Here is a 54,663-nt window from a genome sequence, read left to right on the forward strand (position 1 = left end):
CAGCAAGGCAAGGGAACGTTTCATCCATCCACCCTAACAATGTCCGGCTGGTCGCCATGTCACTTGCGGCCGATGCGCATGCCAACAGAGATAGACCGCACCGGTCACTGCTGGCGTCAGAAGCGGCGGATCCAATCCACCGGATAGCCCATTTCTTCGAGCGTGAGGAGCGCTGACTCCGGGTGAAAGGCGCCGATCCTCCAATCGAGGCGGTGGGCGCCCTCGACAGCGATAGCAGAGGAGACAAAAAAGCGGGTTTTGTAGAGCGTCTTGATCTGCGCGCGCTCCAGGCGCCACGGACCCAAAAACCGGCTAAGACCAAACCTGGCATGGAAGTCCAGCCGGTCCGATGTGGCTCTCATCTCGATGAGGGGCCAGGTAGCACCGAACCGCTGGTCATAGAGGCCGACGATGACGCGGTACTCCGCATCACTTCTTTCTTCCCCCGGAATCGCCATGGACTCGATCCTAGAGGACAGGATCAGTTCACAGCATCCAGCCAGGTCAGCACGGAGCCATCCTCCTCGATGTGTGCAGCGAGCTCTCCATTGAACTTTGCACCATAATCTGCGGTGATGTGCTCCTGGAAGGCCGCATCGTCTTCATATACTTCAAAAACGAAGTATTCACGTGGATTCGTTTGCCGCGTATACGGCAGGAAGAGCTGGTTGCCGGGTTCCTGCCGGACCTTCTCGGTGAGTTCGCGCATCATTTCCGCCACCCGCTCCTCGCTTCCGGACTTTACGGTGAACTCGGCATATAGGGTTTTGGTCATCACGTTCTCCTTGGAGGTTGCAGGGTGAGGCAAGGTTGAATTGGGCAGTAAGAGATGCGAGCGGGTCAGCCCGGAGGCGCGAGTTCGCCGGAACCCCGGACAATAAGTTCGGAGGGCACCACATAGGTTTGCGGAGCCGACTGGTCGCCGTCGATACGGGCCAGGATTCTTTCCGCGGCCAGTTTCCCGATCCTTTCCGGGTGCTGTGCAACGACCGTAATTCCGGGATCCATCATGTCCGCCAGAGCAAAATCATCGAACCCGACCAGGGCGATCCTCTTATTGGCGTTCAGCTCCTTCAACCCGCGCATCGCACCGAAAGTGACGAGGTTCTGGCTCGAGAAAATGGCTGTGGGGGGATCATCAGAAGCAAGCAGCTCATGAGTTGCCTGCCGGGCAGACTCCTCGTCATGGAGGCCTTCGCGGATGGGAATAGCCGACGTCGCGATTCCGGCTGCCGCCAGAGACTCCAGAAATCCCCGACGGCGTTCGCGTGCAGTCTGGATGTCTGTCCGGTCTCCGAGATAAGCAAGTTTCCTATGCCCCCGGCTGATCAGATGGGCGGCCGCCTTTGCGGCTCCGGCAGCATTGTCCGTAACGACGGCGTCCGCCTCGACGCCTACGGGTTCACGGTCGATGAAGACGGTGGGCAGGTCCCTGGAGTGTTCCGGAATGACATACGCCTGGCTCCGGGCGATTGGCGTCAGCACCAAGCCGTCCACGCGCCTGCCCAGAAAGGCCGCCACCAGGGCCTTTTCGCGTTCGGGGTCGTCGTCCAGGCTCGCGGCGAACACAGCAATGCCCCGGACCGACAAGGCATCCTCCATGGCCCGGTGGATTTCGCTGCTGAAGGGGTTGGAGACGCTCGGAAGCAGCAGCCCCACCGACAGTGTCTGCCGTCCGGACCTGCGCAGGCTGCCCGCGGTCATGTCCAACTGATAGTTAAGCTGCTGAGACGCCCCGACGACGCGCAGCCGGGTGGCCTCGGACACGCCGGGCTCGTTATTCATGACGCGCGAGACGGTCTTGATTCCAACGCCGGCCAGCGCCGCAACATGGCGCATCGTGGGCCGGTTCTTCCCCACCTCAGCTTGGTAACGATTAGACATCGTTGTCAGAACCTCGTCCTTCATCATGGATTTTCCCTTGACTCTACCTTGTGATCTTGATTACATGGTCACTGACAACGTTGTCATTACACCCTCGATATCAGGAGATTCAATGTTGAGTTCCAAAGCCCCGCGGTCAGCCGCCCTCCGTTCGCTCGCTGCAGGCGCTGTCCTCACCCTTGCAACGCTCAGCCTCTCTGCCTGTGGGGGGAGCAGCAATACCACTTCCACTGCCGGTTCCACTGAAAAGATCGGTGTCTCACTGATCGTCAAGACCACCACCAACCCGTTCTTCGTCTCCATGCAGGACGGGGCGAAGGAGGCTGCTGCGGCCGAGGGAGTGGACCTGAAGCTCGCCGCCGGCAAGGCCGATGGCGATGAGGACACCCAGATCCAGGCCATCGAAAACGCAATCTCCAAGGGGGACAAGGGCATCCTCATCACCCCGAACGGCCCGTCCGTGGTGGATGCCCTGAAGAAGGCAAGGGATGCCGGGCTGTTTGTTATCGCCCTGGACACCCCGCCGGACCCGGCCGATGCCGTGGACATCACCTTCGCCACGGACAACTTCGCCGCTGGCGAGCTGATCGGAAAATGGACCGCAGCCCAGCTTGACGGCAAGAAAGCGACCATCGCCCTGCTGGATCTCTTCGACGACAAGGTCGTCTCGGTTGATTACAACCGGGACCAGGGCTTCCTGACCGGGCTGGGCGTAGACACAGCCGATCCAAAGAAAAACGGCGACGAAGCCAAGACCGGTAAATACACCGGCGGCAAGGGCGGCGACTACGAAATTGTCGGCAACCAAGCCTCGCAGGGCGCCGAAGACGGTGGCCGCACCGCCATGGAAACCCTCCTGTCGAGCAACCCCGACATCAACGTCGTCTACACCATCAATGAGCCTGCCGCTGCAGGCGCCTTCGAGGCACTGAAGTCAGCCGGCAAGGAAAAGGACGTGCTGGTCGTCTCCGTTGACGGCGGCTGCTCGGGCGTGAACAACGTCAAGTCCGGGGTCATCGGCGCCACCGCCCAGCAGTATCCGGTCAAGATGGCCGAATTGGGAGTGAAGGCAATTGTGGAGATCGCCAAGACAGGCAAGAAGCCGGCCAATTCCGAAGGCCTGGACTTCTACAACACCGGTGTTGAGCTGGTTACGGACAAGCCTGCCGACGGCGTCAAGAGCATCACCACCACCGCAGCTACCGACATCTGCTGGGGCAAGTAACCTCCCGGCGTCACGCGGGGAGACCGGAGCCCGCTATCGGCCTCCCCGCGCTTGTCTACCGAGCTAGCTCCGCTCTAGCTACCATCACTGAAGATCAGGACGCATCGTGACCCAGCAACAGACCGCCGGCCCGCCCAGCGCCGGGCATGCCGACCTGGCCGAGGAATTCCTCGACCGCCAAACAACGCTCAGCCGGATACGCAATATCCTCCACCGTTACCCCGCCGTCAGCCCCGCCCTCGTACTTCTCATCGCTGTGGTCGTGTTCGGCCTGCTCAATGACAGGTTCCTGCGCGTTGAAAACCTTTCGCTGATTACCCAGCAGGTTTCAGTCGTCGGCACCCTGGCCATCGCCCAGACACTCATCATCCTCACGGCCGGCATCGACCTGTCCGTGGGAGCAGTCATGATCCTCTCCTCCATGGTCGTGGCCCAACTCGCCGTCAACAACGGGCTGCCCGCGCCTGTTGCCCTGCTCGCAGGCCTGATCGTCGGACTCGCCGCAGGAGCCCTCAACGGGTTCCTGGTTACCAGGTTCCGGCTCCCTCCCTTCATCGTGACCCTGGGCACTCTGAACATTTTCATCGCCCTGACGCTGCTCTACTCCAACGGAGCGACAGTACGCGGCTCGGCCATGCCGGACATGCTGACCTGGACAGGAAGCACTTTCCCGGTGGGCCCCGTGCGGATATCCACCGGCGTCGTTGTGATGCTGCTGCTCTACATCGCAATCGCGTTCATCCTCGGCAAAACCGCCTGGGGCCGGCACGTCTACGCCGTAGGCGATGACAAGGAAGCTGCCCGCCTGGCCGGTATCGCGGTGAACAAGGTCCTCATGAGCGTGTACCTCGCGGCAGGCGCCGTGCTGGCTGTCGGCGCCTGGATCCAGATCGGCCGCACCAACGCTGCCAGCCCCAACGCCGGCCTCGATCTGAACCTGGACTCCATCACCGCCGTCGTCATCGGTGGAACAAGCCTCTTCGGCGGCCGCGGTTCCGTCTGGGGAACCCTCCTGGGCGCCCTGATCGTCGGCGTCTTCAGGAATGGCCTGTCACTGGCCGGGCTTGACGTGCTCTACCAGACCCTCGCCGTGGGCATCCTCATCATCCTCGCTGTCTCCATCGACCAGTGGATCCGAAAGGTGAAATCATGACCGCCGCAGATCTCCAGACCAACGGATCTAAAGTACGCCAGCCAATCATGCAGGCAAGGAACCTCGTCAAGACCTTCGGCAGGGTTGTGGGCCTCGACGGCGTAAGCCTGGACCTCTACCCCGGCGAAGTCCTGGCCATCATCGGCGACAACGGCGCGGGAAAATCGACACTCATCAAATGCCTTACGGGTGCTGAAATTCCAGATTCGGGCGAACTGACCGTTTCCGGTCAACCCGTCCATTTCAAACGCCCCCAGGACGCCCGAGTGCACGGGATCGAGACGGTGTACCAGAACCTGGCCGTATCACCGGCGCTGGATGTCGCCTCGAACCTGTTCCTGGGCCGGGAGGAGCGGTTGGCCGGACCCCTGGGCAAGATCTTTCGGGTCTTGGATACCAAAGGCATGCGTCGCAAGGCCAAAGAGGAACTCACCCGCTTGGGAATCTCCACACTGCAGGATGTGACTGTACCGGTGGAGAACCTTTCCGGCGGCCAGCGGCAGGCTGTTGCGGTGGCAAGGGCTGCGGCCTTTGGCTCCAAGGTAGTGGTGTTGGATGAGCCGACGGCGGCACTCGGCGTCCGCGAGTCCAACCAGGTGCTCCAGCTCGTCAGGGATCTCCGTGACAGAGGGCTGCCAGTGATTCTGATCAGCCACAACATGCCGCACGTATTTGATGTGGCCGACAGGATCCATATCCAGCGCCTCGGAAAATGCGCGGCAACCATCACGCCCCAGTCACACACCATGACTGACGCCGTTGCCATCATGACCGGTGCTGCCACCGCCTGATTCCGGCGGTAGCACCGATTCCACCCATCCCGTCCTGCACTCCGTCCGCGGACCTGCCACAGGTCCGCGGACGGCTCCACGAAAGGCCTCCTCATGTCCAGCTCCCCCAGCCCTGCAGGGGCCGCAGCACACTCCGACGTCGTTGTTATCGGCGAAGCCCTGATTGATGTCGTCGCCTCCTCCGGAGGAACGGTGGAGCACCCCGGCGGGTCGCCTGCGAATGTCGCCTACGGGCTGGGGCGTCTCGGAATCAGTACCGCACTGCTCACGTCAATCGGCGACGACGAACGTGGCTCTGCGATCGAACGTCACCTCGGTAGGGCTGGAGTTGCGCTGCTCCCGGGATCCAAGCATCAAGGGCGCACTGCGTCTGCAACCGCAACCCTCGCCGCTGACGGCTCAGCCCGCTACGAGTTCGATATCAGCTGGGAACTGCAGCCCGTTCCGCCCTCCTATCTCCCCAAGGTGATCCACACGGGATCCATTGCCACCTTCCTGGCTCCTGGAGCCGCCGCCGTGAGGTCATTGCTGGAGCAGGCGCACCGGGAATGCGTGATCACCTATGACCCCAACATCCGCCCGGCCTTGCTGGGCAGTCAGGCCGAAGCGACGGCTTTGTTCGAGGAACTGGTTCCCCTGACCGACGTCGTCAAGCTCAGCGACGAGGACGCGCAGTGGCTCTACCCCCGCAAACAGCTGGAGGATACGGCGGCACGGATTCTGCAGCTCGGTGCCGGGCTGGCAGTCATTACCAGGGGTTCGGAAGGTTCGCTGCTGGCAACTCCGACTACCCAGCTCCACGTTCCATCGGTGCTCTCCGTGGTGGCGGACACCATTGGTGCCGGTGATTCCTACATGGCGGCGCTGATCTACGGGCTGCTGTCACGGGGCGTGGACGGGCTTTCGTCCGAGGTTCTGGAATCTCTGGGCCGCACCGCATCCAAGGCGGCTGCCATCACTGTCCGCAGGGCCGGCGCCAACCCCCCGACCATCGAAGAGCTGCTTGCCGGGCTGAAGGAATCAGAGGCAGTCGCCTAGCCGGTGGTGCCTCGATGGCGCCAGGCATAGACTGCGCTTGTCCACCCTTGCCGGAGTCAACAGGACCAGTCATGAAACTCGTGCTCTCGACTGTTATCAACAGGCCTCCAGATATCGTGTTCGACTTCTTCGCGGTGAACCATGTGCACAACCATCCACGCTGGGATCCTCATATGGAACTGCAGCAGGTTTCAGCTGGACCGATCGGCGTCGGCACACAAATACAGCGCCGCCAGACCCGGATGGGCCCTCCCATCGACGGCACGATGGAGATTGTTGAGTTCGAACCCGACCGGGCCTTCGGCGCCCTGATTGTTGACCAAACGCCCAACGGGCCACTGGAAATCCATTCCCGGGCGACATTGGAGCCCGCCAACGGGAGCGGCACCAAACTGACCTTTCACCTGGAGATTCCTGCCATGGACGCCTCGCCCGACCCCAGCATGATCGAGAACAGCCTCCGCCGGATCAAGGAACTCATCGAAGCCACTGAGTGAGCAAAACCTAAGGAAGTGTTAGGAAATCCCCTTCGACATTGGTCGTGGCCTGGATCACGAATAGTTTGGCTGATGCACCCAACTATCGGGGCCATCAATGTCGAGGAGGAACCATGAGCAAGGACGCCGTGGACAGCACCACAGCACTCACTAACCGGTTGCCAATGAGCGGACCGGCCAGGACGGTCCGTCGATGAGCGTCCAGGAGGCGGCTCCCCAGGGTGAGGCAGCCCAGACCCGCAGGGCAGTCCGCAACATCCTGAAGGGCTCGGCCGGCAACCTCGTTGAGTGGTACGACCTCTACGTCTACACAGTCTTCGCCGCCTACTTCCAGGCGCATTTCTTTAATTCAAAGGATGAGTTGCAGGCCGGCCTGGAAGCGATGGCCGTTTTCTCTACGTCGTTCCTGATGCGCCCCGTCGGCGCCTGGTTCTTCGGTCGCTACGCTGACCGCAACGGGCGCAAGGCCGCACTGACCCTCAGCGTCACCCTGATGTCCGCCGGCTCCTTCGCCATAGCTATTCTGCCGACCCAGGACGTTATCGGCATCTGGGCCATGGTCCTGCTCGTACTCGTGCGTCTGCTGCAGGGCTTCTCTGTCGGCGGCGAATACGGCACGAGCGCCACGTACATGTCCGAGGCGGCAACATCCAGGCGCCGCGGCTTCTTCTCCAGCTTCCAGTACGTAACCCTGATCGGCGGCCAGATGCTCGCCCTGCTGGTCCTGGTGATCCTGCAGAACACCATGGCCAAGGAAGCCCTCACCGAGTGGGGCTGGCGCATCCCGTTCGCAATCGGAGGCGCCGCAGCACTGGTGGTCCTCTGGCTCCGCCGCTCCATGGAAGAAACAGTTTCGGCTGACCAGATCCGCGCTGCACACGTTCCCGTGGCCGGCCAAGCACAGCCGGGCACCATGAAGTTGCTGTTCACCAAGCACTGGAAGCCACTGCTGATTTGCATCGGCGTGACACTGGGCGGCACGGTGGCGTTCTACACGTACACCAACTTCATCCTGAAATTCATGAACGATACGTCAGGCATAGCCAAGACCGACACCTCGGTGATCAACTTCTGGGCGCTGTTCATCTTCATGCTCCTCCAGCCCATCTACGGCATCATTTCAGACAAGGTGGGCCGCAAGCCGCTCCTCCTGTGGTTCGGCATTACTGGCGTCCTCTTCACTTGGCCGCTGCTGTCCACGCTCTCCGGCACCAAGGACCCGTTTACGGCGTTCCTGCTGATGATGGGCGGCTTGCTGATCGTGGGGGGTTACACCTCGATCAACGCGCTCGTGAAGGCGGAATTGTTCCCGGCATCCATCCGTGCCCTTGGTGTGGGGCTCGGCTACGCAATCGCCAACTCCCTTTTCGGCGGTACGGTGCCGTTGATCGGCGCGGCTCTGCAGAAGGTTGGCCAGGTGGATCTTTTCTTCACCTACGTCACCGCTGCCATCTTCATTTCGCTCGTCGTATACATCTTCGCGTTGAAGAACAAGAAGTCCACTCACCTCGACGACGAGCAAGGCAGCGCCTTCGGCACCCGCAGCGGGCCGCGGGACAGCGTGGCCCACGATGACAAGGACGATGCCCTGGTAAAGCTCTAACCTTTCGGTTCAGAAGTACGACGACGGCGGCTCCGGCTTTCGACGACGGGCGGCAGATGAGCCCTTCACGAAAGCCGGCGGTCGCCGTCGTCGTGCTCCAGGCGTTCCGCAAGCCGACTCCGCAGGTAATCGATGAGGGCGGTAACCCGCCGCGGAGTGTGCACGGCGGAAGGGTAAACGGCGTGAATGTCCGCCGCCGGTGTGGGAACGTCCGCAAGGACCTGTTGCAGCAGGCCTTGGCGAAGCATCGGGTTCACATGCCAGGTGGAGCGCATCATCAGCCCCAGTCCTTGGAGGCACCAGCCGGCAACCACTTCACCGTCGTCGCTGACCATATTGCCCTTCACCCGGACGTTGTGTTCCCGGCCGTCGGCCCCAAAGCGCCACACCGCATAATCGCTGTTGTCCTGCCGGAGGACGATGCAATTGTGCTGTTCAAGGTCAGCTGTTGTCCGGGGGGTCCCGTAAGTCTCGAGATATTGCGGGGAAGCGCACACCACCCTGCGGCTTTCTGCGAGGCGTGTGAACTTAAGCCGGGAATCCTCGAGACTGCCGACACGGATCCCGATGTCAAAAGGACTCGCGGCGATGTTGAGCGGAAGTGCGGACAGTTGCAGGTCGACCGAAACACCCGGGTGGTTCCGAACAAACCCACCCAGTAGTGGGGCAATATGGATGCGGCCGAGACCAACTGTGGTGTGCAGGGCAATCCGGCCGCGGAGCTCGCCGTGTTTTGGCGACATGCCTTCCTCAAGATCCGTTTTTTGCTGCAGGATCGCCAGTACGCCGGCCGCATAGTGCTCTCCTTCCGGCGTGAGGGTCAGTTTGCGTGTGCTTCTGCGGACCAGCTGGACGCCGAGCCGCGATTCCAACTGCGTAAGCCGTCTGCTGACCGAGGGCAGAGACATCCCCCAGATTCTCGCCGCTTCAGTCAGGCTTCTCGAACGCGAAATCTGTTCAAAGAACTCGAGGTCATCCACCGTTGCCAAGTCCATGGCCGCACTTCTTTCACTTGATGAAACAATGCCTTACTAATAATGGCAGACTCGGGCGTTTATTAATCCGTAAACTGGTTCGACAGGAAGCACACCGCGAGTAAACCTGCCGCCTGGTCCGCCTCGCCCGATCGAAAGCTGAACCAGATGAACCGTGCCGGAACTGACAGCCTCGTTCGAGACCTGGAGAAGGACGGCGTCGAGGTTGATGCCAGCAGCCGCAGGCTCTCGGAGTACTCCTATGACGCCTCGAACTACAAGGTGCGCCCCACGGCGGTCGCCTTTCCGCGCTCCAGCCAGGATGTCGCTGCGATCATTCGCGCGTGCCGGCACCACGGCATTCCGCTCACCAGCCGCGGCGGCGGAACCAGCATGGCAGGAAACGCTATCGGAAGCGGCGTCGTTATCGACTTCTCCCGCCATATGTCCGGACTCCTGCAGCTGGACCGCGAGGCCCGGACCGTCACGGTCGAACCGGGCATGGTTCTGACCACACTGCAGAAACAGGTGCAGGCCGCCACCGGCGGAGCCCTGACTTTTGCCCCGGATCCGTCAAGTATGGGCAGGGTGACGGTGGCCGGAGCCATCGGTAACGACGCCTGTGGAAATCACTCCGTTCGCTACGGCCGCACCGTTGACCACGTCGTTTCAGTGGACCTGGTGACGGCGTCCGGCCATCTTGTGACTGCCGGACCCGGCGGAGTGCGTGCCATTGACCAGGCCGACGAGGACGCCGTCGCCGAAGCGGCACGCATCGATGCCGGCCTGAAGCAACTGGCGGATGCGAACCTGGGGCTCCTCCGCACAGAATTCGGGCGCATCGCCCGGCAGGTCTCCGGTTACCAGCTGGCAAACCTGCTTCCTGAGAACGGCTTTGATGCCGCCAAGGCCCTCGCAGGAAGCGAGGGTACCTGTGCTGTCATCGTCTCCGCCACTGTAAAGCTGGTGGATGTGCCAGCCGCGGCGCTGCTTGTCTGCCTTGGATACCGCGACGTCGTCGCGGCGGCCACCGACGTGATGGAGATCCTGCGGTTCAACCCCGCGGCCGTCGAAGGCATCGACGAAGCCATTGTGCAGACCATGCGTGAGCGGCGCGGTCCGGACTCCGTCGGTGCTTTGCCTGATGGCACGGCTTATCTGTACGTTGACCTGGATGGCAGCGATCCCGCGGAGGTCCGGGCCAAGGCCGACGATCTGCTGAAGACGCTGAAGCAGCGTGGCAACGTGGTTGACGGCGTTGTGGTCTCTGATCCCGTGGACAGGGCCAACCTCTGGCGTGTCCGGGAAGACGGAGCCGGGTTGTCGTCGCGGCTCGCCGGCGGAGTCCAGTCCTGGGCAGGATGGGAGGACGCCGCCGTCGCGCCGGAAAACCTGGCCGCCTATCTGGCCGACTTCACCCGGCTTCTTGACGAGCATCAGCTCCGGGGCGTGATGTATGGCCACTTCGGCGCCGGCTGCACACACGTCCGGATCACCTTTGACCCCCGGACCGAGTCCGGGAGAGCGGTCATGGATAAATTCCTCCGGGCGGCTGCTGATCTGGTCACCCGCCACGGCGGATCCCTGTCCGGCGAACACGGCGACGGCCGGGCCCGCTCTGCGCTTCTGCCCATCATGTACAGCCCTGCCGCTCTGCAGGCGTTCGCCCGGTACAAGGCGGTCTGGGACCCGGAGGGAATCCTCAATCCCGGCATCATCACTGACCCGGCTCCAGTAATGTCCGACCTTGCATTGGCGGCAGCACCTGCCCGCGGTTTCCGGACGTCATTTGCCCTGGAACCGGCAAATGCAGGCCGGGAGGGGTTCACGGACGCCGTCCAGACCTGCATCGGCGTGGGACGATGCAGGACCACATCCGGTGCCGGGGTGATGTGCCCCAGCTATCGCGCCACGAGGGACGAAAAGGACTCCACCCGGGCCCGGGCACGGGTACTCCAGGACATGATCAGCGGATCGGCCAGCGCTAAGGAAGGCTGGAAATCAGAAGACGTGCGGGAATCCCTGGACCTGTGCCTCTCCTGCAAGGCCTGCTCCACCGATTGTCCGGCAGGCGTGGACATGGCCACGTACAAATCCGAGTTCTTCGATCATTACTACGAAGGCCGTCTGCGGCCTATTGCCCACTACACCCTGGGCTGGTTGCCCACCTGGCTGAAAATAACCAGCAGGATCGCTCCGCTGGTTAACGCGGCACTTGCCTCACCGCTGCGGCCGCTCATTGCACGGATTTCCGGCATCACCACCCACCGCAGGATGCCGGACTTCGCCTCCCGGGCGCAACTGCTGAAGGAGATCGGAAACGAACCAGCCCGCGGTGCCGAAAAGGCTCCAGCCGATACCGTCTTGTTCATCGACAGCTTCACCCGCGGCTTCCGCCCCTCGGTGGCCGGTGCGGCCAAGCGAGTCCTCGAAGACGCCCAGCGCACCGTGGAATGCAGCGCGGACGTGTGCTGCGGCCTCACCTGGATTTCGACAGGACAGCTGGACACAGCCCGCAAGTTGCTCACCCGGACAGCTGAGGCACTCGACGACGGAACCGACAGGCCCATCGTTGTCATCGAACCCAGTTGCGCGGCCGCCCTCCGCAAGGACCTGCCGGAACTGGTTCACACAGAAGCGGCACAGCGCGTCGCCAACCGAATTCAGAGCTTCGCCACGGCTGTCATAGAGCAGACCAAAACAGGCTGGCAACCGGCGTCGGTCCCGGCTGCCGTGACCGTCCAGACCCACTGCCATGAGTACGCCGTCTTCGGCTCCGGAACCCAGGCGAACGCATTGGCTGCTCTGGGCATCACCACCGTCAACCAAGCCACCGGTTGCTGCGGCGTGGCGGGAAACTTTGGCTTTGAGGCGCAGCATTACGACGTCAGCATGGCAGTCGCCGAGCAGTCACTCGCCCCGGCTCTGCGGGAAACACCGGATGGAACGCCCATCCTGACCGACGGATTCAGCTGCCACATGCAGGTGCGGCAAGTCCTTGATAACCACTCAAACGGTGCGTCCAGCCATCTGGCCGAACTCATCGATCCAAGGAACCAGGCAACCGCGCTTCCGGAGTTGGCTAAGAGCCGTCCCTTACCTGAGTGAGGGTCCGGGTGTCGAAGGCGATGTGGCTGAATGTCGCCGTCGTGCCTTCTCCTGAAGGGGACTGCGCTCGTTGTCCCGCTCGGATCCAGCTCCGCGCAGATCTTGAACCAGTTCAACGGGTCGAGGTAGCCAATCAGCACTCCGGAGTCGAAGTCACTCACAAACACGGGGCTCACGAACGCGCTGAGCCGGAAGTCGCCCCTTATCGGCGAGACAAACCTTTCGGCATCAGATGTTCCTGCGGATCCGGCCGGGTCAAGGAACATGTCTGCCCCCGCATCGGCTGTCAGAGTGAGCATCTGGCCCTGAAGCACCGGGGCAACCTCTGATTGCGGCCCTTCACCGATCAAAGGGAACGGCAGGGAATCGATTTCCAGTTTTGCGGGGATTCTTCACAGGACGTCCGTCATGTCCTCGAAGACCAGGTAGTCGCCATGGGCAGGCTGGAAGCCGAAACTTTCCCAGTAACGTCGAAGCGCCATTTTGGCCAGTTCGTGCGCTGCTGATCCTTCCGCGGGGGCGTTTTTAGCGAGTACCGGTACCGCCTCCAGAATGACCTTGGAAGCCGAGCGGCCGACTGTACAGAGGATGGCCTTGAGGATGGTGTGGCCGAGTTTGTTGCCACGGAACTTCGAGGAGATCCGCAGCGAGGACAGCACCAGCAGGTCACCGCCCAAAGCCATCTCCTCGATGAGGTCAGGACGGTTTATCGTCAGCATTTCCCCGACGTTCGCCACTTCTTGGCTTACAGCATCCAAGGTCAGGAACAGGTCAATGATGCCCGCGTCTGGAACCGTGTATAAGTGCGCTTCACCTACTGACACTTCCTTGCCTTTATCGTCATTGTCGTCTTCCCACATCATTGCCTTGACCTTGACGGTCCAGAACATCGGGTAGTCTTCCGGGTCATGGCGCGCGCCGGGGGCTCCGCGGAACTGGCAGTGGTAGTCGAAGGTCAAGTATTCAGGAACAAGGTCGGCCATGAGGATTCTCCAGCTGTCAGCATGCTCGGCACCCTTGTGCCCATAGTGCTCAGCCTAACCATGATCGCCTTGGCTCAGTCGGTTAGCGGCTTCAGCCTGTAGTTAAGCAACACAATTCCGGAGGGGAAAGGACGGCATTCCAGCAGCTCAAGCGTCGTCCATCGGCTAATCCTCCGAAAGAACGGCACTCCGCCGCCAAGGACCACCGGCACTATTGAGACGCCGAGCTCATCCAGCAACCCCGCCTCAACGAACTCAGAGACCAGCTCGCCACCGCCGAAGAGACAGATGTCTTTATCCTCCGGGATGGAGGATTTGATCCGGGCAACCAATTCGGCCAGATCCCCTGAGAACAGCCGGGTGTTTCCCTTCGTGGGCAAGGTGTCATCGTGGGTGACAACATAGGTTGGAACACCGGAACCCATTCCGCCCATTCCGGCAACCTCACGATAGGTATTGGCGCCCATAACGTAGGCACCGGTCCTGATGGCGGTCGCCTCAAAGCCGTAGTCCTCATCCTGGGACATTGCATCGTTCAGCCATGACAAGTCGCCACTCTCGGAGCGGATGTATCCATCCAGGCTGGCTGCCATCCCGCCAAAAACGGTGCCCATGAACGCGACGCTAGCCACACCCGGCGGCCTGGTCAAGATGCTGCCATGGACACCGTTGTCTTCCCGCCACTCTTGGTGATGGTCCAGCAGTTGCCGGACCCAATGACTTTCGTTTTCCCCTGATCTGCGGAATCCACCACCAGTGCTGTGTCTTCATCGATTGCCATTACCGAATCCACCACGCCGTGATGAACGGCTGCAACAGCCCGGCCCAAGCTGCCGCCTTGGGCCGCATGAACATCCACAGCAAAGGGAACCAGCCCCAGGCCAGGATGAAAGGTCAGCTCTTCCAAGCCCTCTGACCATTCTTCAGGGCAGACTTCAGTACCGCGGATTCTGTATCCGCCGGTCAACGCAGAGTCCGGGGCAATCATTGCTCCAGCAGAAAATCCCAGATACGGCACGCCAGACCCCACAGCTAGACGGATTTCGTTGGCTGCACCCGTAAGGCCGTCCAAGTACGCTGGCGTTGGGCCTCCGCCCACAACGATTGCATCCACAGCGGCAAACAGAGCGGGGTCCACGGATCTATCGGACCGGATGTAAATCTCGGCAATGACGCAGTCGATTCGGCTTCTTACCGGATCTGCATAAAAAGGTAGAAAGTGGGCGCCGCTTCCTTCCTGATCGAACAGGACCACGGCCACTCGGGGCACTCGATTGAGCGCTTCTGCCCTCTGGCTTATTTCGCTCGTAAAGAGCGCGTGCACAGCGGCGCCACGCGTTGTATCAGGGCCGCCTCCCACCAAGAAAATACTCACACCTGCCAACGTACCGGCGTTTTGGCTCCGATGCCCTGAAAGAGGTCCCGCCTACAGGCCTGACTTCCCCTGGACGTCGTGTGTGCTGCGGTGATCGGATCCCGGACTCAGCCAACTGCTGTGGTTGCGGGGTTACCGTTCGGGGACCGGCTCCGCATTGTCGGCCGCTCCACAGTCCTATCAGCGAAGACGGCCAGGGAGCTCACAACGAAGTCGCTGACTTCGATATTACCGACGTCGGTTGCACCTCCCAACACGGGCGGAATGCGGAAGCTGTAGATCTCACCCTTGCCTGGTAGCAGACCCGCACTCTCAGCTTGGCTGGCCAAAGTGAGCACTCGTCCTGACCAGAATGAGAATTCAGTTCGGCATTCAGCTCATCCTGGTTCGACCATTGATGACGCAGTTCTCCTGCAAGCACATCAAGGAACCAGAACCCGTTGTCTGCCTGGAGAAAAACGTCGCCAAAGGGTGATGTGAAGAGGGGACTCTTGCCAGCGATGTCAAGAAACGACCACGACTCGAGAGCAGCAGGGTAATGAGCAGATGGGAATCGACGTATGGGCTCCATATAGCGACATTAGCGGAAGTATGGCGCGCTCCGACCGAAGCCATTTACAAACAAGCTGTGCTGCCCTTTTGACTCCGTGCATCGTCGTAGACAAGCAGGACCGGGCACGGCGGAGCTCTGCGACGTCGGGCGCGGGCCCAACAGCCGGCCGCGAAGCGGACGCCCGTTTACCTGGTGCGAGCCTGCGAGTACCAGGTCATCCTTGAGTGGCGACACGGCCGACTGTGGTGAGGGTGTCGTATGGTGACCCCGTGTGGATTGTTGGGGAGATCGTTGAGGCCGTGGTTCAGGTCGTCGTAGAGATCGTGCTCGACTGGTTCTCCGATCGCCGCGAGAAGACGGAACAGGACGAGGCCCCACAAGAATTGAGACTCGATGACTGTGCCCTGTCACGCTCCCGCCGGGCTGCCCACCGCCGGCGCTCGCCCATGGTTCCGTGTCTGACAGAGGTGACGTGCCGGCTGTGGTCAGGCGGTCATATGGATCCTGCCGTCCATCTGGGTGCGGGAAAAGCCCGAAGGTTTTGCTTTTGCCGTGCCCTTGTGGGCGGTAGGCTGCAATATCTTGGCCCGGGAGCAGTCAATGTCCAGGGAGTGGTACCGCTTGGTTGGCGTCAGGAATGCTTCCGTCCGCGGTTGAGTTCATGTACCCGGGATCGGCCGGGTTGTTTGTGTCACAGAGACTGCGACACACGTTTCGAGGAGAATCATGAGTCTGTCACCTACCAGCCCTACGACCGCGCCCGGCTGGTTCCCTGACCCTGCCGGCGGCGCCAGGCTTCAAAGGTGGGACGGCGCTGCATGGTCGGGCTACTTTGCGGATATGCCGGTGGAGGGTAAGCGGTCACGGCCCCTGCTGGAACCCAAGACTCCGTTGTTCACACCTTTCTTCGGCGCCATTCTGTGGCTGCCGGTTGCTCTGATCATCATTGACCTGGTCCTGAAATCAATCCACGCATACGAGATCAGCGTTGACGGGACCCCTGTACCGGACCCGGAACTGGTCTTCACTCTTGGAGATGTGGTCTCCATCGTGTCCACCATGCTGCTTTGCGCGGCGTGTGTAGTGCTGGCTTATCTGGACTGGCGCAGGCTTCGCCGTCTCGGGGTTGTGCGGCCTTTTCACTGGGCTTGGGCATTTCTGAGTACCATCTACGTGATCGGCCGGACCGTGGTTGCCCGCAAAGTCGTGCCACTGACTTCCGTCGCGCCGATCTGGATCTTCATTGCACTCTCTGTAATCAGCAACGCCATCAGCCGTTTCTGAGTTTCTGAGCCATCTCCAGGTGAGGCGGGCGGTCGCTCAGAATCCGCAGGATAGCCGCAAACGGCCCGGGAAATCTACCGTCAGATCACCAATCCCCAGCCGGCCCCAGAGGGTGGCAAGAGGAAGGCAGGCACCAGTGGTGCCGGCCTTCCGGGTTTTCCCTCAGCAAAAGACATCTCACGGTACTAAGGCGTCAAGTGGCAGTAGCGCCACCGGTAACACCGCCGTCGCGGAAGGCCGCCGGAGCGTACAGACGGTCGGCAAGCCAGACCAGATCTAACTTCATGCAAAGCCCCTAGGGCTTACGCTTGGCCGCGTTCATGCCATCATGAGCTTGTGATCAGCCAGCTGCGTTTTCGTGCCGAGACCATTCAGAATGGTGCAGGTTCGCTTATACCCGAGGTCAATGGAACGTCTCTAATCACCCTTATCGGCTCCTACGAATCCGCACGCGGCTACGACCCCGCTGGTGGATATGCCGGACTTGTCCCCGAACACTTCAATTTCGGTGACCTCTCGCGCTATTACCTAGGGTCAGAAGCCAACCAATGGCCAAGGTTAGGCGAGGCATGGCTGCTGGGATGCGATTGCGGAGAAGTCGGCTGCTGGCCCCTGGCCGCCCGGATCACCGTCGACGGCACTACCGTAACTTGGTCCACGTTCCAACAGCCTCATCGGCCAGACTGGGACTACTCTGCCTTCGGACCCTTCGAATTTGACCGTCGACAATATGAGAAGGCTGTCCGCATCGGGATGGCGCGCATTAAGGATGCCACCAAGCCGTTTGCCTGATCCCTCTTGTCGTGATTTGACGACTATAGGAGCATCGTCTTAGACAAACAGGGCCAGGCACCGCGGAGCTCTGCGACGTGGGGACTGGACCCAACAGCCGGCCGCGAAGCCGACGCCCGAAGGTGTGCGAGCCCTGCGAGCATGCTCTTCCACAGGTGCCCGCTGGGTCAGCCCAAGTCTGGCAGCGGCAATGGCCCTTGGAGGGGCGTTTACCTCGCAGACCCCACCGCCAGGTGCTGCACCCGGCCGTCCACAAACGTGGCCGCAACCCCGGAAGAGGCCAGCTCATCGGGGGCGACAAGAAGTGGATCGGCTTCAAACACCGTGAAATCCGCGCGCTTTCCCACCGTGACCGAACCTGACACTGCCCACTCCCCTGCCGCCCGCGCAGCGTGGGACGTGTAGCCTTCGAGGGCCTGCAAGGCCGTGAGTGCCTGGCCCGGCAGGATCGGCTGTTCGTCGAGGTGGCCGGCCCGCCGCCGCAATTGCGCGTCGGCCAGAATGGGCAGGGGCTCGAACGGGGCGATCGGCCAGTCTGAGCCGAGGGCAAGCGTGGCTCCGGCAGCGCGGACATCTCCACACCTCCAAGCGTGGTTGGCCCGCGCCGCCCCGAGTCTCGTGGACCAGTTATCCGTCTGGTCAGCGCGGGAATAGTGCGTACAGTGCGTGGGCTGCATGCTGGCCACCAGGCCTGAACGGGAAAACCTGCCTACCAGGGCATCCGGGACGGTTTCGAGATGCTCAATTCGATGCACGGCCTTGGGGATACCGGATGGCAGTGACTCAAAGGCGTCCAGGACTGCTGCGACCCCGGCGTCACCGATGGCGTGGGTGGCGGTAGGAATGCCCCGGGAGGCAAAGAAGCGGACCGCCTGAGCATATTCCGCCGGCCGGGGCCAGAACGGCAGAACTGACTCCCCGTACACGTCAGGTTCGAACAGCCATGCAGTGCCGTTGTCCACCGTGCCGTCAACGAACAGCTTTATGCCGGAAACCTCCCAGCGCCGTCCCGCCAAGGTTCCGACCTGCTCAGCGAGGGCGCGCCAATCCGTCTCGCTGCTGCCGGGCATGCACCACGGCGAGATTCGCAGGCGGAGCGGAAGGCCGACGTCGGACCCCTCCCGACCGGCGTTGCCGTCGTTTTCGAGTGCCCGGTACAGCTCCAGAGACCCCTCCCCGCAATCCATCACATGCCCGCCCGTCAGTCCTGATCGGGAAAAATGCGTGAAGAGTTCTTCCAACCGCGCTTTCCTGGAGGCGAAGGACTCGGCGGGCATCACCCGGGCAACCAGCTCGACAGCTGCCGACTCAAGCAGCAGCCCGGTAGGTCGCCCGGCAGCATCGCAGACTACCTCGGAGGCCTGGTCAAACGTACGGGGTCCGGTGATTCCCGCCATTTCGAGGGCACGGGAGTTTGCAAGTGCCGAATGCCCATCGAACAGCCGGACAAGGCACGGCCGTCCGGAGACGACGTTGTCAATCAGCTCGCGGTGGCATTGGGCCGAGCCGAATAGATTGGGATCCAGACCCCAGCCCCTCACCCACTCGCCCGGAGGTGTTGCTGCCGCTTCCTCCCGCAACATCGCCCGCACCTGCCCGAGGTCCGTAGCCCCTGACAGGTCGCGGCCACGCGTCAGTTCCAGCCCCAGGACAGGATGGATGTGGCAGTCCACCAGACCGGGTGTCAGGACGGCAGAGCCAAAGTCGATGACCTCTGGAGCCTGCCAGCTTTCAGCGTCTGCACGGGTTCCGACGGCGGCAATGACGCCGTCCTTAACAGCCACGGCCTGCAGCAAGGTTCCGGCAGGGCTGCCGGTGGAGCTTCCCTCCATGGTGTGGATGGTGCCGGCGAGGATGATCAGGTCAGGATTCATGGGTTTCGAAGCTTCCAATCTGCGCGAAGGTTCCGGGACGGTGGCGGCGTACCCAACGGGCTGTGAGGAGTCCGGCAAGAAGGACCACCGGCATCACCAGGATGAGAATGGTGTTGGTCAGGCTGTCAGCGAATGTAAGCAGCTCGATGTTCAGGCCGATAAGCAGCACCACACCGAAAAGGAGAATTGCCGACACCAGGCTGATCGGGACCAGGAGTTTGGAAGTCACGGCGTCGGGATTCCGGCGGAGATAAAGGAAGGCCGCGACGGAAACCAGGCCTTGGAGCCCGACGATTCCGAAGATCCCAGGGGTGTTCACCCAGATCAGCAGTTGCTGATAAGGGTCGGCGTTCAGGAGCGCGCAGATGCTGATTACCAGCGCGGCCAGGATGGTCTGCAACTGTCCCGCCCGGTGCGGGGACTGGAACCTGGGGTGGGTGCGGGCGAGGAAGGCAGGCAGCACGCCGTCACGCGCCAGCATATAGACGTATCGGTTGATTGCGTTGTGGAAGGCCAGCTGGGAGGCGTAGACGCTGGTGACGATCAGGACGTACATCACCGCTTCCGCCCAAGGCCCCACGTAGTGGTTGATGGTCTGGAAGAACAACCCGCCGGCCAGTTCCCCTGCTGCTTCCACAACGCGGCCTTCGCCATGGGCCTGCACAACAGTCCAGACAATGAAGGCGTAGAACACAGACATAAAGCCAACAGCAATGTACGTGGCCCGCGGAACCGATTTGTCAGGATTCCGGGCCTCTGAACGGTACAGCACCGTGGACTCGAAGCCCATGAAAGCTGCGAAGCAGATGCCCAGGATGGCCAGGATGCCCGGGCTGAACATCTGGTCCGGGCTGAATGATCCCAGGCCGATGCCGTCCGCCCCGCCGCTGCTGAGAATGCCGACGCCCATGATCGCGAGGATTCCGGTTTCTGCGACGAGAAGCACGCCCAGCACCTTCGCGCCGACGTCTATCCCCCGGTAGCCGAGGAACCATACGGCGGCAACGGCGGCTAACGCAATGGCCGGCCAAGGCACCTCCAGCCCGAAGAGGACTTTGAACATGTCGTGGGTCTGGACGGCGAAAAGCCCGTAGATGCCGATCTGGAGGCAGTTGTAGGAGACGATCGCCAGGATGGCAGAGGCCAGGCCCATTGTCTTCCCCATGGCCAGGGAAATGTAGGTGTAGAAGCCTCCGGAGGCTTTGACGTGGCGGGTCATGGCCATAAAGGCGACGGCGAAGAGCGTGAGCACGAGGCCCGCGAAGAGATAACCCGCGGGAGCGCCGACGCCGCCGACGCCGATGGCCAAGGGAGCGACGCCCGCCATTACGGTCAGCGGCGCTGCTGCCGAGATGACGAGGAACGCGATGCCGCCCGTACCGAGGGCATTGCGCTTAAGTGCGCCGTCCGCGGACGACGTCGGTGGTCTGGTTTGGGTATCCGGCACTGGTCCGTCCTTTCTTGGGAGCCCTACTAAACGAAAGGCTTTCGTTTAGTATGAATGCGTGTGGCGTAGAGCACAATAGCTTGGCTCAAATTCGCCATTTGCTGCGGGACGCTTCCGGCCCACTAGGCTGGGTTTGATATTCGAAAGCTGCAGTCAGGAGAACAAATGGGGCGTCCGCTCCTCCCCCTCATATCCGTGGAGGCCCTCACCTCTGCAGCCCTGGAGCTGGTAGATGAGAGCGGGGATTTCAGCTTCCCGAAGCTGGCCAAGCGGATAGGCGTCAGCCAGTCCTCCATCTACAACCATGTCAGCGGCAGGGACGAAATCCTGGAGCTTTTGCGCCAGAGGATCATCACCGAGTCGCCATACGCGCCTGTGGACCACAGCGATTGGGAAACCGCCCTGCGGGTCCTGATCCGCGCCTACCGGGACGCGTTCGTGCGCCACCCACGGCTGGCGCCGCTCCTGGTCCTTCAAACGATCACTGATCCGGACGTCATCGGCCTCTACGAGGACCTGGCCATTGCCCTGGAAAGTGCCGGCTTCAGTGGCCGGGATGTGGTGGCGGGTATTTCCACCATCGACAGCTTCGCGCTGGGTGCGGCCTTGGACCTTGCGGCTCCGGAGGTTGTTTGGGATCCGCCGTCCGAAGGGTACCCAACCCTTAAGCGCGCAGTCGGCAACGCCGGACCGCCGGAGGAACGCGGCGGCCACGCCTTCGAGTTCGGCCTGGACGTGATCATCGGCGGGCTCAAGGCGAAGCGCCAGGTGTGACGCCTTAGGGTTTTCGAGCGCGCGCTTGCAGCGCAACCACGGCCCACACCCCCAGCAACGCGGCAATCAGCAGCAGGCCTGCGTCGCCAAGATCCACTGACCCCAGCCATCTGCTCAACGGATCTTCCCATCCGAAGGCGGCACTGAAGAAACCGGCCAACGTTATCACTGCGATGAAAAGGGCCGAGGCAGCAGAGATCCCGGTGATCACTGCATTGAAGCCCAGCTTGTGCAGAGGACGGTGGAGCGCGGAGCGGTACATGCGCATCATGGCCACTCCGTTGAGGGTGTCGCAGAAGGTCATCGCTGCCGTGAATGCCAGTGGCAGCGCCAGCAGGGCCAGAGGCTGAACTCCGGCGACGGAGGCTGAAACGGCCATCATCAGCAGTGCAATGGTGGTGGCGGTGTCGAAGCCCAATCCGAACAGGAAGCCGATCACATAGATATTGCGCGGCCGCTTCACGCGAGAGAGCGGTTTGGCCAGCAACCGCGCCACCAGTCCTTTGGCCTCGAGCTCCTGGGCCGTAACTTGCAATCCGGAACGTGCCTTCATGTAGGAACGCGCTGCCGCCAGGAATGCCGAGCCGTTGAACAATCCCATGAACAGCAGGAACAGCCCCGAAACTCCGCTGCCTATGAGCCCGAGCACCACATTCCCGGCACTACCGCCGGTCATGAACTGGCCCATCACCGACGCACCTCCTACCAGAAATACCCCTGCGAGCATCACGACGGAACTGTGGCCCAGGCTGAAAGCGAAGCCGACACTGACCGGATCCTGGTTTTGCGCCACAAACTTACGGGTGGAGTTGTCGATGGCCGCCAGATGGTCCCAGTCGTAGCTGTGCTTGATGCCAGCAAGGTACGCAGTGATCGCCAGGCCAACCGCCAGCGGTTCGGCGCTGCCCAGCAGGAGGAGCACGACGGCGACAGCATGGAGAGCTGCTACCGCACCCAACGTGAAGGCGAGCCGCGTGCGCAGCGGCAACTGCCCGCTCTCGCGGTACACCTGCCGGGCATCTGCAGCTGAGATCATCAGTATTTCCTGAGGTCCAGAGGAGGCTGGCCGTACCAGCGTCTCCGCAGCAGGGTTGTGCACGCCTGCAGCAGGCGCCGGAGTTCTTCGGTGCTGTTGGACAACGAGCGCAACACCAGCCCGGTTGTTCCGGCGACGGTGGCCGTCAGCGAAACGCCGGTATACGCCTCGTGGGCCCTGGTCAGCCCGTGGAGTTCGTCCGCGAGCGCCTGGTCCACTCTCCGGTCCACCACCAGCAGCGAACCCACGTGGCTATAGCCCTCCATAAACCCCATTCCGGTCACGTCATCGGCTGAGGGCACGATCAGGAGGTTGTCCAGCGCCAGCAACTGCGGAGCTTCCCCTGGATCTAAGCTGATCTCGGTCCGCAAACGCACCTCCTCGTAGCGGAACGCCGCCCCGTCAGGGGACCAACCTGGAGTGACCACCTCGGCCATGATGAGGCTGGATGTCGGCCGGACGGTGATGTGGGTGTTCTGGCGGTAGCTGGCCTCGCGGTAGGCGATCAACTGGTCAGGGGCCAGCTCAAGCTGCGCCTCATCCCCCAGCACCAACCGCATCCGCTGCTCAGCAAAGGACCCGGGTGTCCGGTAGATTTTCGTGGCGGACTGCGTGGTCAGAAGCAGCCTGGCCCCACTCTCCACCTCCACCTCAATGACGTAAAGATCGGCCCCAAGATAAGCCCCGCCGGGATTCACAAGAACAAAACAAACCTGCCCGCTCTCATCCAGGTAATGCGGCCGCAAAACCCTTAAAGCGCCTTCGTGAAACTGCCGGGAGGCAATGGACCGTCCGTCGCGTTCGGTGATGAGCAGTTCAAGACGGCCTCTCTCGGGCCGATCAGCCGCCGGAGGTGAGAGAGCAGCCGGACCCGGCCCAACCGCCGTCGTGCTCATGACGCCAGATCAAGCATCAGGACATCGCGCCGGATCCAGGCGATCACGGCGTCGAGCCCTTCGTCCGTTTTGAGGTTGGTGAAGCAGAACGGTTTGGTGCCGCGGAACTCGCGGGAGTCCCGTTCCATGACTGTCAGGTCTGCGCCGACGTGGGGTGCGAGGTCCGTCTTGTTGATGATGAACAGATCGGACTTGATCATGCCCTGCCCGGCTTTACGCGGGATTTTCTCCCCCTGGGCAACATCGATGATGTAGATGGAGAAGTCCACCAGCTCCGGGCTGAAGGTGGCAGAGAGGTTGTCACCGCCGGATTCCACGAAGATCACCTGCAGGTCCGGATGCCTCGCCTTGAGCTCCTCGATGGCGGCCGTATTCATAGACGTATCTTCGCGGATGGCGGTGTGCGGGCAGCCGCCGGTTTCGACGCCGATGATCCGGTCCAGCGGAAGGATGCCGTTTGCCGCGAGGATCTTGGCATCCTCGATCGTGTAGATGTCGTTGGTGATGGCCGCCATGGATATCTCGGCACTCATGTGGCGGGTCAGCCGCTCAACGAGCTGGGTCTTTCCGGCGCCTACGGGGCCGCCGATACCGATCTTGATAGGTTCTGACATCGCTTCTCCTGACAGTCCAGCCGTGCAATTCAACTAGCTCATAAACATTCGGGCGCGCTGCCGCTCGTGCCGCATCTGCGAAATTTCCAGCCCAGGACTCACTGCCCCAAAGTCGTCCAGCGTCAGGTTTCCCACCCGTTCCACGGCGGCAGCAACGCCGTCGGCCGCAACGCGCAGCAGCCGCTGCCCGGCGTTCTGCCCCAACGGAATGGCCCGGACGGCGTTCTGGGTCAGCGAGGTGACCGCGGCAAAGAGGTACGCGGCGAGCGCCTCATTCAACGGGACCCCCAAGGAATGGGCGACGACGGCGAATGCCAGAGGCTGATGGCCGGAAGCACGGCCGCTGGTCACCAGCCCGCGGTACTCCTCGAGCGCCGGCGAGGGAAACACGTCCGTGCCAATCTCGAGCAGCCGCCCTCCCATTTTCACGCTGGCCTCGCGCAGCTGCCGCGGCAAAAGCTGGGCGGTCAGCAACGAGTCAAGCTCCGCGACAGGATGGTCTTCATAAAGGAAGCGGATGCCCAAGCCGTCCGAGAAGGTGAGCTGCTGCCGTGCAAAAGCAGTAAGCCACACCCCAAAGCTGGCCTCGTCCCGCACCAACCCGCGCTCTATGTAGGTTTCAAAGCCCAACGAATGAGCAAACGCTCCCGTAGGCAGCGCGGAGTCAGTCAACTGCTGCAATGCAAGCTGATAGCCGGGAGTAGCTTCCATGCAATCAGTGCGAGTGTTCAGCGTGGCGGAAAGGCACGGGCATCACCCGGTCCTGGCGGGCATAGGGAACTCCGACGTGTTTGAGGTAGTCCTCAACCGTGTGATCAAACTGGCACACCATGACCTCGGCACCGTACTCCGAGCCGGAGTCGAAGAACTGGGCCTGCAGGTGCCGGTTACCCAGGGAATGGGCCACCACCCCCATTTCGGAAATAGTCCGGGGTGCGATGACCAGGACGTCCGTAGGCAGAACGGACACCACAATCATGTTGGATTCGGCCACATGAAGGATGTCGCCGTCCCGCAGGTCACCGGAACCCGCCGGCAGCCGAATCCCCAACTCCTTGCCGTGGTCTGTCCTGACCCTCTGGATGCGCTTGACCAGCTCGGTGCTGGGCAGCACCACCTTTTCCTGATGCAGGCCGGCATAGGCTTCGGCCGCACTGGCAGGCAGTTCATTCACGTTGCCGAGCACTTTCTCGATGATCACGTCAGCTCCAGGGGTTTAGAAGAGGAAATAGCGCTGCGCCATGGGCAGCACGTCAGAGGGTTCGCAGGTAACGTTCTCGCCATCCACGGTCACCTGGTAGGTCTCCGGGTCCACCTCGATTACCGGAGTCGCGTCGTTGTACTTCAGGTCGGCCTTGGTGAGGTTCCTGATCCCGGATACGGGGCGGATCACCTTCTGGAGGCCGAGCTCTCCGGGGACGCCGGCGTCAATTGCGGCCTGAGACAGGAAGGTGATGGAGGACTGCTGGAGCGCTTTACCGAAGGTGGCGAACATGGGCCGGATGGTCCGGGGTTGCGGCGTGGGGATGGACGCATTGGCATCCCCCATCAGGGCGTAGGCAATCTGCCCGCCCTTGAGCACCAGTTCCGGTTTGACGCCGAAAAATGCCGGATCCCACAGGACCAGGTCAGCGAATTTGCCTTCCTCCACGGACCCGATCGAGTCCGCCATGCCGTGCGCGATAGCGGGATTGACCGTGTATTTGGCCACGTACCGCTTCAGCCGGAAGTTGTCGCTGTCAACGGAACCGTGGACACCGCCGTCGGGATCCTCCAAAACTCCGCGCTGTTTCTTCATTTTGTCCGCCACCTGCCACGTTCGGGTGATCACCTCGCCCACCCGTCCCATAGCCTGCGAATCCGAGGAGGTGATGGCGAAGATGCCAAGGTCCTGCAGCACGTCCTCCGCGGCGATGGTCTCTGCGCGGATACGTGAATCAGCAAAGGCCACGTCCTCGGGAATGTCCGGGTTCAGGTGGTGGCAGACCATCAGCATGTCCAAATGTTCTTCGATGGTGTTGCGCGTGTACGGCAGGGTGGGGTTGGTGGAGGCGGGCAGCACATTCGGGAGGCCCGCGATCTTGATAATGTCCGGCGCGTGCCCTCCCCCGGCGCCTTCCGTGTGGAACGTATGGATGACGCGGCCGTCGATGGCCCTGATGGTGTCCTCCACGAAGCCGCACTCGTTGAGCGTGTCAGTGTGGATGGCCACCTGGACGTCGTACTCGTCGGCGACTTTCAGGGATGTATCGATCGAGGAGGTGGTGGATCCCCAGTCCTCGTGGACCTTGAGCCCGATTGCGCCGGCCCGGATCTGTTCGGCGAGGGGCTCGACGGCGGACGCGTGTCCCTTTCCGAGAAGGCCGATGTTGATGGGCAGGCCCTCAGCGGCCTGGAGCATCCGCTGGATATGCCATTTTCCGGGGGTCACAGTGGTGGCCTTGGTACCTTCGGCCGGGCCGGTTCCGCCGCCCAGCATGGTGGTCACGCCGCTGCAGAGGGCGGTGGGCACCTGTTCGGGGGAAATGAAGTGGATGTGGGAATCAACGCCGCCGGCCGTGAGGATTTTCCGTTCCCCGGCGATGATCTCGGTGCTCGCTCCGATGACGATGTCCACGCCGTCCGTGATCTGGGGGTTTCCGGCTTTGCCGATTTTGAAGATGTGGCCGTCCCGGAGGGCAATGTCCGCCTTGTAGATGCCTGTGTAGTCCAGCACGATCGCGTTGGTGATGACGGTGTCCGGCACCTCCTCTTCGCGGGTAACCTGGCCGTTTTGGCCCATTCCGTCCCGGATCACCTTGCCACCGCCGAACACCACTTCCTCTCCGTAGACAGTGAGGTCTTTTTCGATCTCCAGGAACAGTTCGGTGTCTGCGAGCCGGATGGCGTCGCCGGTCGTCGGCCCGTAAAGGTCCGAGTATTGCTTGCGGGACAGTTCGAAACTCACGCTGCTCCCCTCCCAACAGTGGCTTGCGCGGCGGCGGGCATGCCGGCGTCGAGCGTTCCGTTTACAGCGTTACTAAGCCCGAAAACCTCGCGGTGCCCGGTAAGTTCTATCAGCCGGACAGTCCGGCGGTCGCCTGGTTCGAACCGTGCGGCCGTTCCGGCGGGAATGTCCAGGCGCCGTCCGTGGGCCGCCTGGCGATCGAACTCGAGGGCACGGTTCGCCTCGGCAAAATGGTAGTGGGAGCCTACCTGGACGGGGCGGTCGCCGGTGTTCAGTACGACGACGTCGATCGCGTCCCGTCCGGCGTTCACCACCACCGGTTCAGGCCGGAGGACGTATTCTCCTGGGATCATCTGTAGCCCCTAGCGGATGGGATCGTGGACGGTGACCAGTTTGGTGCCGTCAGGGAAGGTGGCTTCGATCTGCACGTCGTGGATCATCTCCGGGATGCCTTCCATGACGTCCTCGCGGGTCAGCAGCGTGGTTCCGTAACTCATCAGCTCCGCCACTGTCCGGCCATCCCGGGCGCCCTCGATCAACTCGTAGCTGATGATCGCCACTGCTTCCGGGAAATTGAGTTTGAGCCCTCGGGCCTGCCGCCGCCGCGCAAGGTCAGCCGCCACCACGATCATGAGCTTTTCCTGCTCACGGGGTAAAAGATGCATCCGATATCCCTTCAGCTTGTGACCAGAGTAAGCCCGCCAGGTTTCGGAAAGATTTCGACTCACTGGCAGAATGGCCCGGGTACGTTCCCTCCAGCAAAAGGAGCCCCGCCTTGGCCGAACCGGATTGGGTGCAGCATGCTGTGTGGTGGCAGGTCTACCCGCTTGGATTTGTGGGCGCTGAGCAAAATGCCCTGCCCGCAGGAGCGCCCCTTGCTCATCGGCTCCCCCAGCTCATCTCATGGCTGGACTACGCAGTGGAACTGGGCGCTTCGGGCATCGCATTGGGCCCGGTCTTCGCCTCGGAGACCCATGGCTATGACACAACTGACTACTTCCGCGTGGACCCCCGCCTGGGCGACGACGCCGACTTTGACGAGCTGATCCGCGAAGCGCACTCCCGCGGGCTCCGCGTGCTTTTGGACGGAGTCTTCAACCACACCGGCCGGAGTTTCCCGCCCTTCCAGGAAACGTTGTCGCAGGGCCCGTCCGGCGCCAAAGCATCCTGGTTCCGCTTCGACTGGCCTGTCTCCGGCTGGACTCCCGGGACGGAGCCTGAGTACGCGGATTTTGAGGGACACCACCACCTCGTCGCCTTGAACCACGCCGAACCGGAAGTTGCCGGATTCGTCGCCGGTGTCATGAAGCACTGGCTTGCACGAGGAGTTGACGGTTGGCGGCTGGATGCTGCATACGCTGTGCCGACGTCGTTCTGGTCCAGCGTGCTGGCCGAAGTGCGGGCAGAGTTTCCCGACGCCTATTTCGTCGGTGAATACATCCACGGCGACTACGCGGCGGCGGTCAGCGATGAAGGCCTGGATTCCGCAACCCAGTACGAACTCTGGAAAGCGGTCTGGAGCTCGCTCAACGACCGCAACTTTTATGAGCTCGCGGCTGCCTTGGAACGGCACAACACGTTCCTGGCTGGTTTCGTGCCGCTGACGTTCATCGGAAACCATGACGTCACCCGCATCGCCAGCAAGCTTCAGGATCCTGCGCTGCTGCCCCTCGCGCTGGTGGTCCTGCTGACGGTGGGAGGCACACCAACGATCTACTACGGGGACGAACAGGCCTTTCGCGGCGTCAAGGAGGACAGGGCCGGGGGCGACGACGACGTGCGGCCTGCCTTCCCTGCCTCGCCTGCCGATCTCAGCCCTCAGGGATGGACCACCTACCGGCTTTATCAGGAACTGATAGGAGTACGACGGCGGCATGCCTGGCTCCACTCGGCCCGCACCTCTGTCTTGTCCTTGACCAACGAGCAGTTCATCTTCGTGGCCGAAAGTGATGGCGACGCACTGGTGGTGGCTTTGAACCTCGCCGACGAACCGGCAGACGTCGATGTAACAGAGTTACGGGAACGCGAAGTCCTGTTGGCTCACACCTCGCTCCTTGCTGGAACCGGAAGCTTCGATGCTCAGTCCGGAGGAGTGAAGCTGCCGGCACAAGGGTGGGCGATCCTCAGCTAGGTTGCCCGTGGCGTGAAGCGGTAGAGACACACTCCGTGCGGGGCAATCTCGAAGCTCAGCGCCTCCCCGGTCCCGTCCAGTTTCTCCTGGGTCCATGACTCGAGCGCAGCCCAGTGATCCCATTCAGCAGTCTCGCCAAGGCCGAGATCCCTTAGCAGGATGTCCCGGCGGAGCACCTCAGTCCCGGTGTTGAAGACAGCACCAAACCGGTCCGCCGACGTCGTGCTTTCAGCTGCCCAGACCACCAGGTCCCCCTCCCGGAGGAGTTCACGGTTTCCGGCGCTGGCCTTCAGGACATCAAGCGCATCCGGGTTGGTCAGCAGACCGAGCGTTTCCGGCGGTGAGCTTGGCAGGTCGCAGCCCAGCATCAGGGGTGAGCGGGACATGCACCAGAGGGTCATCATGGTGCGCTGTTCGTCCAGGCTGAGCCTGGTGACCCTTTCGGGGCCACGTTCCGCACGCAGGGCGATCCGGCCTACCGGCAGCATGTCGGCGTCGGCCCATGCTCCCGATCTCTGGTGCGGCGCCCAACGTGCCATACGCGCGAACTGCGCCTCGACGTCGTCCCAGTTGTCCCAGAGATCATCGGAGACGCGCCACATCTGCGAGTTTTCACGGAGGTGCTCCAGGTGCGCAAGGGAGAGGGCCCGGCCCGGCGAAAGGCTGAGGATCATCTCCCGGCCTGAATTCCGGATGGCCTGCTGGTAGGACTGGATCTCCCCTGCCAGGTAGGGACCCACCATGTCGTCGGCCTTGATGAAGTCCACACCCCAGGCGGCGAAGAGCGCCAGCTGGGAATCGTAGTAGGCCTGCGCACCGGGATGGTTGAGGTTCAGGCCGTAGTTGTCGGTGTTCCAGTCGCAGACCGAATCGAGGTCTGCCACCTGGTCTGCGGTGTAGCCCGTACCGGCTACGGGAAGCTTGTCCCGGACCGCCTGCCGGGGGATGCCCCGCATAATGTGGAGGCCGAACTTGAGGCCAAGGGCATGGATTTTCGCGGCGAGCGGAGCGAATCCCCTGCCATCCTCCGCCGAGGGGAACCGGTTCAGTGCAGGCATTTGCCGGCCGACTTCGTCCAGGACCAGGGCCGCGCCATCGTTGTAGCCGCCGGCTTTTGCTGCCGGCTCGTACCACTGGATATCGACGACGACAGTATCCCAGCCGTAGGGGGCCAGATGGGCGGCCATGTACTCGGCGTTGGCCAGGACCTCCGCCTCGGTGACCGTGGTCCCGTAGCAATCCCAGCTGTTCCAGCCCATGGGCGGTGTATGCGCTAACAACATTCCTACAACGTTATAGACCCCTGCCTTCCAAGGGAAGACCCTAAAGGCGTTTCCTCAGCAGTTCCTTGACCTGGGGTGGAGTCAGCACCGCTTGTCGGTAGCCTTTGGAAAGGATGGATAAAACCGCGGCTGCTGCCTCCTGGTCCTCGGAACCGATGGCTTCACGTGCATAAGCCACCCGGATGTTGTCTGCGAAGGCGTCCGCTGCCGTCTGGGCGATGCAGTTGTGTGTGGAGACACCGCCGAGAATGATCTGGTCAACACCCCAGTTCCGCAGGCGGAGCAATAGATCCGTGCCCATAAAGGCACTGTCCCTGGTCTTGGCCAGGCAGGGCAGGCCTTCAGTCCGCAGCCCCGGCAGGAAATCGGCCTGCTTTGTGCCCCTGAAAATGAAGCCCTGGTCGTCATCGAGCATGCTCAGGGTCCAGGTTGACTTGTCCCGCTCATGCTCAGTCTTCACCAACAAAACCTTGCCGCCTGCTTCTTCAACGACGTCGATGAGATCGTTGCAGGCAGCCACCAATTCATCCTGCTGGGCGGCCAGGTCCGGATTCTCGAAGAAAGCATTCTGCATATCGATGATGAGGGCCGCGATCATGGTCCGCTCCTTTCAGCGGGACTCGAGCAGTTCTTTAAGCTTCCGCAGATCCTTCCGCATCGCCCTGCGCATCATGGGAGCCATAACGGCACCGGCAAGCTTTGAAAATCCGGCGGGGCTGCCGGTGTTGCGCAGGACCATTCTGGTGGAGGCCTGCCCCTCGGGGGTCCAAGCGTAGGTGGTCTGCATCGGGAACGGGCCCTGGGCTGTGCGCATCACAAGGCGCTGGCCCGGCGACAGCTCAATGATTTCGTATACGTAATCCAACGTCCGGCCAAGGAACCGGGCACTGAACGCAAGCTTCGAGCCGACGGTCATGGGTGGTTGCGTATGCCACTGGACACTTTTGATGTTGGAGTACCACTCCGGGGCGTTGTCCGGGTTTCCGGCATACGCCGCAACATGGTCCGGGGGCCTGTTGATGACGGTCTCCACGTGAACATCCACCATTGCCCTCGTCCTTCCTCGCAGCCCTAGGGAGCTGAGTCGCGGATCCTAAGCTCGAAGCCCGCTTCGAGCTGCATTCCGTTGGCTGTTGCCCCGTTCCCTTCAATCCGGTCTATCAACAACCCTACGGAGCGCTCTGCGATTTCGTCCATGCCCGGGGCCACTGTGGTGAGGGAGGGAGACGCAAAACGGGCCTCGTCAATATCATCAAAGCCAGCGACGGCTACTTCGTCCGGAACTTTGACCCCCCGCATAAGAAGTTCATGCATCGCGCCCAGCGCCACTGTGTCGTTGAGCCCGAATACGGCATCAAACTGCACTCCGCTGTCCAGCAGCTGGCGGATGGCGGTAGCCCCCCCGTCCCTCCGCCAGTCGCACATCACAGCGAGATCGGGATCGAAATCCAGCCCGGCAGCCGTCAGGGCCTGGCGATAGCCCAGCATACGCAAACCGGAGCTGCCGGTGGTGTCCTCCGGAACAGCGCCGAGGACGGCCACGCGGCGGCGTCCGGATGCCAGGAGGTGGGAGGTGATGGCGTGTGCCGCTTCAGTATTCTTCATAGTGACAAGGTCAAAGCGGGGGTCGGCAATGTGCTCACCCAGCAGCACCAGAGGTTTGTCGCCTTGGGCCACCGCGACGTCGTCAGGCCCCAATGCCAGTGGTGTGAACAGAAGTCCATCGGTCAGTTGGCGGAACTGGCCCTGCAGCGCGGCTAATTCGTTCTCCCTGGTTGCCGCGGACTGCTCCACGAGCACCCGGTATCCCCTGTCTGAGGCTACTTTCATGAGGCGGGAGGCCAACTCGGCGTAGTACGGGGCGGAGAGATCACTAAGCACAAGGCCAAGCATTCGCGTCTTACCGGAGCGGAGGCTGCGTGCTGTGAGGTTGGCTTCGTAGCCCAGCGCGGCGATTGCGTCCAGCACCTTCTGCTTGGTGGCAGGCCGGATGAACTCGTAGTCATTGAGCACATTGGACACCGTTTTGAGGGAGACGCCGGCTGTTCGCGCGACGTCGTTCATGGTGACAGCCATACCAGGGTCCTTTGTCCGGCAACTCTTGCAGTTACATCGTTGCAGAAATATCGCGCCAGAGCTCCCGGAGGGAAGATGTTCACGCGAGTGTCGGGCTCATTGGATACCCTCCTGAGAATGAATCTCAAGAAACTGTTGACAATTGACAATGAACAATTTAGATTCATAGTGAATCAAAAACGCTGCTCGGTCGAAGACGCAGAAGGCGACCGAGGCCCTCTCCTAACACCTGAATGAACGGACGAAAAATGGCAACCACAAACTTCCGGCCCAAGTACGTCTCCTTTGATTGCTACGGCACGCTGATCAACTTCAACATCGATCCCACCACGCGTCGTCTCTTGGATGGCCGCATCTCTGAGGAGCAGTGGCCTGCCTTCAAGGCGATGTTCCGCGGCTACCGCTACGACGAAGTATGCGGCGACTACAAGCCCTACGAGCAGATCTTTCAGAACTCCTTTGATCGCGTGTGCAGGCAGTGGGGCCTGGCACCGACCGAGGGAGCCGGCGCACACTTCACTGAAGCGGTACGCGGCTGGGTTGCCCACGAGGACGTCCCGGCCCCGCTGAAGACAATGGGCGAAAACTACCAGCTCGTGATCCTGTCCAACGCAGACGACAGCTTCCTGGAAACCACTGTTCCGAGGCTCGGCGCAGACTTCCACGCCGTGCTGACCGCTGAGCAGGCCCAGGCCTACAAGCCCCGATACCAGGCCTTCGAGCACATGCTCAATTCCCTGAACGCCAAGCCGGAGGACTTCGTCCACGTCTCCTCGCACACCCGGTACGACTTGATGCCGATGCACGACATGGGCTTCCGAAACACCGTGTTGCTGGACCGTGGTTACGACCCCATCACCGAGGGCTACAACTACACAACCGTGAAGTCCCTCGACGAGCTGAACAAGCACCTCGGCCTCTAAACCTCTCTGGGTGTGCAGCCTCGAGCAGTCCTAATATGACCATTCTGGGTATATTACCGACATGAGCGAAGTCGCCTTTTGGATCCTGACGGCCCTCGCGGGCGGACGCCAGCACGGATACGCCATCCTGCTTGACGTTGAGCAGCTCACGGCGGCAGCGGTCTCGTTGCGGGTCACGACGCTCTACGCCACACTGGAACGTCTGGAACGGGACGGGTACGTTCGCCGGGCCGGTGAAGAAACAGTCCACGGACGCGCGCGCCGCTATTACGAACTCACAGACGACGGGCGTCAGGCGCTGGCCTTGGAAGCGGTAAGGCTCGCTGCCAGGCTTCGTGCTGTGGAAAACCGGCTGGCGGCCCGGCCTGCTCCCGGCCGTCCCTCTCCGGCAACGATGTCATGGGGGTTTGCGCGATGAGCAATGACCGACGGCGCCGGTATGCCCGGCTGTTGCGCTGGTATCCGCGGTCCTGGCGCGAGGACAACAGCAGGATTGTGCTCGACAGTCTCGAACAGCATGCCAGCGACCAAGGCATCGCGCGCCCGTCCATTCCGGAAGCCTGGTCGCTTCGGGCCAACGGGCTGGGCGAGAGGGCTACGCCTGGATGGGCTGCGGGTTTCGCCGGTGCAGCTTTGATCGCCTTCCTGGGTGCCACGGCACTGTTGTTGAGCAACGCGGGCATGCTCCCCGGGGCAGGTGGTGTCAGGCTTCTACTGGCGGTATACATCGGACCATTCGCCTTTGCCCTCGCGGCCGTCGTACTTCTCCACCAGGCCGGGCGGCTTTCGGCCCCGGCGGCATTGTCCACCGCGGCCGGGGCCCTTCCGGCATTCGGTTTCGGAGCGCTGACCGCAGCGAGCTGGGCCGTCGCATTCGAGGAGGCCGATGCCGGCGCCGGGCGCAGCTGGTTTGGATCCTCGACGCTTGTATTTCTCATCCTCGCCTGGAGTGCCGGCACGATTGCGCTCATTGCACCAGTCAGCTCGATGCTGGGGAAACGTCGCTCACTGCCCCTCCGCCTGGTCCAAAGTATTTTCCTGGCGGCACCTGTCGCGCTGATCCTCGGCGCCCTGACACTGATGGCACCGATGCTCGGCACACTTGGTGCTGCCGTCCAGCTCGTCGTAGCACTGCGGTTTCGCAGCAGCACCAAGCGCGCGGCAGCAATGCATCAGGCTGTTCCGGCAGCGGCGCAGCCGTCCCCGCCGACAGGGGCGGCGTTCTTGAACCGGTGGAGGGGTGCTGCAGCCTACGCAGCGGCGCTAGTGACCCTAATAGTGGGACTTGGCTGCGCAGTGTTTGCCCTGACCGGCAGCAATTGGGCACCGATGATCATCGATTCCACCCACGCCATGAACCTCGGTTTGGCTGGCGGGGCACTGGCAGCCATCCCTGTGTCCCTCGCAGCCGGGATGGTCCTTACGCCGCGCTTTGGCAGCGTCATGCGCTGGTCCGCCATTCTCTGTTGCGTAAGTCTGACCGTGGTTGCGATCGCGCAGCTTCTCGGGGCTGGGCATCCCACGCAGTGGCCGCTGATCCTTGTTGCGGCAACACTGATGGGCTTCGCGCTGGCGCTGCCTTTTGAGCGTCTCGTCCCCGGAGCCCGCCTGCTGCGCATCATCGTGACGGCGGTGCTCGGTCTCGCCGGTGCCATTATCGGACTAAATCTGGTGATGATGGCTGCCTTCATCGCACCCCTTGCAGCCGCGGCACTCCTCGTGTGGTTAGTGATCCGCCTGTCCGGGCAGCGAAGACCAGTTCCGCAACCGGTCAGACAATAAGGCTGCTGGCACGCACGGAAGCCAGCTCTTGTAGTTCGTGGATAGGCGGTCGAATCGAACCGTTACACATCGAACCTCGTGAAGTACCAGATCAAGCACCCCACCGAGACAACCACGAGTGCATAGTTAAATCTTGTGGTGACCCGCGTTTCGCGGCCGCTCCGGGCAAAGCGTCCGTTCAGCCAAGCGGAGGTTATGGGATCCTCATTATCGGGTCCGGCCCCCACAGCAACTTTGCCAGGCATTACACCCACTTTGCTGACATACCTTCTGCCGCGTGCTGTAATCACAACCCGATACCGGTTCTCGACGTCTTCGACGGCACCGAAGGGTATGTAGTGCGTCTTCTCCCCGTTGCACAACTCAAAGCCTGATTCCGTAACCGTCACACGAGGCAGCCAGGCAAGCCCGTGGGCCACCAAATGGAGCGTTGCCGCTATCGGAATAGGCTTGCGGGTAGTTCTCTTGGGCTGGGAGGTCATTAACGACGTCTTGGCCGCGTGGCTTTTATTCATGGCAGGCCGCCACTGAGATCTCCCGCGCCCAGGGTTTCCGGAAAGTAATCCTGGCCCAACTGTCGTCTTTCCCCATGAACAGAATCCCCACACTAAGAGTTCTTCCATTATCAAGGCGAGCCCAAGCATCTAGGCTGATGCCCCGGCATCTGTCGTCACTGGGTAGCCCCACTCTTGGAGCGTGTCAGCAACGTCATTGGGCCGCTTTGTCCAGAACGTCCAAACAGTGCCGCCGTTCTCGATGATTTTGACCCTTGAAAAATGATTTCCCAAAGCCCCGCGCTCCGGGTACACGCTCGCTATCCGTTCACGTTCAACAATCCATGGACCGACGAATCGACCAATAAACCTGTGACGGAAGACTAACCTCTCTTCCGTAATGTCCATCCAAATTCCGGGACGACCCACACTCGTACCCCAAGGAAGGATCAGGCCTCCGATGAAGAAATCGGAGTCTTCGTCCAGGGAATCTTCACTCACGCGTCTGTCCTTTCACCTTGACGGCTTATGGGCTTTCGTCAGCTAGCTGAACCTAAGCACAAGACTGCCGGCCAGCGATAGGTCCCAACACGGCCCATTCTCCCCATTCCCACTTCCCTGGAACTGGGAACAGCCGCGCTGGGACGCTTCGAATCAGATGGAGCAGCAGTCGATATCGTGCACTCAGGAACAGGGTCATGGTCAAGCACGTTCGGCGGGTGCATTCATCTCAAAAGAGGTGGGTCATGGCTGCCCACTGGAGAAGAATGACGGTCTTGCCGTCGACGATCCTGTCATCGAATGTCATAGCAAGTGCTTCATCGAAGGGAATCTCGAGTACTTCGATGTCTTCACCTTCTTCCTGCAGACCCCCTCCGGGCGTTGCCCGGTCGGAGGGGCTGTAAGGTGCGGCATAGAAATGGACGCACTCTGTGACGGAACCGGGGCTCATATAGAGGTCGAAAACATGTTGCAATTCCCCCAACGTGACTCCGAGCTCTTCGCTGGCTTCCCGCCGGATCGCAACTTCGGGGGCATCGTCATCAAGAAGGCCCGCGGCCGTTTCGATGAGCATGCCGTCATGGTGCCCGTTGACGTAAGCCGGGAACCGAAACTGACGGGTCAACAGAACCGTTCTCCGGAAAGGATCGTAGACCAGAATTGTGGCACCGTTGCCCCGGTCGTAGGTTTCCCGCTCCTCCATGACCCGTCGCCCATCGCGCCGGCGGTAGGTGAAGGTGGTCCGGCGCAGAACGTGCCACCCGTCTGACGTTACTTCGACCCGGGTGATACTGACGTCCGGGTTGCGGTCCAGGCCGACACCCGCACGGTCCAAGCCTGTACGGCCCCGGCTGTCCGGGACGTCCACGCCGGGCTGTTCAAGAACAGGGTTCCCGGGATTCGGTCTCACTGAATGGTGTCCGTCTGCGTCAGGGCGACGCCGGGGACCTGGTCCAGGCTGTAGTAAACAGGTATGCCTCGGTCGAGGGCAATCGCAACGTCCTGGTCGGCTCCTCGCGACTCGCCGGCCAGCCTGAGGACCGCATCACATCTCTGGAGAAGGCGTTCAGCTGCCGGATACATCACCTGACCAGCAATCGGATCCGAGAGATCCTCCACGCCCGCACTCTCCAGAACGGGGAGCGCCACCCACTCCCCGATCATGGGCAAATGTCCGGCTTTGAAGATCGGCCAGGCCACCTGTTCAAGGCGGGTAAGGTTGCGGCGCAGCAGGACGGGGTCATCCCCCGTCCCGGAACGGTAGGGGCCAGCAATCAATATCATCAGGGACTTGGTCATGCACACTAGAATAGTGCAAAAACATGCACAAATCGGAAGGAACGTGAATGCTCGCCGCTGAACGCCAGTCAATCCTCCTCAGTCGCCTTGCAGAACAAGGAAAGCTGATAGCCAAAGACATCGCGGCCGAGTTAGGTCTGTCCGATGACACCGTCCGCCGTGACCTCAGAGAACTTGCCGCCGCAGGGATGTGCCAGCGGGTATACGGAGGAGCCCTGCCCGTTTCGCCGGCGGCCGCGGACTACACCGCTCGCATCGGTGTTCAGCCGGACAGCAAAGATCGGGTCGCCCGGTGCGCTGCCCGCCTCATCGATCAGGGCAGTACCGTCATCCTCGACGGCGGCACAACCACCCTCGCCGTCGTTCGAGCGCTAACGCCTTCCCTCAACTGCACGATCATCACCCACAGCCCCACTATCGCCGCAGCACTTCTGTCATTCACGGGCATCGAAATCTTCCTTCTCGGAGGTCGTCTGTTCAAACATTCGGCGGTGACCTGCGGTGCCGCCGCAGTGGAAGCAGCACAGGCGATCTCCGCTGACCTGTTCCTTCTCGGGGTGACAGGCGTGCACTCCTCGGAAGGGTTGACCACGGGGGACGTGGAGGAAGCGGCCATGAAGCGGGCACTCGCGGGACGGGCAGCCGATACCTACGTTCTTGCCAGCGCAGAAAAGATCGGCGTCGCCTCCCGCTACCAAGTCCTGCCCCTGACTGACATTGCAGGAATCATCACCGACCGACCGGAAAACGATGCGACTCTCAGCGCGCTCCGAAGGAACGGTACGACCCTCATCGATGCGAACACCTGATCTCTGCAGTTGCATATCCCGGTACACAAAACGACGGAGGCCCGTCTCAGGAGTACTCAATTCCGCAAGACGAAGGTATGGGCCGGCAGGTCACCCTTCATGGGGTCTAGACAGACTGAAGAAACAGCGGAATCAAAGGGTTTGGCTCTCAAAAACCAGGCAGCCCTATGCTCCAGACGGCGAATCCAGGTCGATCGGGCTAAGTCGCATGCCGTCGGGGACGATCGCTGAGGCGCTGGCGGGCCTCAGCGCCAAGCCCGATCCTGCAGCAACGAGAATACACACACCCCAGTCCTCAAGTTGCCCCCTGACGGATGTCCCACTTCCTTGGAAATGGGACATACCTGTTCACGGGACGAATGTGGTCCTAGCTATCTCCCCAGGATCACCAGGGCGAGTGCGAGCCAACCCTCTAGGTTTCGTCTGCAACGTTCTCAAGGAGCACTTCTGCATACATTGAGGCTGCGCCTAGCCGCTGTCCCGCAAGACGAAGATCTTCGATCATGCTCGCGCTGAGGACAATGTCGTACTCGTAGAGCTGGGTGCAGAGGGTCTCGTAGGCGACCAGGAGTTCCCCCACCTGAACCAACTCTTCGATGTTCGCCACGTCGTCCTGCGATAAATCCCTGGCCGCCGACATTGCCTGGTGAAGACGGACAGTAATCTCTTCGCAGCTGAAGTGATCAGTCATGGACCTGGGTATCCCATAATGCCTTCTCCACTCCGTTCCCCTAAGACTCGCATTTTGACCCCGTCTCGTATTTCTTTCCCCTTGGGAATTCGCGGTGGCCGCGGTCTACGAGGCTGCCAATCATTCCGGCGCTGGCTCCTGATAGGGCCTTCGGTTGGTTCCCGGACTTCCGGCACTCTAGCTAAGTGGATCCTTGGCCTTACGACCAACATAGATCAGCACGGATCCCAGGATTGTCAAAACAGCAAGAAAAATAGTGATCCATCCGGCGTACTTAAAACCCAGAGCCAAAGCCGCTAAGCCGATGACAAGTGGGGTGCCGAAAACCGCGACAAGGACCCAGCCAAACACCCGCACAATCATCCTCAACGACTTCCAGCGATCGGCGCGGGGAGTGGCTAACGCCACCTGCAGCTCTTCACCTATGACTGACGCCGGAGTGCCCAATTTTCGGAGTTCCCCAACAATGTCCTGGTTAGAGGGACTTCCGGGAAGTGCATCCTCAAGGTGTGATTTTAACTGGTCACGAAGCGTTACCCGGCGTTCGGAAGGAAGGATTTCCGATAGCCTGTCGAACTCTTCGAAGTATGAACTTACTGCTTTACTGTCGTTTATCGCTGTCACTGCTCGTCCCCTCAACGTGGCTGTCTTAACTCCTGGTCATCAACGATTCAACCGAGTCGGAGAACCTATGCCACTCAGTACGAAATCGTTCGAGTTCCTCGATGCCGGCCTTTGTTATCCGATAGAGACGGCGGGGTCGCGAGCCTGTAGTCGTATCCCAATCGCTTTCGACCAGCGATGCCTTCTCTAGCCGGTCCAAGGCTGGATATATTGTTCCGTGGCTTGTCAAAAGACCCCCGGCTGAGTCGAGACGTCGGACCAGCGATAGCCCGTACCCAGGTTCCTCGGAGAGAAGGGCAAGGATGCACGGGCCCACGACCCCCCGTCGCAACTGTGAGCTGAAGTCGACCGAGTCTTCATTCATGTTGCAAACACTATCTTGTTATACAAGATCGATTCGTCATCAAGGTTTCGTCAGCACTCCCGTCACACACGAAGCTAAACCCAACCCGGGCCGTCAGCTTTGATGGTTCTGCGAGCCGCCTTCTGCTTCTCCTGGGTTATGGGAATCGACGACGTCGAGAAATTCGAGAGATCCGCCAGTCACTTTTCGTAGGACGGTTAAGCACGAGGCTGACGGGACAGCCAGCTGCCGCGTCTTCAGCTTTGTTCAGCGGCTGGAAGGGCGTCGTAGGTGTAGGAAGCAACGGCCAGGGGCTTGACCCCGCACAGTCGGCCTCCTACCGTGGTGGCAACTGAAAGGAGCCTTACGATGACCGTGTCGCATGAGACCGCATTGGCAGAGCTGGCCGGGCATTTCAAGCCGGTCTTCGAGCAAAGCCCTGACGGCGTCTACCTCTGGCTAAACGAACAGCACAAGGTCTGCAACCAGCGGTTGGCCGCCATGTTCGGGTACGACGTCCCCGAGTGGCAGGAGGTCGACGACTTCGCCGACACGTTCATCGCGGACGAGAGTCGGTCGATGTACGTCTGGCACTACCAGCATCAAGTCGGCGGCCTGCAGTATCCGGTGTCCTTCCGCTTCCGCGGCAAGCGCAAGGACGGGTCAACTTTCGACGCGGAGACGGACATGATTCCGCTGACGTACGCCGGGCATGTCGTGGCCTACCACTTCGTCCGCCAGATCGGCGCCTAGCTACAGGGGCGGATTGGGGCCGATGAGTGCACCGCCCCCAATCCCGTTCCGGTGAGAAGAAGCTCGATCAGCAGGCGAACTGCTACATATAGCGCTGCCGCTCATGCGAGTATCCGCGCACAGCGGCGTTGTGGGCCGCCGCGGAACGCGAGCGTGAGGAACACGAGCGGGACAACGAGCGGCCGCATCCGCGTGGTGATGCCCGGGAGATCGAGCTCGCGGCTGTCCACGCGGAACATCTCGCCGCTGTACTTCTCGAGGAAGCGTTTGACCCGCTGGGCCAGGGTGGCCAGCAGGGCGGGGCCAGGGCCGGGGGCGCCCCACATCGCTACTTCACGGGGCGGAGCTATTGTCCTCTCTTGCTAACCACCGAGCCGAGTCCCAGTGGACTGGGGTGGAACTACCCTGCCAAGTGATTCGTGGGTGCGCAGAGGATCGATACTCAGAGGGCCAAACATCCGTCCCGCTGACGTCCCAGTTCCTTGATTGTGGGACATGTCCCGCCGGTGATGCGGGCGAACCGCGAGCCAGAGTGTGCGGCGACGCTGGTAAAAAGCTTTCGCACTCGCTTTCATCCATTCGAAGTCATAATTTCATCTATGTAGTGTGCCAGCTTGGAAGGTCCGTCGATCCCCCAATTGTCGGCGGGCCTTCTTTCTCTGGCTCCGACGCCAGGCACTCAAACGCCGGACACGGGCTAAGGGCTCCTCCGACGGCGCTTCCTTCATCCCGAACCCCCGTAGACTCAGGCGGAAGAAATCAGCTTGGGGGAAGCCATGAAATCACGCGGCAATTGTCTGGTCATCGAACACGATCACGATGTCAGGGAACTTCTGGCCGTGATCCTCACTGGCGAAGGCTTCGATGTGTACACCGTTGCCACCGCCGCGGAGGGAGTACAGGCAGCCCAGACCCTGGACCTGGCCCTCATCGCCTTGGACCTTGGCCCCCCGGAGGTCGACGGCTCCGAACTCGTTCTCAGCTTCAAGAAAACCTCGGATGCCCCGCTCCTCATGATCACCACAAAAGCCCGCGCCATCAATGAGGACCAGGGCCTTGCCGCGGGAGCAGACGCCTATCTGGTCAAACCCTTCCGCCCTGCCCTGCTTCGGAAGCTCATCAACCAGCTCAGCCCGCAACAGCAATTCAGGACGGCAAAAACCCATACTATGCAGGACGAAAACTACACGGAACAAGCCTCATAAAGGACCTGTGGTCGGTGACCTTCACGCTCACCTAGATCGCCGCCCTGGGCGTAGCCGCAGTCAGGTTGCTTGGGCTGACAGGAGCAGGAACAACGGAACACGGCGTCTGCGGGCCAACTCGGCTTCGTCTCCGCCAAATCGGCTGGGTTCCGGTGCGCACTCCCGCAGGGCTGTCAGGTTGAATCCAGCACCAGTAATCCCATCCACATACTGTTCAACGGTGCGGTGGAACCAGGTCACGGTGTCACCCATCCACAAGCGCTCTCGGGCTCCACTAAAGAAGTAGTCATCAACGGTCCAACTCCCACGCGGTCCTGGGGATGGCTGCGCATCGGATGAGGTGATAACGGGGTGAAGAACTGAGAAGCAGAGCCTCCCACCGGGACGCAGTGCGGCATGGCAGGCGCGCAGAACGGCGTCCAGGTCCTCAAGGTAGTGCAGGGCCAGCCGCGAGACCACAAGGTCAACGCTCCCGGCAGGAAGCGAGAGCTCCTCCATGTTCTGAACGGCCGCCGTCCCCCGGGTGTCCTGGAGTGTCACCTCGGCTCGCGTGACCATCTCCTGGGAACCATCAATACCCATGTAGTTGGTGCATCCCTGTCGTAGAAGCATTGCCCCCAGTGCTGCGTCTCCACAACCAAGATCCAGGACATCTAACCCTGCTACGTCGCCGAGCTCAGCAAGCAGCGCGGGCTCCTCCATCGTGAAATTCGGGCTGGAAACTCCGCCGTGGCGATGAGCTCCGTACCTCTCGGCCACGCCCGGACGGTCATAAAACAAGGCCCCACTCTTCGATCCGGAAGAAATATCCGGGGATGGGATGCCATTTTCAGAGCTTGATTGAGTCACCCTCACAGTCCATCACAGGGTAAACCCACTTCGACGGCGCCACCGAGCCCTGTCTCAATGCCTTGGAAGTGGGACTCACTTGGTGGGACACTCCTTGCTGGGTGTCAAAATATTTGCGCACCTCAACGAATTCGGGAGGCGGCCCGGTGCGGGCCTATAAGGGACGTATCCAATCCGCACGGCGACTGGCGCGTCCGCATTCCAATCTCGTAAAGAGCGCGGGTGGGCCGATAGCATCACTGGCATGTCACCCACAGCAATAACTACTGCCTTCATCCCCGTTCATAATCCAGCATCAGCTGCGCTCTGGTACAGCGAGACCCTCGATCTGGAAATCCTGACGACCAATAGCTCAAGCGCAGTGCTGGGACCGACCTCCGGAACGACGTCAATAACCTTGCTCGGCCCAGAAAGCGGCATCAAAGTCGCGCCAGGTCTCAAGTGGGCAACATGCAACTTCCTCGTTGAAAATCTCCATGAGAAGCGCGCCGCGCTCCAGCGCCTGGAAATCCAAACCACCGACGTCGAAGGGTCACCGGAGATCTGTCTGTTCTTCACACTTCAAGACCCGGATGGAAACACCCTGCTGCTGACCGACCGTTAATCCCGCAGCCCAGCTAGCCTCCACCGCCTGACCAAATAGTCGGGATCGCTCGTTGTGGCAGGATCGACCAAATCCGTTTCCTGCAGCCATGGGGCGCCCCAAATTTGGATCCGCCCTTCTCGTAGGAGCTCGATCAACGCAGTGCTGATGTCCTCCACGGAAGCGCCTCCTTCACTGCGAATCTCCTCTATTCCTGCTATCTCCGGCAACGGGATCTCGTCCTCAAGTCCTAGGTCCAGAATTTCCTGCCGAAGCTTCGTCGGATCGATCATGGCACTAGGGAAACGCGCACGCCGTCAAGTGGTCCGCCGAAGTACCTGAGATACGCGTCGGGCCCGGATACCCGGCTGGCCCGGAAGCCCTCCGGGAAGCACCCTGAGACCCACCGAGCGGTGGGCACTTAGGTGGTGGCCACCGCGAGCCATCTTCGGCGCACGGCTTTTCCTGATTTCGCTTCGCGACATGGCAATATGACTTTCCCGTAAGTTCTCCCAAGACTCCAGCCACAATCCCCCATCACAAAAACCATTCGGAGCGGTTTCAGACATTCGGTACGCGCGTTGTAAATCGCAGCGATAAAGTGGCGGCAATTCCTCGACACTAAATGTCGGCCCCCGGGTGCCGTAAGCCGAACCTCAACCGGGCCAGTTTCCTCGGTCTACTCCGCAAAGTGAGAAGCCGGACAACTCGGATCGCAGGGCCGCAGCGACTTCTATCGGAACTAGTCCGGATGCGTTCGATAGAGGAATCAGTAATCGACCGAGAATACGAAGTCCTCAGCGGCCATCGGGCAACTTTGATCTGAGTTCCTCTGCGCGGGAAGCAATGGCCTGACGCTGGTCCCGGGTGAATCTTCTAGCCTGCTGGTCGAGGACTGCCCGGCTGCCCAACTCTCCCACACCCAACAGCTCACCCACCCGACGGATTGCTTCGTCCATATCTTCTGAATCCTCAATGACATGGAAGACCTCGTCACGCCGATCCATCGCCTGCACCAAGGCCTCGAGGACCATCAACTCTTGCCTTGTCTGCAGCTCATCCTCATCCATGCGGCGATTCTTGCACGGCGGAAGTCATTGGGGCACTGCGTCCAGCTGGGGAACGGACTACGGAACATCCTGGCGGGACAAGGATAGGTGTCCGGACGATCTACTGCGGGCTGGAATACGGCAAACACGATGAGCATCACGAACAAGAATCCCTGCGCGACAGCAAAGGGTCCGGACATGGAATAGCAGGCCTGCCTCGTCGCCTTGCTGGTTCTAGTCATCCATGCCCCTTGGTCGCCAGGACTGACTCATCGTGCTGCTCCGGGAAGCAAGTGTCAACATCGGTAGAAGGCATTAGCCAGTTCACGCCGAATGGAGTATTCAAAAACGACCGATATCTTTAGTCCTCCGGCTGCTGTCCGCCATGTAGTTTACGGGGGTTTGGGGCTCTGGTTGCTTTGTCGTGGATGGGTTAGCGTCTTGTCCGTCCACGAGGCAGCTGACGGGAGCGGCAATGCGGGTATCGAAGGTGCTGGATCCGGCAAGCAATGCGGTGTCTTTCACGCTTTTAAGCCACACCGGTGTGGTGGAACCGGCGGAGCGGTATCTGCGGTATCTCGCCGAGACGGAGCGGTCACCGAACACGATTAAGGCCCACGCCCACGATTTGAAGGACTGGTTCGTTTTCCTGCACGAATACGGACGTGACTGGCAGTCCGTGAAGCTGGAAGACGTCGGGGCGTTCATCCGCTGGCTGCGGCGTCCGCCGGACATGCGTGGCCAGGTCTTTTCGGTGCTTCCGGCCATCGGGCACCATTGCGGTGAAGCAACGGTGAACCGCAAGCTTTCCACTGTATCGATCTTCTATCAGCATGCCGCCCGCAATGGCCTTGACCTGGGCGAGCTGATCACGTGCTGGGACCCTTCCGCACGCCAGGGAGGGTGGAAACCCTTCCTGCACCACATCAGCAAGGGCACCGCGAAGCAGCGCCGGGTGGTGAATCTTCCCGTGACGGCAAGGATTCCCCGCCTCCTGGCCCCCGACGAAGTCCAAAGCATCCTGGATTCGTGCGGACATCTCCGGGACCGGCTGCTGTTCGCGCTGCTCCATGACGCCGGTATCCGGATCGGTGAAGCCCTGGGGCTTCGGCATGAGGACGTCGCCGTGGCCGAACGGGAAATCACCGTCCGTCGGCGCGACAGCACTAACGGTGCGCGCGCTAAATCGCCTCACTCTCGCACCGTCCCTGTGACCGCCGAACTGATCCGGCTGTATGCCGACTACCTCGACGTCGAATATGGCGACCTGGATTCCGACTACGTCTTCGTCAACCTGTTCGGCCGGCCCCACGGGCAGGCGATGACATACGCCGCCGTCTATGCCTTGGTGCGGCGGCTTCAGCGTCAGACGGGCCTCGGGTTTGAACCGCATTGGTTTAGGCACACTTATGCCACCCGGATGCTGCGCGAGAAAGTCCCTATCGAGGTCGTCTCGAAACTGCTGGGCCACGCCAGCCTCACGACGACGGTCAAAATCTATGCCCATATCTCCAGCGATGATGCCCGCCGCGCTCTAGCTGATGCTGGTTGGTTCGCCTCAAGGACGGTGACGATATGACCACTCTTCAACCTGTGCCTTCACGAAACGATCCGCCGCCGATCCGGACATTGCCCGCGGCGAAGGCGCGCCTGGGCGCCGCGCCGTGGGATACCGAGTTTCCCAAGGATGTGTGGCATGCGAGAGCCCTTGGTATCGCCGCCCGCAGCCAAGTCACGGTCCGCTTCGAGAGCATCACCCGGCCCTGGTTGAAACAGCTGGCGAAGCGATGGGCACGCTGGCGGCTGACGGCCGGGTTGACGATTGAGTCCGCGGTGCTGGGGACCAAGGCCGTGGAGAGCTTCAATGCCTTTCTGGATTCATCGAGGATCCCGGTCAACGGCACCTCTGACATTGACCGGGCAGTGATCGAGGGGTTCCTGGCATATCTGCATACCCACAGCGCCGGAGCAGCATCGCACCGGATCCGGATCGGTCAGTTCAACACGTTCCTGCTCACCATGCGCCGCCACGGATGGGTGACGGATCTGCCCGCTACGGCCCAGATCTACACCGAGGACTATCCCAAAGAGACGGTCAGGCAGCCCCGGGCGCTGAGCGAATACGTCATGGCCCAGCTGGAAAACCCGGAAAATCTTGCCAAAATGGCCAGTCCGCATCACCGGCTGATCACTCTGATTCTGATCCGGTGCGGGCTGCGGATCAGCGACACCGTGGCCCTGACCCAGGACTGCATCATCAGGGACAAGGACGGCGCCCCGTACCTGCGTTATCTGAACCACAAGATGAAACGCGAGGCGCTCGTCCCCATCGATGAGGAACTCGAACGGGCCATTGCGGAGCAGATCAGTTACGTCAACGGCATGGGCAATTCCGGGACCCGCCTGCTTTTCGCCCATGACAGGGTGGACGTTTACGGCGCCGGACACGTCAGCGCAAGCTCATACACTTACGCTCTTCGGTCATGGGTTACAGGCTGCAACATCGCCGATGAAAACGGGAATCCTGCCGTGGTCAGCCCGCATCGTTTCCGTCATACGTTGGGCACCAGACTGATCAACCTCGACGTCCCGCAGGAGGTGGTGCGCCGGATCCTGGATCACGACTCGCACCAGATGACAGCCCACTACGCCAGACTCAGCGACATAACCATCCGGCGGCACTGGGAAGCCGCACGGAAAGTCAACGCATCCGGCAGCGACGTCGAGCTTGATCCCGACGGGCCCTTGGCCGAGGCCGCCTGGTCCAAACAGCGACTGGGCAGGGCGACTCAGGCGCTCCCAAACGGATACTGCGGACTCCCGGTGCAGAAGAGCTGCCCGCACGCCAATGCGTGCCTCACGTGTCCAATGTTCATCACCACCGCAGACTTCCTCCCGCAACACCGCGAACACCGGACACAGGTCGTCCAAATCATCTCCGCCGCCGAAGCCCGCGGCCAGCAGCGCCTGGCTGAAATGAACACACGCGTGCTCGGCAACCTGGACCGCATCATCCAAACACTCGACAACGAAACGCACGCAAACACTGACCATCTGCACGAGGAGGACAGCCGTGCGGGCAGATAACAGCCGCCACATCCGGCAGGCCGCAGAACGCAGGCACGAACTCACCCGCTCCAAAGCCGTAGCGGCACTGCGTGAACTAGAAAAGCAGGGAGGAGCCGTCACCTTCGAAGCCGTAGCGGCCGCTGCCGGCGTATCCCGCTCCTGGCTCTACACACAGGCCGACCTGCGCGCCGTCATCATTGGTCTGCGCGATGAGGGCGGGTCCCGGCAGCCCCGCATAAACCGAAGCAGCGCCAGCACGGAGTCCCTGCGCGCCCGCCTCACCGCATCTCTTGAACGGAACCGGGAGCTATCCGCAGAAATCGAGCACCTCAGGCACCAGCTGGCCCTCGCCCTGGGACACTCGCGGCGCCGGAACGCCGGGAGCCCCTGAAGGAACCACGACCGAGCGGGTTGCGAAGTCGATCTAGCGCACTGGCAGTGGCGTGCGGCGCCAGTCAGTCAGGTCCGGGTCGTGCTCGGCCAAGAGCTTTTCCAGCGCCTCCCAGCCATGTGTGAGGGCGAATCTTGCTTCCTCTGCGAAGAGCGGAATCAGCCAGGCAATAACAACGGGCCCGTCTGGTTCCTCGCATGTCGAGAATTCGTCAGGCTGGTAAACAGGTCCGCAGACATACATGGCTTCAAGACTTGTGTTGGGGTCGAGCACGCCTCGGGGGCCGATGACGTCACCCCTGAGTAGCGCACGTCCTCCATCTATTGACTCGTCTGCCAATTGCTGAAGGAGCGACGGGATAAATCTTTCGAAGTCTCCCCGACGGACCATCATCAGAAGCTCAAGGCGTATCGGCTTCCCGCTCGATGGCGAGATCAGCCTGTGACGGCCGAGTCCAAGGGTCGAGTATGCGGCGACATCTTCGAGAGGGCCGGAGTGGAACTGGAGAATCTGAACGTGCATCCTTTGCCCGTCAGGATCCACCGACCAGCCACCGGAAATTGGACCCAAGAAACGCTCGAAATGCTCTACGAGATTCGTCAACCCGATACTTTCCCCTCATATGGCGGTCTGTCTACACTCGGCCATGCTGCCTATGGCGCCGTGACACGCCATGCTATCCCGGACTTGTCCTGGGTCTGGGACTAACGTCCGCAGCCATTTCCTTGGCTGGCAAGCCCGAAACCTAGCTGGGACGATCCGCGCTCTGCGTGACCAGAGGAGCGCCCCCGGAAGTGTCTCGCCTGCATCACAATTTTCAGTCTGGTCCCCAGGCACGCAGGCCTGTCAGAGATGCGTCGCGGACACTTTCCACAACGGATGCGCCGCGCCATCAAGCCACCGACGGAGACGGACTAAAGATATCGACCGTTTCTGACCAGTACACGGCGAGTCACCGAAATCCTTGTGAATCGCGGCGATAAGTGGCGGCATTTTCGCGGCGCTAAATGTCGTCCCTGGTGCACGTAAGCCGAACCTTGAACGGTCATCGGTTGACCTTCCCGGGGCCGGCGGCTCAAGGACAGCTGACCCGCTCGGAGCGGTGTCAGGGTGTATTGACAAACGGTCTTTGCAAGGTGACCCTGACAGGTATGGCTAGGTACAGTGGAGGGCCGGTCACCCACCGCGCTCTGACGGGGCCCAAAAGGCGCTACTCCGACACGACCGATCACGCCTGGCAGCAAGAGCTGCTGCTCACATTGCGGTGTATCCAGGAGATCCGGCAGAAATGTGACCACACCGAGTTGGGGACCGTGCGCCAAGCACGGAAGGCCGGACTGTCCTGGACCGAGATCGCGACTGCGCTTGGCGTGACTCGTCAGTCTGCGTGGGAGCGTTGGCGCGAGCTCGACAAGACGCTGGAGCGAGATTGAGGTACGCGGATCTCAGTCTGCACAAGGCTGCCAATTCGGCCTGCAACGCTTTCCTTCCCTGTTAGGAATCGGGGGCCCGGTAGCCGGTCGATCACTGGGCTCTTGGTTCGCGTTAGCCGAACCCTCTGGGAGAACTCGGGCATTTGCTGAATGGGCACTGGGGGAGGTCATTCGAAGAATTCTGACGCTGTTTCCGCAACGGCGCTCTGGTCTCTCCTGTGCCGCAGGCCGCCCAGCCTTCAAAGCCAGAACGACGGCGCTTCCAGGTGATCCGCCGGCTCTTAAGAGCGGAGGCCGACAGCGTCGTTGGCCCAAAACGGCCAAGCGTAGACGATCGTGCCCGTCATCCAGGCCTCATAGTCAGGAAGCAACAGGATTTGGAATGCTGCGTCCGGGATGCGAAGCGAGGGCTTCCTGAAACCTAACGGGCCTGCAGGACGAAATCCGAAGCGTGAATAGTAGCCGGGATCTCCCTCGAGCAGAATAAACGGCGACCGTGCTTCCGTCGCAGCCTCAATTGCCCACTGCATGAGACCAGCTCCTATTCCGGACCCTTGATGATGGGGATCAACGGCAAGAGGGCCCAGCACGGGAGCAGACGCGAGGCGCCGTTCCGAATCCAGCAGGCTCGTTGTGACCATCACGTGGCCTACGACGCCGGAGTCATTCTCGGCCACAGCTGAGAACCCGCCCTGTTCCGCAATCGTTGGGCGCAGGTCCTCCACGAGTGCATTCACAGTCTTCCCATAGTCTCCAAAAGCGGCGCTGTGGAGACGCTGAATCTGGTGGGCGTCATCAACGCGCTCTGCTCGGATAATCGCCATCTTTGCGTATTCCCTCTTGTTCGATCTCGGTGGCCAATCAATGCAAGCACTATAGCCCCGATTTAGGAAATCGTTATCCCTTTCCGCCAGACGTCGATACTGTTGCTTCATGAGCATCAAATTGGTTGTCGCGCATGATCGAGAACGAGGAATTGGTCGGGGCGGACAATTGCCGTGGAGTCTTCCCGGCGAGATGAAGAGGCTTTCGGCCACCACGCTTAGGACTATGGTTCCGGGGCGCAAGAATGCTCTCGTAATGGGGCGAGCGACTTACGAGTCCCTCCCAAGCGGTAGGCGTCCTTTGCCAGGACGTCTCAATATTGTTGTCACGAGTCGCCCGATCCCGGATACAGGGGTACTGACGGCTGTAAGTCTGGATAGTGCCATGAACCTGGCCGCCGGCGCCAGTGTGGAGGATATCTTCGTCTTCGGTGGAGGCCAAATCTACGAGCAAGCCCTGGAATCGTTGATCCCGGACGAGCTCCTTATTTCGGTCATCGACGAAGTGTTCGAATGTGACACCTTCTTGTCGGAGCTACCCGAGCCATACGTCCTGCGGCGTTCAACCGAGCAGATCTATCACGGGACACGGGTATTCCACGAGCAATACGAGCGCCTCTGACAGAGTCTTCGTGCCGCGAATGGATGACTCACCCTTGTCTAGAATCGCGGGTGTCTAGAATCGCGGGCTCCGGTAGAGGATCCTTCAGCGGTCACGTAGCGATGGGGTGCTCAGTGCTGGGCTGCAGGTCTGCTGCGACCGTGCGATACATCAATCCGGAATTCTCGCTGGTACGGCCGAACCCGAGGCGCTGCAATGCCTGTACCTGTACTTCTGTGGTCGTGAACACTATGGATGCCCAGCCGGGGCTGTGGTCTGGTACTAGGGTCAGTAACGCGGCTTCGAGCTCGTCGGCGGTGGCTTCCGGGTTGTGGACCAGGGCGCTGACGATCCACAGATGCCTGACTTCATGACTCCTTTTCCACCTGCGCGCATTCAGTCTGAGGCCACGGGAGCGGTGGAACCTGCGAGACGGCAAGATCGCCGCTATCGAGCCGATGATCATCAACTCGAGGGCCGCTATCACCCCGAAGCTGCTCGAGGCGGGAACGGTGGTGGACACGAGGGTCCCGAGTGCGATGCCGATGGCTGCCGCGAGCAGAGCCCTGAACACGGCTAGCCCGCGGTACTCGCGCTCTGTGCCTGCTGCTGCTGTGACCGAGCCTCGGCTGACAACCATGCCGGCGAGGGAAGCCAGTGTGAGGGAGTGGGCGGCGGAAACCACGGTGCTGGCCCTCTGCGTACGACTCCGGCGTCCCAATGCCGCATAGCGTTGCGCGGCGTTCCACGCCTGCGTCGGGCCGAGCTCGCTCCATTCGGTGTCCGTTGAATTGCCGCCCAAGCCTGCCCTCTGTCAGCTATTTTGTGATCATTCTCCAAGGACTCGATGAGTCCCCTGAAGTGTATATCCCAGGTTTGGATTCCATCCATCGATCTCTGCTCGAAAGACCTGCTCTGCCCATAGGGCCGGTGAGCCTCATCCGATGAGGGATCCTCTACCGGGCGGGCCGAGGTCTGTTGTGGGCGCGGCTTCGCAAGGTGGTCGTCTTACATTCAACTCAATAAAAACTGGTCTGTTGCAGTGGTGTAGCGAAGGACCGGCGCGCCACTCGAACCTTCGTCTCTAATCACGACATCTCGACCAAGCGTGGTTCCGAGCTTTCTCATCAAGTGGGCTAAGCCGTCCACTCTGGCCTGGTTGACTAGTTCCCGGAGGTCGATGTCGAAAATCACGGCGTCTGGGCCGGGGAAGAAGTTGATGCGTACTCCGTCGACGGGCCAAACAGCAAAACTCTCGAATTCAGCGAGACCGTGCCTATTGGGCGGCAGCGGTGAACGGCCATCACTGGTTGTCAGTTTCCAGGCGCTTTGGTGCAGCATCGTAAACACAGCATCCCAGTCATGTTCTGTACTTCTGAGTACCTCGCCATCAGGGAGCACGCCGGGGTCGTCCCCGAAGGCCTCACGGAAGCGTGCCCAATCAAAATCTGACGTCATGGGCACAATCATGGCTCAGATCGTTCAGAGGTCGTTAGCTCGCTCCGTTGGGACGCTCGATAGCCGTGCCCGTAAGCCGGTCGATCACCGTGCCGCTGAAAGCCGCTGACCAGATCCGAGTGACGGCGGGTCTGGCGGTGTACGCATGACCCGCACGGTGAAATGAACGATGAGGGGGCGCTAACAGCAACTGCCGGCGGGGACAATGGGGCCAGCCTGTGGATCGCAGGGATAAGTGGCGGCGTTTTTCGGAGCAATAGATGTCACCGTTGGTGCCGGTTAGCCGATCCGTTGCCTGGGCCCCTAAGGGGGACGAAGTGTTGTTCAGAGGTGTTTGTCGAGGTTGGCTGGTTGGTGGGTTAGGTGCGAGCTAGGGGTTGTTAGGCGGAGTGCCATGAGTGCGGCGATGAGGTAGAGGAGTCCTTGTACTTGCAGGCCGACAGTTAGGCCCGTTCCGGTCCCCAGAAATCCTGCGAGGAGTGTGCCGATGGCTTGCATTGCACCGAACAAAGCGAAGTAGGTGCTCAATACCCGTCCTCGGGCCCTTGGTTCGCAGTTGCTTTGAAGGACAGTCAGCAGGCCTGTCATCAGGGATACCCCGGGAACGCCGATGAGGATGAACAGCCCGATATAGATCGACAAGCTGGTAGTCAGGGCGGGCAGGTTCCAGATTGTTAGTGACAGGGCGCTGAACAGCAGAAGTGAGCCTGAGATGAGCCGCCGCGGTGTTATGCGGTTGATGATGAGGCCAAGTAGTGCCCCGCCTATGAGTGCCCCGATCGCCTGTACTCCACGCAGCACACCGACATCGGCCTCGTTGCCCTGAAGTTCGCGGGCGACGAAGAGTACGAAGAGCAGGACGAAGCCGCCTTGCGCGAGAGCGATGAAGGACACCACACCCATGACCTGCCGTAGGGCTGGCGTGCTGGCCGTGATCTGTAAGCCTTCCACCAAATCTGCCCAGGGACTTGCCGGCCTGTCCTGGTGGGTCTGGTTTTTCCTATCGGTTTGTTGTCCGCGGGCGCCGATGGTGAAAATGATGGCCGCCACTAGATAGGTGCCTGCGTTCGCGTAGATGATGGCGTCGAAACCGCCTACGGCGAGGATGAGTCCGCCGAGTGGGCTGCCAAGCAGGCGGGAGAGGCTGGAGAGCACTCCCATGAGTTGGTTGATCTCTGCGAGCTGGACCGCGGGCACGAGGCCGGCGGCGGTTGTGGCTCTGCAGGGCTCGATGATCGTTCCAAGGACGGATTCGATGATGACCACGCTGTACAAAATCCATAGGTCCGAGGCGTCGTTGACGGCGGCGAGTGGGGCCAGGAAGAGAGCTTGCAGGCCAGCAACGATGGCCATGAGTTTCCATGGTTCGCTGCGGTCGACGAGTACGCCGGCCAGTGGTCCTGCGAAGATCGTCGGTGCCAGCCCGAGCACGAAGACAGTTGCGGTGACGAGCGGTGATCCGGTGAGCTCCAAGACGTAGAGCGGCAGGGCGATTAACAGCATCCAGTCTCCCGCCTCGGCCAGGAAGCCTGCCCCAGCAAGACCGGAAATGCGCCGGCTACTCAGTAAACGCAGCAAAGCTATGCGACTCCGTCGGCGGAACTGTCAGGGAAGGACCGTACCTGCATCTGCACGATCCTGCTGCCTTCTGGTAGCTCGTCGCGGTGGGGTCGGACGTAGGGCCGGACAAGTTCATCCATTGATGCCAAAAGAGCTGTCAGTTCCGCGGCGGTGAGCGCCAGGTGGTACCGATGTGTGCCTGCTGCGTCCTGCCATTCCTTCGGCAACCGGTCACGATGCGCGAGGTAACGGTCAAAAGCATCATTGGCGTTCTGTGCCACCACGTTCTCGAGAGCGGTGCCCGCAAGTTCACCGGCTTGGGTGCCGTCGCCGGAAAAATCGAAACCTGTCGCTGTCGCCTGCCAGGGACGATCCCTGCCGTCGCTTGCTGAAGCTTCCGCCCTTTCGACGAGGCCAACTTTCGCCAGCGCCCGCAGGTGCCAGGAACAGTTGGAGGGCGTTTCACCGACCACTTTCGCGCACTGGCTCGCGGTAGCAGGTCCCAAGGCTAGGAGGTGGTCGAGGATCGCGAACCGAGCTGGTACGGCCAACGCAGCAAGTGCGTCTCGGCCAGCCACCTTCCGAGGAGGTACTGAACGTTTTTGCTCACTTGACATGGTGCTCCAATCTGAAGTCGTCACTTCATTAACTAGTCGCTGCTAGCAGATGTCAAGTCCATACTTCACGAATGGGTGAGTCTCAGAAGTCGCGACAGTTTGCGCAGCGCGTTGTGTACAGATAGGGGGATTACTGCAGGGGTTCAAAAATGAATGCTGCTGTCTTGAAAAACAAAAGCTTTTCGAGACACTGATCCCGCATTGACGAAGCTCGGCGGGATTGGCGTCAGGACGGGCGTCCTTCTGTCTTGGAAAGTTGTCTCACCGTAGATTGTCTTGGATGGGTGCTGGTGAGGGGTTTCTGAGGCACAATGGCTCGGTGAGACATCTTGGGTATACGCGTGTGAGTACGTCGGGCCAGGACGCGAAGCTGCAGCTCGACGCGCTTGTCGATGCCGGGGTGCAGAAGCGTGATGTTTTCGCTGATGTCACGTCCGGAAGCAAGGCAGCAATTGAGCGTCCGGGGA

The 54,663-nt window shown here is 61.2% G+C and carries 63 protein-coding genes and 1 pseudogene (2 of these 64 only partly in view); 24 read left to right on the forward strand and 40 right to left on the reverse strand.

The window, feature by feature from the left end:
* The 4 genes from MU551_RS10200 to MU551_RS10215 all read right to left on the reverse strand — a co-directional run.
* Window positions 1–24: the 5' portion of a hypothetical protein gene (locus tag MU551_RS10200; protein WP_247043543.1), read on the reverse strand. 312 nt of this gene lie to the left of the window's left edge; 24 of the gene's 336 nt are visible here — the first part of the coding sequence; the start codon lies at window positions 22–24; its stop codon lies off the left edge, out of view.
* Window positions 25–116: 92 nt separating this feature from the next.
* Window positions 117–458 carry a hypothetical protein gene (locus tag MU551_RS10205; protein ID WP_247043544.1) on the reverse strand — a complete coding sequence of 114 codons (342 nt, stop codon included), beginning with the start codon at window positions 456–458 and terminating at the stop codon, window positions 117–119.
* A gap of 23 nt (window positions 459–481) precedes the next feature.
* A complete protein-coding gene (locus MU551_RS10210) occupies window positions 482–775 on the reverse strand; it encodes a putative quinol monooxygenase (protein ID WP_247043546.1) in 294 nt (97 codons plus the stop codon).
* Between the two features lie 65 nt (window positions 776–840).
* Complete coding sequence (locus tag MU551_RS10215; protein ID WP_247044046.1) at window positions 841–1,839, reverse strand: LacI family DNA-binding transcriptional regulator; 999 nt, start codon at window positions 1,837–1,839, stop codon at window positions 841–843.
* Window positions 1,840–1,996: 157 nt separating this feature from the next.
* On the opposite strand from MU551_RS10215, the gene MU551_RS10220 reads away from it, so the two are divergent.
* From MU551_RS10220 to MU551_RS10245, 6 genes are all read left to right on the forward strand, one after another.
* The gene (locus MU551_RS10220; RefSeq protein ID WP_247043548.1) at window positions 1,997–3,109 is read left to right on the forward strand and encodes a substrate-binding domain-containing protein; all 1,113 of its coding nucleotides are present in this window, start codon (window positions 1,997–1,999) and stop codon (window positions 3,107–3,109) included.
* Window positions 3,110–3,215: 106 nt separating this feature from the next.
* Window positions 3,216–4,262, forward strand: coding sequence for an ABC transporter permease (locus MU551_RS10225; RefSeq protein ID WP_247043558.1), 1,047 nt, complete (start codon window positions 3,216–3,218; stop codon window positions 4,260–4,262).
* The gene (locus MU551_RS10230; protein ID WP_247043560.1) at window positions 4,259–5,053 is read left to right on the forward strand and encodes an ATP-binding cassette domain-containing protein; all 795 of its coding nucleotides are present in this window, start codon (window positions 4,259–4,261) and stop codon (window positions 5,051–5,053) included. The genes MU551_RS10225 and MU551_RS10230 overlap by 4 nt, the downstream gene beginning before the upstream one ends.
* A gap of 93 nt (window positions 5,054–5,146) precedes the next feature.
* On the forward strand, window positions 5,147–6,091 hold the full coding sequence (locus MU551_RS10235; RefSeq protein ID WP_247043562.1) for a carbohydrate kinase family protein: 945 nt from the start codon (window positions 5,147–5,149) through the stop codon (window positions 6,089–6,091).
* A gap of 71 nt (window positions 6,092–6,162) precedes the next feature.
* Window positions 6,163–6,588, forward strand: a complete 426-nt coding sequence (locus MU551_RS10240; RefSeq protein ID WP_247043563.1) for an SRPBCC family protein — start codon at window positions 6,163–6,165, stop codon at window positions 6,586–6,588.
* Window positions 6,589–6,781: 193 nt separating this feature from the next.
* Window positions 6,782–8,191 (forward strand): MFS transporter, encoded by a 1,410-nt coding sequence (locus MU551_RS10245; protein WP_247043565.1) that lies wholly within the window; start codon window positions 6,782–6,784, stop codon window positions 8,189–8,191.
* Between the two features lie 65 nt (window positions 8,192–8,256).
* On the opposite strand, the gene MU551_RS10250 is transcribed toward MU551_RS10245, so the two are convergent.
* A complete protein-coding gene (locus tag MU551_RS10250; protein WP_247043567.1) occupies window positions 8,257–9,186 on the reverse strand; it encodes a LysR family transcriptional regulator in 930 nt (309 codons plus the stop codon).
* Window positions 9,187–9,333: 147 nt separating this feature from the next.
* Between MU551_RS10250 and MU551_RS10255 the strand changes: the two genes are divergently transcribed.
* Window positions 9,334–12,273 carry an FAD-binding and (Fe-S)-binding domain-containing protein gene (locus MU551_RS10255; protein ID WP_247043569.1) on the forward strand — a complete coding sequence of 980 codons (2,940 nt, stop codon included), beginning with the start codon at window positions 9,334–9,336 and terminating at the stop codon, window positions 12,271–12,273.
* A 77-nt stretch (window positions 12,274–12,350) separates the two neighbouring features.
* On the opposite strand, the pseudogene MU551_RS23610 reads toward MU551_RS10255, so the two are convergent.
* From MU551_RS23610 to MU551_RS23745, 5 genes and pseudogenes are all read right to left on the reverse strand, one after another.
* Window positions 12,351–12,572, reverse strand: a pseudogene (locus MU551_RS23610) (DUF1349 domain-containing protein); the annotation flags it as partial.
* A 93-nt stretch (window positions 12,573–12,665) separates the two neighbouring features.
* Window positions 12,666–13,256 carry a hypothetical protein gene (locus MU551_RS10260; protein WP_247043572.1) on the reverse strand — a complete coding sequence of 197 codons (591 nt, stop codon included), beginning with the start codon at window positions 13,254–13,256 and terminating at the stop codon, window positions 12,666–12,668.
* 74 nt (window positions 13,257–13,330) lie between these two features.
* Complete coding sequence (locus MU551_RS10265; RefSeq protein ID WP_247043580.1) at window positions 13,331–13,870, reverse strand: dihydrofolate reductase family protein; 540 nt, start codon at window positions 13,868–13,870, stop codon at window positions 13,331–13,333.
* A 32-nt stretch (window positions 13,871–13,902) separates the two neighbouring features.
* Window positions 13,903–14,631, reverse strand: coding sequence for a Type 1 glutamine amidotransferase-like domain-containing protein (locus MU551_RS10270; RefSeq protein ID WP_247043588.1), 729 nt, complete (start codon window positions 14,629–14,631; stop codon window positions 13,903–13,905).
* Window positions 14,632–14,738: 107 nt separating this feature from the next.
* A complete protein-coding gene (locus tag MU551_RS23745; RefSeq protein ID WP_504871026.1) occupies window positions 14,739–14,969 on the reverse strand; it encodes a T6SS immunity protein Tdi1 domain-containing protein in 231 nt (76 codons plus the stop codon).
* Window positions 14,970–15,910: 941 nt separating this feature from the next.
* Between MU551_RS23745 and MU551_RS10280 the strand changes: the two genes are divergently transcribed.
* Window positions 15,911–16,468 (forward strand): DUF2510 domain-containing protein, encoded by a 558-nt coding sequence (locus MU551_RS10280; protein WP_247043590.1) that lies wholly within the window; start codon window positions 15,911–15,913, stop codon window positions 16,466–16,468.
* 336 nt (window positions 16,469–16,804) lie between these two features.
* The gene (locus tag MU551_RS10285) at window positions 16,805–17,260 is read left to right on the forward strand and encodes a hypothetical protein (RefSeq protein ID WP_247043598.1); all 456 of its coding nucleotides are present in this window, start codon (window positions 16,805–16,807) and stop codon (window positions 17,258–17,260) included.
* Between the two features lie 209 nt (window positions 17,261–17,469).
* Here the strand turns inward: MU551_RS10285 and MU551_RS10290 are convergent, their stop codons facing one another.
* Both MU551_RS10290 and MU551_RS10295 read right to left on the reverse strand, forming a co-directional pair.
* Window positions 17,470–19,134, reverse strand: coding sequence for an amidohydrolase (locus tag MU551_RS10290; RefSeq protein WP_247043600.1), 1,665 nt, complete (start codon window positions 19,132–19,134; stop codon window positions 17,470–17,472).
* Entirely contained in the window at window positions 19,124–20,581 is a 1,458-nt protein-coding gene (locus MU551_RS10295; protein ID WP_247043602.1) for an APC family permease, read from the reverse strand. The genes MU551_RS10290 and MU551_RS10295 overlap by 11 nt, the downstream gene beginning before the upstream one ends.
* A 165-nt stretch (window positions 20,582–20,746) precedes the next feature.
* Between MU551_RS10295 and MU551_RS10300 the strand changes: the two genes are divergently transcribed.
* Window positions 20,747–21,355 carry a TetR/AcrR family transcriptional regulator gene (locus MU551_RS10300; protein WP_247043605.1) on the forward strand — a complete coding sequence of 203 codons (609 nt, stop codon included), beginning with the start codon at window positions 20,747–20,749 and terminating at the stop codon, window positions 21,353–21,355.
* A gap of 4 nt (window positions 21,356–21,359) precedes the next feature.
* Here MU551_RS10300 and MU551_RS10305 read toward each other — a convergent pair whose 3' ends face one another.
* From MU551_RS10305 to MU551_RS10340, 8 genes are read right to left on the reverse strand one after another with little or no spacing between them, the layout of a single operon-like run.
* Window positions 21,360–22,391: a HoxN/HupN/NixA family nickel/cobalt transporter gene (locus MU551_RS10305; protein WP_247043608.1), complete on the reverse strand. Its 1,032-nt coding sequence runs from the start codon at window positions 22,389–22,391 to the stop codon at window positions 21,360–21,362.
* Window positions 22,391–23,287, reverse strand: coding sequence for an urease accessory protein UreD (locus MU551_RS10310; RefSeq protein WP_247043616.1), 897 nt, complete (start codon window positions 23,285–23,287; stop codon window positions 22,391–22,393). Before MU551_RS10310 ends, MU551_RS10305 begins: the two co-directional genes overlap by 1 nt.
* Window positions 23,284–23,901 (reverse strand): urease accessory protein UreG, encoded by a 618-nt coding sequence (gene ureG, locus MU551_RS10315; protein ID WP_247043618.1) that lies wholly within the window; start codon window positions 23,899–23,901, stop codon window positions 23,284–23,286. Before ureG ends, MU551_RS10310 begins: the two co-directional genes overlap by 4 nt.
* Before the next feature lie 33 nt (window positions 23,902–23,934).
* Window positions 23,935–24,612 (reverse strand): urease accessory protein UreF, encoded by a 678-nt coding sequence (locus tag MU551_RS10320; protein ID WP_247043620.1) that lies wholly within the window; start codon window positions 24,610–24,612, stop codon window positions 23,935–23,937.
* Window positions 24,613–24,616: 4 nt separating this feature from the next.
* Window positions 24,617–25,102 (reverse strand): urease accessory protein UreE, encoded by a 486-nt coding sequence (ureE, locus tag MU551_RS10325; RefSeq protein ID WP_247043622.1) that lies wholly within the window; start codon window positions 25,100–25,102, stop codon window positions 24,617–24,619.
* A gap of 15 nt (window positions 25,103–25,117) precedes the next feature.
* Window positions 25,118–26,848: an urease subunit alpha gene (gene ureC, locus MU551_RS10330; RefSeq protein ID WP_247043631.1), complete on the reverse strand. Its 1,731-nt coding sequence runs from the start codon at window positions 26,846–26,848 to the stop codon at window positions 25,118–25,120.
* The gene (locus tag MU551_RS10335; RefSeq protein ID WP_247043637.1) at window positions 26,845–27,201 is read right to left on the reverse strand and encodes an urease subunit beta; all 357 of its coding nucleotides are present in this window, start codon (window positions 27,199–27,201) and stop codon (window positions 26,845–26,847) included. The genes ureC and MU551_RS10335 overlap by 4 nt, the downstream gene beginning before the upstream one ends.
* Window positions 27,202–27,210: 9 nt before the next feature.
* Window positions 27,211–27,513, reverse strand: coding sequence for an urease subunit gamma (locus tag MU551_RS10340; RefSeq protein ID WP_247043639.1), 303 nt, complete (start codon window positions 27,511–27,513; stop codon window positions 27,211–27,213).
* Window positions 27,514–27,623: 110 nt separating this feature from the next.
* Between MU551_RS10340 and MU551_RS10345 the strand changes: the two genes are divergently transcribed.
* Window positions 27,624–28,979 carry an alpha-amylase family glycosyl hydrolase gene (locus MU551_RS10345; protein WP_247043641.1) on the forward strand — a complete coding sequence of 452 codons (1,356 nt, stop codon included), beginning with the start codon at window positions 27,624–27,626 and terminating at the stop codon, window positions 28,977–28,979.
* Here the strand turns inward: MU551_RS10345 and MU551_RS10350 are convergent.
* The 4 genes from MU551_RS10350 to MU551_RS10365 all read right to left on the reverse strand — a co-directional run bounded on the left by MU551_RS10350 (window position 28,976) and on the right by MU551_RS10365 (window position 32,338).
* Entirely contained in the window at window positions 28,976–30,238 is a 1,263-nt protein-coding gene (locus MU551_RS10350) for a glycoside hydrolase family 27 protein (protein ID WP_247043644.1), read from the reverse strand. The two genes, MU551_RS10345 and MU551_RS10350, sit on opposite strands and share 4 nt — an antisense overlap.
* Window positions 30,239–30,302: 64 nt before the next feature.
* Window positions 30,303–30,860 carry a cysteine hydrolase family protein gene (locus MU551_RS10355; protein ID WP_247043652.1) on the reverse strand — a complete coding sequence of 186 codons (558 nt, stop codon included), beginning with the start codon at window positions 30,858–30,860 and terminating at the stop codon, window positions 30,303–30,305.
* Between the two features lie 12 nt (window positions 30,861–30,872).
* Window positions 30,873–31,310 (reverse strand): SRPBCC family protein, encoded by a 438-nt coding sequence (locus MU551_RS10360; protein ID WP_247043654.1) that lies wholly within the window; start codon window positions 31,308–31,310, stop codon window positions 30,873–30,875.
* A gap of 23 nt (window positions 31,311–31,333) precedes the next feature.
* Window positions 31,334–32,338, reverse strand: coding sequence for a LacI family DNA-binding transcriptional regulator (locus MU551_RS10365; RefSeq protein ID WP_247043656.1), 1,005 nt, complete (start codon window positions 32,336–32,338; stop codon window positions 31,334–31,336).
* 248 nt (window positions 32,339–32,586) lie between these two features.
* Here MU551_RS10365 and MU551_RS10370 point away from each other — a divergent pair, with 248 nt between their 5' ends.
* From MU551_RS10370 to MU551_RS10380, 3 genes are all read left to right on the forward strand, one after another.
* Complete coding sequence (locus MU551_RS10370; RefSeq protein WP_247043658.1) at window positions 32,587–33,261, forward strand: haloacid dehalogenase type II; 675 nt, start codon at window positions 32,587–32,589, stop codon at window positions 33,259–33,261.
* A 61-nt stretch (window positions 33,262–33,322) separates the two neighbouring features.
* Window positions 33,323–33,679, forward strand: coding sequence for a PadR family transcriptional regulator (locus MU551_RS10375; protein WP_247043660.1), 357 nt, complete (start codon window positions 33,323–33,325; stop codon window positions 33,677–33,679).
* Window positions 33,676–35,043, forward strand: coding sequence for a hypothetical protein (locus tag MU551_RS10380; RefSeq protein WP_247043663.1), 1,368 nt, complete (start codon window positions 33,676–33,678; stop codon window positions 35,041–35,043). The genes MU551_RS10375 and MU551_RS10380 overlap by 4 nt, the downstream gene beginning before the upstream one ends.
* A 62-nt stretch (window positions 35,044–35,105) precedes the next feature.
* Here the strand turns inward: MU551_RS10380 and MU551_RS10385 are convergent, their stop codons facing one another.
* The 4 genes from MU551_RS10385 to MU551_RS10400 all read right to left on the reverse strand — a co-directional run bounded on the left by MU551_RS10385 (window position 35,106) and on the right by MU551_RS10400 (window position 37,337).
* Entirely contained in the window at window positions 35,106–35,525 is a 420-nt protein-coding gene (locus tag MU551_RS10385; RefSeq protein WP_247043665.1) for a hypothetical protein, read from the reverse strand.
* A 162-nt stretch (window positions 35,526–35,687) separates the two neighbouring features.
* Window positions 35,688–36,038: a hypothetical protein gene (locus tag MU551_RS10390; RefSeq protein ID WP_247043666.1), complete on the reverse strand. Its 351-nt coding sequence runs from the start codon at window positions 36,036–36,038 to the stop codon at window positions 35,688–35,690.
* 229 nt (window positions 36,039–36,267) lie between these two features.
* Window positions 36,268–36,948 carry an NUDIX domain-containing protein gene (locus MU551_RS10395; protein ID WP_247043673.1) on the reverse strand — a complete coding sequence of 227 codons (681 nt, stop codon included), beginning with the start codon at window positions 36,946–36,948 and terminating at the stop codon, window positions 36,268–36,270.
* Window positions 36,945–37,337 (reverse strand): DUF4406 domain-containing protein, encoded by a 393-nt coding sequence (locus MU551_RS10400; RefSeq protein WP_247043675.1) that lies wholly within the window; start codon window positions 37,335–37,337, stop codon window positions 36,945–36,947. Before MU551_RS10400 ends, MU551_RS10395 begins: the two co-directional genes overlap by 4 nt.
* A gap of 47 nt (window positions 37,338–37,384) precedes the next feature.
* Here MU551_RS10400 and MU551_RS10405 point away from each other — a divergent pair, with 47 nt between their 5' ends.
* A complete protein-coding gene (locus MU551_RS10405) occupies window positions 37,385–38,146 on the forward strand; it encodes a DeoR/GlpR family DNA-binding transcription regulator (protein WP_247043677.1) in 762 nt (253 codons plus the stop codon).
* 412 nt (window positions 38,147–38,558) lie between these two features.
* On the opposite strand, the gene MU551_RS10410 is transcribed toward MU551_RS10405, so the two are convergent.
* The 3 genes from MU551_RS10410 to MU551_RS23615 all read right to left on the reverse strand — a co-directional run bounded on the left by MU551_RS10410 (window position 38,559) and on the right by MU551_RS23615 (window position 39,825).
* The gene (locus MU551_RS10410) at window positions 38,559–38,837 is read right to left on the reverse strand and encodes a MafI family immunity protein (protein WP_247043679.1); all 279 of its coding nucleotides are present in this window, start codon (window positions 38,835–38,837) and stop codon (window positions 38,559–38,561) included.
* Window positions 38,838–39,014: 177 nt separating this feature from the next.
* A complete protein-coding gene (locus MU551_RS10415) occupies window positions 39,015–39,461 on the reverse strand; it encodes a hypothetical protein (protein WP_247043682.1) in 447 nt (148 codons plus the stop codon).
* A 25-nt stretch (window positions 39,462–39,486) separates the two neighbouring features.
* Entirely contained in the window at window positions 39,487–39,825 is a 339-nt protein-coding gene (locus MU551_RS23615; RefSeq protein ID WP_372489840.1) for a PadR family transcriptional regulator, read from the reverse strand.
* 348 nt (window positions 39,826–40,173) lie between these two features.
* Between MU551_RS23615 and MU551_RS10420 the strand changes: the two genes are divergently transcribed.
* On the forward strand, window positions 40,174–40,557 hold the full coding sequence (locus MU551_RS10420; RefSeq protein ID WP_247043684.1) for a PAS domain S-box protein: 384 nt from the start codon (window positions 40,174–40,176) through the stop codon (window positions 40,555–40,557).
* Window positions 40,558–40,658: 101 nt separating this feature from the next.
* On the opposite strand, the gene MU551_RS10425 is transcribed toward MU551_RS10420, so the two are convergent.
* On the reverse strand, window positions 40,659–40,883 hold the full coding sequence (locus MU551_RS10425; RefSeq protein ID WP_247043692.1) for a hypothetical protein: 225 nt from the start codon (window positions 40,881–40,883) through the stop codon (window positions 40,659–40,661).
* Window positions 40,884–41,333: 450 nt separating this feature from the next.
* Here MU551_RS10425 and MU551_RS10430 point away from each other — a divergent pair, with 450 nt between their 5' ends.
* The gene (locus MU551_RS10430; RefSeq protein ID WP_247043694.1) at window positions 41,334–41,762 is read left to right on the forward strand and encodes a response regulator transcription factor; all 429 of its coding nucleotides are present in this window, start codon (window positions 41,334–41,336) and stop codon (window positions 41,760–41,762) included.
* 60 nt (window positions 41,763–41,822) lie between these two features.
* Here MU551_RS10430 and MU551_RS10435 read toward each other — a convergent pair whose 3' ends face one another.
* Window positions 41,823–42,542, reverse strand: a complete 720-nt coding sequence (locus MU551_RS10435) for a class I SAM-dependent methyltransferase (protein ID WP_247043696.1) — start codon at window positions 42,540–42,542, stop codon at window positions 41,823–41,825.
* A gap of 313 nt (window positions 42,543–42,855) precedes the next feature.
* Between MU551_RS10435 and MU551_RS10440 the strand changes: the two genes are divergently transcribed.
* Complete coding sequence (locus MU551_RS10440; RefSeq protein WP_247043704.1) at window positions 42,856–43,215, forward strand: VOC family protein; 360 nt, start codon at window positions 42,856–42,858, stop codon at window positions 43,213–43,215.
* Window positions 43,216–43,991: 776 nt separating this feature from the next.
* Here the strand turns inward: MU551_RS10440 and MU551_RS10445 are convergent.
* Complete coding sequence (locus MU551_RS10445) at window positions 43,992–44,264, reverse strand: DNA gyrase subunit A (protein ID WP_247043706.1); 273 nt, start codon at window positions 44,262–44,264, stop codon at window positions 43,992–43,994.
* Between the two features lie 454 nt (window positions 44,265–44,718).
* Here MU551_RS10445 and MU551_RS10450 point away from each other — a divergent pair, with 454 nt between their 5' ends.
* The 3 genes from MU551_RS10450 to MU551_RS10460 are packed head-to-tail and all read left to right on the forward strand — an operon-like array spanning window position 44,719 to window position 47,703.
* Complete coding sequence (locus tag MU551_RS10450; protein WP_247043708.1) at window positions 44,719–45,822, forward strand: site-specific integrase; 1,104 nt, start codon at window positions 44,719–44,721, stop codon at window positions 45,820–45,822.
* Window positions 45,819–47,330 (forward strand): tyrosine-type recombinase/integrase, encoded by a 1,512-nt coding sequence (locus MU551_RS10455; protein ID WP_247043710.1) that lies wholly within the window; start codon window positions 45,819–45,821, stop codon window positions 47,328–47,330. Before MU551_RS10450 ends, MU551_RS10455 begins: the two co-directional genes overlap by 4 nt.
* The gene (locus MU551_RS10460; protein WP_247043712.1) at window positions 47,317–47,703 is read left to right on the forward strand and encodes a DUF6262 family protein; all 387 of its coding nucleotides are present in this window, start codon (window positions 47,317–47,319) and stop codon (window positions 47,701–47,703) included. Before MU551_RS10455 ends, MU551_RS10460 begins: the two co-directional genes overlap by 14 nt.
* A gap of 33 nt (window positions 47,704–47,736) precedes the next feature.
* Here MU551_RS10460 and MU551_RS10465 read toward each other — a convergent pair whose 3' ends face one another.
* Window positions 47,737–48,306, reverse strand: a complete 570-nt coding sequence (locus MU551_RS10465) for a suppressor of fused domain protein (RefSeq protein ID WP_247043722.1) — start codon at window positions 48,304–48,306, stop codon at window positions 47,737–47,739.
* A 548-nt stretch (window positions 48,307–48,854) separates the two neighbouring features.
* Here MU551_RS10465 and MU551_RS10470 point away from each other — a divergent pair.
* Window positions 48,855–49,136, forward strand: a complete 282-nt coding sequence (locus tag MU551_RS10470) for a hypothetical protein (protein ID WP_247043724.1) — start codon at window positions 48,855–48,857, stop codon at window positions 49,134–49,136.
* Between the two features lie 281 nt (window positions 49,137–49,417).
* Here MU551_RS10470 and MU551_RS10475 read toward each other — a convergent pair whose 3' ends face one another.
* Window positions 49,418–49,960: a GNAT family N-acetyltransferase gene (locus MU551_RS10475; protein WP_247043729.1), complete on the reverse strand. Its 543-nt coding sequence runs from the start codon at window positions 49,958–49,960 to the stop codon at window positions 49,418–49,420.
* 109 nt (window positions 49,961–50,069) lie between these two features.
* On the opposite strand from MU551_RS10475, the gene MU551_RS10480 reads away from it, so the two are divergent.
* Complete coding sequence (locus MU551_RS10480) at window positions 50,070–50,582, forward strand: dihydrofolate reductase (protein ID WP_247043730.1); 513 nt, start codon at window positions 50,070–50,072, stop codon at window positions 50,580–50,582.
* 91 nt (window positions 50,583–50,673) lie between these two features.
* On the opposite strand, the gene MU551_RS10485 is transcribed toward MU551_RS10480, so the two are convergent.
* From MU551_RS10485 to MU551_RS10500, 4 genes are all read right to left on the reverse strand, one after another.
* Window positions 50,674–51,363 (reverse strand): hypothetical protein, encoded by a 690-nt coding sequence (locus MU551_RS10485; RefSeq protein WP_247043731.1) that lies wholly within the window; start codon window positions 51,361–51,363, stop codon window positions 50,674–50,676.
* 212 nt (window positions 51,364–51,575) lie between these two features.
* Window positions 51,576–52,019, reverse strand: coding sequence for a hypothetical protein (locus MU551_RS10490; protein WP_247043732.1), 444 nt, complete (start codon window positions 52,017–52,019; stop codon window positions 51,576–51,578).
* 324 nt (window positions 52,020–52,343) lie between these two features.
* Window positions 52,344–53,597 carry an MFS transporter gene (locus MU551_RS10495; RefSeq protein ID WP_281507062.1) on the reverse strand — a complete coding sequence of 418 codons (1,254 nt, stop codon included), beginning with the start codon at window positions 53,595–53,597 and terminating at the stop codon, window positions 52,344–52,346.
* Window positions 53,598–53,599: 2 nt separating this feature from the next.
* Entirely contained in the window at window positions 53,600–54,130 is a 531-nt protein-coding gene (locus tag MU551_RS10500) for a helix-turn-helix domain-containing protein (RefSeq protein ID WP_247043735.1), read from the reverse strand.
* Window positions 54,131–54,515: 385 nt separating this feature from the next.
* Between MU551_RS10500 and MU551_RS10505 the strand changes: the two genes are divergently transcribed.
* Window positions 54,516–54,663, forward strand: partial view of a recombinase family protein gene (locus MU551_RS10505; RefSeq protein WP_247043737.1) — the 5' end (the start) only. It continues 449 nt past the right edge of the window; 148 of the gene's 597 nt are visible here — the first part of the coding sequence; its start codon is at window positions 54,516–54,518; the stop codon falls past the right edge of the window.

Source organism: Arthrobacter rhizosphaerae, assembly GCF_023062595.1.
Taxonomy (GTDB): domain Bacteria; phylum Actinomycetota; class Actinomycetes; order Actinomycetales; family Micrococcaceae; genus Arthrobacter; species Arthrobacter rhizosphaerae.

What these genes read in the sequence shown, in the direction of transcription:
- MU551_RS10340 (WP_247043639.1), bottom strand. Translation starts at nt 27,513, where the DNA reads ATGCATCTTTTACCCCGTGAGCAGGAAAAGCTCATGATCGTGGTGGCG.
- MU551_RS10235 (WP_247043562.1), top strand. Translation starts at nt 5,147, where the DNA reads ATGTCCAGCTCCCCCAGCCCTGCAGGGGCCGCAGCACACTCCGACGTC.
- MU551_RS10280 (WP_247043590.1), top strand. Translation starts at nt 15,911, where the DNA reads ATGAGTCTGTCACCTACCAGCCCTACGACCGCGCCCGGCTGGTTCCCT.
- MU551_RS10240 (WP_247043563.1), top strand. Translation starts at nt 6,163, where the DNA reads ATGAAACTCGTGCTCTCGACTGTTATCAACAGGCCTCCAGATATCGTG.
- MU551_RS10255 (WP_247043569.1), top strand. Translation starts at nt 9,334, where the DNA reads ATGAACCGTGCCGGAACTGACAGCCTCGTTCGAGACCTGGAGAAGGAC.
- MU551_RS10410 (WP_247043679.1), bottom strand. Translation starts at nt 38,837, where the DNA reads ATGACTGATCACTTCAGCTGCGAAGAGATTACTGTCCGTCTTCACCAG.
- MU551_RS10475 (WP_247043729.1), bottom strand. Translation starts at nt 49,960, where the DNA reads ATGGCGATTATCCGAGCAGAGCGCGTTGATGACGCCCACCAGATTCAG.
- ureG (WP_247043618.1), bottom strand. Translation starts at nt 23,901, where the DNA reads ATGTCAGAACCTATCAAGATCGGTATCGGCGGCCCCGTAGGCGCCGGA.
- MU551_RS10350 (WP_247043644.1), bottom strand. Translation starts at nt 30,238, where the DNA reads ATGGGCTGGAACAGCTGGGATTGCTACGGGACCACGGTCACCGAGGCG.
- MU551_RS10455 (WP_247043710.1), top strand. Translation starts at nt 45,819, where the DNA reads ATGACCACTCTTCAACCTGTGCCTTCACGAAACGATCCGCCGCCGATC.
- MU551_RS10440 (WP_247043704.1), top strand. Translation starts at nt 42,856, where the DNA reads ATGTCACCCACAGCAATAACTACTGCCTTCATCCCCGTTCATAATCCA.
- MU551_RS10480 (WP_247043730.1), top strand. Translation starts at nt 50,070, where the DNA reads ATGAGCATCAAATTGGTTGTCGCGCATGATCGAGAACGAGGAATTGGT.
- MU551_RS10210 (WP_247043546.1), bottom strand. Translation starts at nt 775, where the DNA reads ATGACCAAAACCCTATATGCCGAGTTCACCGTAAAGTCCGGAAGCGAG.
- MU551_RS10290 (WP_247043600.1), bottom strand. Translation starts at nt 19,134, where the DNA reads ATGAATCCTGACCTGATCATCCTCGCCGGCACCATCCACACCATGGAG.
- MU551_RS10260 (WP_247043572.1), bottom strand. Translation starts at nt 13,256, where the DNA reads ATGGCCGACCTTGTTCCTGAATACTTGACCTTCGACTACCACTGCCAG.
- MU551_RS10400 (WP_247043675.1), bottom strand. Translation starts at nt 37,337, where the DNA reads ATGACCAAGTCCCTGATGATATTGATTGCTGGCCCCTACCGTTCCGGG.
- MU551_RS10365 (WP_247043656.1), bottom strand. Translation starts at nt 32,338, where the DNA reads ATGGCTGTCACCATGAACGACGTCGCGCGAACAGCCGGCGTCTCCCTC.
- MU551_RS10470 (WP_247043724.1), top strand. Translation starts at nt 48,855, where the DNA reads ATGGCTAGGTACAGTGGAGGGCCGGTCACCCACCGCGCTCTGACGGGG.
- MU551_RS10355 (WP_247043652.1), bottom strand. Translation starts at nt 30,860, where the DNA reads ATGATCGCGGCCCTCATCATCGATATGCAGAATGCTTTCTTCGAGAAT.
- MU551_RS10250 (WP_247043567.1), bottom strand. Translation starts at nt 9,186, where the DNA reads ATGGACTTGGCAACGGTGGATGACCTCGAGTTCTTTGAACAGATTTCG.
- MU551_RS10445 (WP_247043706.1), bottom strand. Translation starts at nt 44,264, where the DNA reads ATGGATGAGGATGAGCTGCAGACAAGGCAAGAGTTGATGGTCCTCGAG.
- MU551_RS10370 (WP_247043658.1), top strand. Translation starts at nt 32,587, where the DNA reads ATGGCAACCACAAACTTCCGGCCCAAGTACGTCTCCTTTGATTGCTAC.
- MU551_RS10380 (WP_247043663.1), top strand. Translation starts at nt 33,676, where the DNA reads ATGAGCAATGACCGACGGCGCCGGTATGCCCGGCTGTTGCGCTGGTAT.
- MU551_RS10320 (WP_247043620.1), bottom strand. Translation starts at nt 24,612, where the DNA reads ATGGAAGCTACTCCCGGCTATCAGCTTGCATTGCAGCAGTTGACTGAC.
- MU551_RS10220 (WP_247043548.1), top strand. Translation starts at nt 1,997, where the DNA reads ATGTTGAGTTCCAAAGCCCCGCGGTCAGCCGCCCTCCGTTCGCTCGCT.
- MU551_RS10490 (WP_247043732.1), bottom strand. Translation starts at nt 52,019, where the DNA reads ATGACGTCAGATTTTGATTGGGCACGCTTCCGTGAGGCCTTCGGGGAC.
- MU551_RS10230 (WP_247043560.1), top strand. Translation starts at nt 4,259, where the DNA reads ATGACCGCCGCAGATCTCCAGACCAACGGATCTAAAGTACGCCAGCCA.
- MU551_RS10425 (WP_247043692.1), bottom strand. Translation starts at nt 40,883, where the DNA reads ATGTGGGGCGCCCCCGGCCCTGGCCCCGCCCTGCTGGCCACCCTGGCC.
- MU551_RS10450 (WP_247043708.1), top strand. Translation starts at nt 44,719, where the DNA reads ATGCGGGTATCGAAGGTGCTGGATCCGGCAAGCAATGCGGTGTCTTTC.
- MU551_RS10310 (WP_247043616.1), bottom strand. Translation starts at nt 23,287, where the DNA reads ATGAGCACGACGGCGGTTGGGCCGGGTCCGGCTGCTCTCTCACCTCCG.
- MU551_RS10420 (WP_247043684.1), top strand. Translation starts at nt 40,174, where the DNA reads ATGACCGTGTCGCATGAGACCGCATTGGCAGAGCTGGCCGGGCATTTC.
- MU551_RS10300 (WP_247043605.1), top strand. Translation starts at nt 20,747, where the DNA reads ATGGGGCGTCCGCTCCTCCCCCTCATATCCGTGGAGGCCCTCACCTCT.
- MU551_RS10430 (WP_247043694.1), top strand. Translation starts at nt 41,334, where the DNA reads ATGAAATCACGCGGCAATTGTCTGGTCATCGAACACGATCACGATGTC.
- MU551_RS10245 (WP_247043565.1), top strand. Translation starts at nt 6,782, where the DNA reads ATGAGCGTCCAGGAGGCGGCTCCCCAGGGTGAGGCAGCCCAGACCCGC.
- MU551_RS10335 (WP_247043637.1), bottom strand. Translation starts at nt 27,201, where the DNA reads ATGATCCCAGGAGAATACGTCCTCCGGCCTGAACCGGTGGTGGTGAAC.
- MU551_RS10405 (WP_247043677.1), top strand. Translation starts at nt 37,385, where the DNA reads ATGCTCGCCGCTGAACGCCAGTCAATCCTCCTCAGTCGCCTTGCAGAA.
- MU551_RS10375 (WP_247043660.1), top strand. Translation starts at nt 33,323, where the DNA reads ATGAGCGAAGTCGCCTTTTGGATCCTGACGGCCCTCGCGGGCGGACGC.
- MU551_RS10385 (WP_247043665.1), bottom strand. Translation starts at nt 35,525, where the DNA reads ATGACCTCCCAGCCCAAGAGAACTACCCGCAAGCCTATTCCGATAGCG.
- MU551_RS10265 (WP_247043580.1), bottom strand. Translation starts at nt 13,870, where the DNA reads ATGGGCACCGTTTTTGGCGGGATGGCAGCCAGCCTGGATGGATACATC.
- MU551_RS10305 (WP_247043608.1), bottom strand. Translation starts at nt 22,391, where the DNA reads ATGATCTCAGCTGCAGATGCCCGGCAGGTGTACCGCGAGAGCGGGCAG.
- MU551_RS23615 (WP_372489840.1), bottom strand. Translation starts at nt 39,825, where the DNA reads ATGAATGAAGACTCGGTCGACTTCAGCTCACAGTTGCGACGGGGGGTC.
- MU551_RS10360 (WP_247043654.1), bottom strand. Translation starts at nt 31,310, where the DNA reads ATGGTGGATGTTCACGTGGAGACCGTCATCAACAGGCCCCCGGACCAT.
- MU551_RS10215 (WP_247044046.1), bottom strand. Translation starts at nt 1,839, where the DNA reads ATGCGCCATGTTGCGGCGCTGGCCGGCGTTGGAATCAAGACCGTCTCG.
- MU551_RS10205 (WP_247043544.1), bottom strand. Translation starts at nt 458, where the DNA reads ATGGCGATTCCGGGGGAAGAAAGAAGTGATGCGGAGTACCGCGTCATC.